Annotated in this window: 60 protein-coding genes (1 of these 60 only partly in view); 32 read left to right on the forward strand and 28 right to left on the reverse strand. The window is 68.9% G+C overall.

The window, feature by feature from the left end; translation table 11 throughout:
• Positions 1-201: 201 nt before the first annotated feature.
• Positions 202-774 (reverse strand): dihydrofolate reductase family protein, encoded by a 573-nt coding sequence (locus RN51_RS02270; RefSeq protein WP_045262428.1) that lies wholly within the window; start codon positions 772-774, stop codon positions 202-204.
• Between the two features lie 70 nt (positions 775-844).
• Between RN51_RS02270 and RN51_RS02275 the strand changes: the two genes are divergently transcribed.
• The 4 genes from RN51_RS02275 to RN51_RS02290 all read left to right on the forward strand — a co-directional run bounded on the left by RN51_RS02275 (position 845) and on the right by RN51_RS02290 (position 4,953).
• Positions 845-1,411, forward strand: coding sequence for a TetR/AcrR family transcriptional regulator (locus RN51_RS02275; RefSeq protein ID WP_045262429.1), 567 nt, complete (start codon positions 845-847; stop codon positions 1,409-1,411).
• A gap of 76 nt (positions 1,412-1,487) precedes the next feature.
• Positions 1,488-2,816, forward strand: a complete 1,329-nt coding sequence (locus RN51_RS02280) for a transcriptional regulator (RefSeq protein ID WP_045262430.1) — start codon at positions 1,488-1,490, stop codon at positions 2,814-2,816.
• A gap of 110 nt (positions 2,817-2,926) precedes the next feature.
• Positions 2,927-4,492, forward strand: a complete 1,566-nt coding sequence (locus RN51_RS02285; RefSeq protein ID WP_045262431.1) for an aldehyde dehydrogenase family protein — start codon at positions 2,927-2,929, stop codon at positions 4,490-4,492.
• An 80-nt stretch (positions 4,493-4,572) separates the two neighbouring features.
• Complete coding sequence (locus RN51_RS02290; protein ID WP_045262432.1) at positions 4,573-4,953, forward strand: DUF779 domain-containing protein; 381 nt, start codon at positions 4,573-4,575, stop codon at positions 4,951-4,953.
• 11 nt (positions 4,954-4,964) lie between these two features.
• Here RN51_RS02290 and RN51_RS02295 read toward each other — a convergent pair whose 3' ends face one another.
• Genes RN51_RS02295 through RN51_RS02320 form a run of 6 tightly spaced genes read right to left on the reverse strand, consistent with a single transcriptional unit; the run spans position 4,965 to position 10,603 of the window.
• Positions 4,965-5,720 (reverse strand): ABC transporter ATP-binding protein, encoded by a 756-nt coding sequence (locus RN51_RS02295; RefSeq protein WP_045262433.1) that lies wholly within the window; start codon positions 5,718-5,720, stop codon positions 4,965-4,967.
• Positions 5,717-6,514 (reverse strand): ATP-binding cassette domain-containing protein, encoded by a 798-nt coding sequence (locus RN51_RS02300; RefSeq protein WP_045262434.1) that lies wholly within the window; start codon positions 6,512-6,514, stop codon positions 5,717-5,719. Before RN51_RS02300 ends, RN51_RS02295 begins: the two co-directional genes overlap by 4 nt.
• Positions 6,511-7,371: an ABC transporter permease gene (locus tag RN51_RS02305; protein ID WP_045262435.1), complete on the reverse strand. Its 861-nt coding sequence runs from the start codon at positions 7,369-7,371 to the stop codon at positions 6,511-6,513. Before RN51_RS02305 ends, RN51_RS02300 begins: the two co-directional genes overlap by 4 nt.
• A complete protein-coding gene (locus RN51_RS02310) occupies positions 7,368-8,330 on the reverse strand; it encodes an ABC transporter permease (RefSeq protein WP_045262436.1) in 963 nt (320 codons plus the stop codon). The genes RN51_RS02305 and RN51_RS02310 overlap by 4 nt, the downstream gene beginning before the upstream one ends.
• A gap of 52 nt (positions 8,331-8,382) precedes the next feature.
• Positions 8,383-9,879, reverse strand: a complete 1,497-nt coding sequence (locus RN51_RS02315) for an ABC transporter substrate-binding protein (protein WP_045262437.1) — start codon at positions 9,877-9,879, stop codon at positions 8,383-8,385.
• A 28-nt stretch (positions 9,880-9,907) separates the two neighbouring features.
• Positions 9,908-10,603 carry a DUF1684 domain-containing protein gene (locus RN51_RS02320; RefSeq protein WP_045262438.1) on the reverse strand — a complete coding sequence of 232 codons (696 nt, stop codon included), beginning with the start codon at positions 10,601-10,603 and terminating at the stop codon, positions 9,908-9,910.
• A gap of 119 nt (positions 10,604-10,722) precedes the next feature.
• On the opposite strand from RN51_RS02320, the gene RN51_RS02325 reads away from it, so the two are divergent.
• Together RN51_RS02325 and RN51_RS02330 are read left to right on the forward strand one after the other, a co-directional pair.
• Positions 10,723-11,007, forward strand: coding sequence for a DUF1778 domain-containing protein (locus RN51_RS02325; RefSeq protein WP_045262439.1), 285 nt, complete (start codon positions 10,723-10,725; stop codon positions 11,005-11,007).
• On the forward strand, positions 11,000-11,503 hold the full coding sequence (locus RN51_RS02330; protein WP_052674544.1) for a GNAT family N-acetyltransferase: 504 nt from the start codon (positions 11,000-11,002) through the stop codon (positions 11,501-11,503). Before RN51_RS02325 ends, RN51_RS02330 begins: the two co-directional genes overlap by 8 nt.
• A 317-nt stretch (positions 11,504-11,820) precedes the next feature.
• Here RN51_RS02330 and RN51_RS02335 read toward each other — a convergent pair whose 3' ends face one another.
• Positions 11,821-12,906, reverse strand: a complete 1,086-nt coding sequence (locus RN51_RS02335; protein ID WP_045262440.1) for a hypothetical protein — start codon at positions 12,904-12,906, stop codon at positions 11,821-11,823.
• A 10-nt stretch (positions 12,907-12,916) separates the two neighbouring features.
• The gene (locus RN51_RS02340; RefSeq protein ID WP_045262441.1) at positions 12,917-13,885 is read right to left on the reverse strand and encodes a hypothetical protein; all 969 of its coding nucleotides are present in this window, start codon (positions 13,883-13,885) and stop codon (positions 12,917-12,919) included.
• A 34-nt stretch (positions 13,886-13,919) separates the two neighbouring features.
• Here RN51_RS02340 and RN51_RS02345 point away from each other — a divergent pair, with 34 nt between their 5' ends.
• From RN51_RS02345 to RN51_RS02360, 4 genes are all read left to right on the forward strand, one after another.
• A complete protein-coding gene (locus RN51_RS02345; protein WP_045262442.1) occupies positions 13,920-14,573 on the forward strand; it encodes a Pr6Pr family membrane protein in 654 nt (217 codons plus the stop codon).
• Between the two features lie 86 nt (positions 14,574-14,659).
• Entirely contained in the window at positions 14,660-15,673 is a 1,014-nt protein-coding gene (locus RN51_RS02350; RefSeq protein WP_045262443.1) for a hypothetical protein, read from the forward strand.
• A complete protein-coding gene (locus RN51_RS02355; protein WP_045262444.1) occupies positions 15,670-16,275 on the forward strand; it encodes a GNAT family N-acetyltransferase in 606 nt (201 codons plus the stop codon). The genes RN51_RS02350 and RN51_RS02355 overlap by 4 nt, the downstream gene beginning before the upstream one ends.
• A gap of 23 nt (positions 16,276-16,298) precedes the next feature.
• Entirely contained in the window at positions 16,299-16,655 is a 357-nt protein-coding gene (locus RN51_RS02360; protein ID WP_231579191.1) for a hypothetical protein, read from the forward strand.
• A 6-nt stretch (positions 16,656-16,661) separates the two neighbouring features.
• Here the strand turns inward: RN51_RS02360 and RN51_RS02365 are convergent, their stop codons facing one another.
• Positions 16,662-17,252 (reverse strand): Lrp/AsnC family transcriptional regulator, encoded by a 591-nt coding sequence (locus RN51_RS02365; RefSeq protein ID WP_045262446.1) that lies wholly within the window; start codon positions 17,250-17,252, stop codon positions 16,662-16,664.
• Between the two features lie 150 nt (positions 17,253-17,402).
• Here RN51_RS02365 and RN51_RS02370 point away from each other — a divergent pair, with 150 nt between their 5' ends.
• From RN51_RS02370 to RN51_RS02390, 5 genes are read left to right on the forward strand one after another with little or no spacing between them, the layout of a single operon-like run.
• Entirely contained in the window at positions 17,403-18,983 is a 1,581-nt protein-coding gene (locus RN51_RS02370) for an ABC transporter substrate-binding protein (protein WP_045262447.1), read from the forward strand.
• A gap of 11 nt (positions 18,984-18,994) precedes the next feature.
• Positions 18,995-20,056: an ABC transporter permease gene (locus RN51_RS02375; protein ID WP_045262448.1), complete on the forward strand. Its 1,062-nt coding sequence runs from the start codon at positions 18,995-18,997 to the stop codon at positions 20,054-20,056.
• Positions 20,053-20,964 carry an ABC transporter permease gene (locus RN51_RS02380; protein ID WP_045262449.1) on the forward strand — a complete coding sequence of 304 codons (912 nt, stop codon included), beginning with the start codon at positions 20,053-20,055 and terminating at the stop codon, positions 20,962-20,964. Before RN51_RS02375 ends, RN51_RS02380 begins: the two co-directional genes overlap by 4 nt.
• Positions 20,961-21,770: an ABC transporter ATP-binding protein gene (locus RN51_RS02385; protein WP_045262450.1), complete on the forward strand. Its 810-nt coding sequence runs from the start codon at positions 20,961-20,963 to the stop codon at positions 21,768-21,770. Before RN51_RS02380 ends, RN51_RS02385 begins: the two co-directional genes overlap by 4 nt.
• The gene (locus RN51_RS02390; protein ID WP_045262451.1) at positions 21,763-22,602 is read left to right on the forward strand and encodes an ABC transporter ATP-binding protein; all 840 of its coding nucleotides are present in this window, start codon (positions 21,763-21,765) and stop codon (positions 22,600-22,602) included. The genes RN51_RS02385 and RN51_RS02390 overlap by 8 nt, the downstream gene beginning before the upstream one ends.
• 182 nt (positions 22,603-22,784) lie before the next feature.
• On the opposite strand, the gene RN51_RS02395 is transcribed toward RN51_RS02390, so the two are convergent.
• Positions 22,785-23,387, reverse strand: a complete 603-nt coding sequence (locus RN51_RS02395) for a hypothetical protein (RefSeq protein ID WP_045262452.1) — start codon at positions 23,385-23,387, stop codon at positions 22,785-22,787.
• A 358-nt stretch (positions 23,388-23,745) separates the two neighbouring features.
• Here RN51_RS02395 and rpsF point away from each other — a divergent pair, with 358 nt between their 5' ends.
• From rpsF to rplI, 4 genes are read left to right on the forward strand one after another with little or no spacing between them, the layout of a single operon-like run.
• Positions 23,746-24,114, forward strand: a complete 369-nt coding sequence (gene rpsF, locus RN51_RS02400) for a 30S ribosomal protein S6 (RefSeq protein ID WP_021201450.1) — start codon at positions 23,746-23,748, stop codon at positions 24,112-24,114.
• A 5-nt stretch (positions 24,115-24,119) separates the two neighbouring features.
• The gene (locus RN51_RS02405; RefSeq protein WP_045262453.1) at positions 24,120-24,632 is read left to right on the forward strand and encodes a single-stranded DNA-binding protein; all 513 of its coding nucleotides are present in this window, start codon (positions 24,120-24,122) and stop codon (positions 24,630-24,632) included.
• A gap of 56 nt (positions 24,633-24,688) precedes the next feature.
• Complete coding sequence (gene rpsR / locus RN51_RS02410) at positions 24,689-24,943, forward strand: 30S ribosomal protein S18 (protein ID WP_017829850.1); 255 nt, start codon at positions 24,689-24,691, stop codon at positions 24,941-24,943.
• Between the two features lie 11 nt (positions 24,944-24,954).
• Positions 24,955-25,407, forward strand: a complete 453-nt coding sequence (gene rplI / locus RN51_RS02415; RefSeq protein ID WP_045262454.1) for a 50S ribosomal protein L9 — start codon at positions 24,955-24,957, stop codon at positions 25,405-25,407.
• 71 nt (positions 25,408-25,478) lie between these two features.
• Here the strand turns inward: rplI and RN51_RS02420 are convergent, their stop codons facing one another.
• Positions 25,479-26,177: a helix-turn-helix transcriptional regulator gene (locus RN51_RS02420; protein WP_045262455.1), complete on the reverse strand. Its 699-nt coding sequence runs from the start codon at positions 26,175-26,177 to the stop codon at positions 25,479-25,481.
• Between the two features lie 73 nt (positions 26,178-26,250).
• On the opposite strand from RN51_RS02420, the gene RN51_RS02425 reads away from it, so the two are divergent.
• A complete protein-coding gene (locus tag RN51_RS02425; RefSeq protein ID WP_045262456.1) occupies positions 26,251-26,991 on the forward strand; it encodes an alpha/beta fold hydrolase in 741 nt (246 codons plus the stop codon).
• 13 nt (positions 26,992-27,004) lie between these two features.
• Here RN51_RS02425 and RN51_RS02430 read toward each other — a convergent pair whose 3' ends face one another.
• Positions 27,005-30,601: an efflux RND transporter permease subunit gene (locus tag RN51_RS02430; RefSeq protein ID WP_045262457.1), complete on the reverse strand. Its 3,597-nt coding sequence runs from the start codon at positions 30,599-30,601 to the stop codon at positions 27,005-27,007.
• Positions 30,602-30,987: 386 nt separating this feature from the next.
• Between RN51_RS02430 and RN51_RS17905 the strand changes: the two genes are divergently transcribed.
• Together RN51_RS17905 and RN51_RS02445 are read left to right on the forward strand one after the other, a co-directional pair.
• A complete protein-coding gene (locus tag RN51_RS17905) occupies positions 30,988-33,123 on the forward strand; it encodes a CapA family protein (protein ID WP_197073165.1) in 2,136 nt (711 codons plus the stop codon).
• Between the two features lie 195 nt (positions 33,124-33,318).
• The gene (locus RN51_RS02445; protein WP_045262458.1) at positions 33,319-33,726 is read left to right on the forward strand and encodes a hypothetical protein; all 408 of its coding nucleotides are present in this window, start codon (positions 33,319-33,321) and stop codon (positions 33,724-33,726) included.
• A gap of 225 nt (positions 33,727-33,951) precedes the next feature.
• On the opposite strand, the gene RN51_RS02450 is transcribed toward RN51_RS02445, so the two are convergent.
• Together RN51_RS02450 and RN51_RS02455 are read right to left on the reverse strand one after the other, a co-directional pair.
• Positions 33,952-35,328 (reverse strand): hypothetical protein, encoded by a 1,377-nt coding sequence (locus RN51_RS02450; protein ID WP_045262459.1) that lies wholly within the window; start codon positions 35,326-35,328, stop codon positions 33,952-33,954.
• A 104-nt stretch (positions 35,329-35,432) separates the two neighbouring features.
• Entirely contained in the window at positions 35,433-36,320 is an 888-nt protein-coding gene (locus tag RN51_RS02455) for a hypothetical protein (RefSeq protein ID WP_231579192.1), read from the reverse strand.
• Positions 36,321-36,992: 672 nt separating this feature from the next.
• On the opposite strand from RN51_RS02455, the gene dnaB reads away from it, so the two are divergent.
• On the forward strand, positions 36,993-38,366 hold the full coding sequence (gene dnaB / locus RN51_RS02460; RefSeq protein WP_082066285.1) for a replicative DNA helicase: 1,374 nt from the start codon (positions 36,993-36,995) through the stop codon (positions 38,364-38,366).
• Between the two features lie 56 nt (positions 38,367-38,422).
• Here dnaB and RN51_RS02465 read toward each other — a convergent pair whose 3' ends face one another.
• The gene (locus RN51_RS02465) at positions 38,423-39,259 is read right to left on the reverse strand and encodes a hypothetical protein (protein WP_045262460.1); all 837 of its coding nucleotides are present in this window, start codon (positions 39,257-39,259) and stop codon (positions 38,423-38,425) included.
• Between the two features lie 187 nt (positions 39,260-39,446).
• Here RN51_RS02465 and RN51_RS02470 point away from each other — a divergent pair, with 187 nt between their 5' ends.
• Positions 39,447-39,890, forward strand: a complete 444-nt coding sequence (locus RN51_RS02470) for a VanZ family protein (RefSeq protein WP_045262503.1) — start codon at positions 39,447-39,449, stop codon at positions 39,888-39,890.
• Between the two features lie 35 nt (positions 39,891-39,925).
• On the opposite strand, the gene RN51_RS02475 is transcribed toward RN51_RS02470, so the two are convergent.
• Positions 39,926-41,104, reverse strand: coding sequence for an MFS transporter (locus tag RN51_RS02475; RefSeq protein WP_045262461.1), 1,179 nt, complete (start codon positions 41,102-41,104; stop codon positions 39,926-39,928).
• A complete protein-coding gene (locus RN51_RS02480) occupies positions 41,101-41,637 on the reverse strand; it encodes a Chromate resistance protein ChrB (protein WP_045262462.1) in 537 nt (178 codons plus the stop codon). Before RN51_RS02480 ends, RN51_RS02475 begins: the two co-directional genes overlap by 4 nt.
• An 84-nt stretch (positions 41,638-41,721) precedes the next feature.
• Here RN51_RS02480 and RN51_RS02485 point away from each other — a divergent pair, with 84 nt between their 5' ends.
• Positions 41,722-42,336, forward strand: a complete 615-nt coding sequence (locus RN51_RS02485) for a class I SAM-dependent methyltransferase (protein ID WP_045262463.1) — start codon at positions 41,722-41,724, stop codon at positions 42,334-42,336.
• A gap of 25 nt (positions 42,337-42,361) precedes the next feature.
• Here the strand turns inward: RN51_RS02485 and RN51_RS02490 are convergent, their stop codons facing one another.
• Positions 42,362-43,498: an epoxide hydrolase family protein gene (locus tag RN51_RS02490; protein WP_045262504.1), complete on the reverse strand. Its 1,137-nt coding sequence runs from the start codon at positions 43,496-43,498 to the stop codon at positions 42,362-42,364.
• Positions 43,499-43,559: 61 nt separating this feature from the next.
• Here RN51_RS02490 and RN51_RS02495 point away from each other — a divergent pair, with 61 nt between their 5' ends.
• On the forward strand, positions 43,560-44,270 hold the full coding sequence (locus RN51_RS02495; RefSeq protein WP_197073166.1) for a helix-turn-helix transcriptional regulator: 711 nt from the start codon (positions 43,560-43,562) through the stop codon (positions 44,268-44,270).
• Between the two features lie 25 nt (positions 44,271-44,295).
• On the opposite strand, the gene RN51_RS02500 is transcribed toward RN51_RS02495, so the two are convergent.
• Positions 44,296-44,751, reverse strand: coding sequence for an Lrp/AsnC family transcriptional regulator (locus RN51_RS02500; protein ID WP_045262464.1), 456 nt, complete (start codon positions 44,749-44,751; stop codon positions 44,296-44,298).
• A gap of 98 nt (positions 44,752-44,849) precedes the next feature.
• On the opposite strand from RN51_RS02500, the gene RN51_RS02505 reads away from it, so the two are divergent.
• Together RN51_RS02505 and RN51_RS02510 are read left to right on the forward strand one after the other, a co-directional pair.
• Positions 44,850-45,473 carry a LysE family translocator gene (locus RN51_RS02505; protein WP_045262465.1) on the forward strand — a complete coding sequence of 208 codons (624 nt, stop codon included), beginning with the start codon at positions 44,850-44,852 and terminating at the stop codon, positions 45,471-45,473.
• A gap of 109 nt (positions 45,474-45,582) precedes the next feature.
• Positions 45,583-46,074, forward strand: coding sequence for a hypothetical protein (locus RN51_RS02510; protein ID WP_045262466.1), 492 nt, complete (start codon positions 45,583-45,585; stop codon positions 46,072-46,074).
• 320 nt (positions 46,075-46,394) lie between these two features.
• On the opposite strand, the gene RN51_RS02515 is transcribed toward RN51_RS02510, so the two are convergent.
• From RN51_RS02515 to RN51_RS02545, 6 genes are all read right to left on the reverse strand, one after another.
• Positions 46,395-46,622, reverse strand: coding sequence for an RNA-binding S4 domain-containing protein (locus RN51_RS02515; RefSeq protein WP_017829834.1), 228 nt, complete (start codon positions 46,620-46,622; stop codon positions 46,395-46,397).
• Between the two features lie 135 nt (positions 46,623-46,757).
• Positions 46,758-47,615 (reverse strand): hypothetical protein, encoded by an 858-nt coding sequence (locus RN51_RS02520; protein WP_231579193.1) that lies wholly within the window; start codon positions 47,613-47,615, stop codon positions 46,758-46,760.
• A gap of 106 nt (positions 47,616-47,721) precedes the next feature.
• Entirely contained in the window at positions 47,722-49,038 is a 1,317-nt protein-coding gene (locus tag RN51_RS02530; protein ID WP_045262467.1) for a sensor histidine kinase, read from the reverse strand.
• Positions 49,031-49,708 carry a response regulator transcription factor gene (locus tag RN51_RS02535; RefSeq protein WP_045262468.1) on the reverse strand — a complete coding sequence of 226 codons (678 nt, stop codon included), beginning with the start codon at positions 49,706-49,708 and terminating at the stop codon, positions 49,031-49,033. The genes RN51_RS02530 and RN51_RS02535 overlap by 8 nt, the downstream gene beginning before the upstream one ends.
• A 108-nt stretch (positions 49,709-49,816) precedes the next feature.
• Positions 49,817-50,395, reverse strand: coding sequence for a putative immunity protein (locus RN51_RS02540; RefSeq protein WP_045262508.1), 579 nt, complete (start codon positions 50,393-50,395; stop codon positions 49,817-49,819).
• A 5-nt stretch (positions 50,396-50,400) separates the two neighbouring features.
• Complete coding sequence (locus RN51_RS02545) at positions 50,401-50,859, reverse strand: DUF6194 family protein (RefSeq protein ID WP_045262469.1); 459 nt, start codon at positions 50,857-50,859, stop codon at positions 50,401-50,403.
• Between the two features lie 85 nt (positions 50,860-50,944).
• On the opposite strand from RN51_RS02545, the gene RN51_RS02550 reads away from it, so the two are divergent.
• Positions 50,945-51,721, forward strand: a complete 777-nt coding sequence (locus tag RN51_RS02550; protein WP_045262470.1) for a MerR family transcriptional regulator — start codon at positions 50,945-50,947, stop codon at positions 51,719-51,721.
• Here the strand turns inward: RN51_RS02550 and RN51_RS02555 are convergent.
• Entirely contained in the window at positions 51,654-52,403 is a 750-nt protein-coding gene (locus tag RN51_RS02555; RefSeq protein ID WP_045262471.1) for a DeoR/GlpR family DNA-binding transcription regulator, read from the reverse strand. The two genes, RN51_RS02550 and RN51_RS02555, sit on opposite strands and share 68 nt — an antisense overlap.
• A gap of 55 nt (positions 52,404-52,458) precedes the next feature.
• Here RN51_RS02555 and RN51_RS02560 point away from each other — a divergent pair, with 55 nt between their 5' ends.
• Together RN51_RS02560 and RN51_RS18495 are read left to right on the forward strand one after the other, a co-directional pair.
• The gene (locus RN51_RS02560) at positions 52,459-52,824 is read left to right on the forward strand and encodes an NUDIX hydrolase (RefSeq protein ID WP_045262472.1); all 366 of its coding nucleotides are present in this window, start codon (positions 52,459-52,461) and stop codon (positions 52,822-52,824) included.
• Between the two features lie 9 nt (positions 52,825-52,833).
• Positions 52,834-53,010: a hypothetical protein gene (locus RN51_RS18495; protein ID WP_045262473.1), complete on the forward strand. Its 177-nt coding sequence runs from the start codon at positions 52,834-52,836 to the stop codon at positions 53,008-53,010.
• A gap of 103 nt (positions 53,011-53,113) precedes the next feature.
• On the opposite strand, the gene RN51_RS02570 is transcribed toward RN51_RS18495, so the two are convergent.
• Positions 53,114-54,481: an LLM class flavin-dependent oxidoreductase gene (locus RN51_RS02570; protein WP_045262474.1), complete on the reverse strand. Its 1,368-nt coding sequence runs from the start codon at positions 54,479-54,481 to the stop codon at positions 53,114-53,116.
• A 122-nt stretch (positions 54,482-54,603) separates the two neighbouring features.
• Here RN51_RS02570 and RN51_RS02575 point away from each other — a divergent pair, with 122 nt between their 5' ends.
• Positions 54,604-54,834, forward strand: the 5' portion of a protein-coding gene (locus RN51_RS02575) for an adenosylhomocysteinase (protein ID WP_045262475.1). It continues 1,227 nt past the right edge of the window; the window shows 231 of its 1,458 coding nt (coding positions 1-231); its start codon is at positions 54,604-54,606; its stop codon lies off the right edge, out of view.

The raw sequence follows: 54,834 nt of genomic DNA on the forward strand, positions 1-54,834 counted from the left end.
GAGACAGGGACAGAACCGGTGGGGGTGGGGGTTCGGACGTTCATGGCGCCTCCTGTGCTCGTGGGGTGCCCCCACGCTAGGAACCCGATGCCCGTTCGGGAACACCGTTGCCAGAGCGGCGAGGAGGAGCTATGGGGCGTCGTCGTGCTCGCCGGCCCGACGTCAGATCTCGCGAGGATCTCAGGTCTCGCCGGCCCGACGTCAGCTCTCGTGGGGGCGGCGTTGCAGTTCCGTGACGACGACGCCCGACTCGTAGGCGACGGTCCGCACCGCATCGAACCGCTCGGGACGATACGAGCGCTCGTGGAAGAGCGGGATGCCCGCCCCGAAGAGCAGCGGCTGCCGCTTCAGCACGAGTCGATCGATCTCGTCGGCGAGGGTCGCCGCGAGTGCGCCGCCGCCGCACAGCCAGATCGCTGCTCCCTCCTCCTGCTTCAGGCGTCGCACGACCGAGACGGGGTCCTCCGCTGTCACCTCGAGGTTCTCGCCGTCCGCTGTCCTCGTCCTGCTGAACACGATCTGACGGAGGTGTCGGTAGGGACTCGACAGCCCGCCCACGGCGTAGGTGTTCCAGCCCATGAGGACGGTGTCGAACATCTCGCGCCGTTGCGGAACCCCGAGGGCTTCGGCGGCGACGGTCGGCAGCGTGTCGGCGAAGCGGGCATTGATGCCGTCCATGTGGTCGCCCTCGATGAGGAACGCGTCGAATTCACCGCTGGGACCGGCGATGTACCCGTCGAGGCTGACGGCGGCGTAGTACACGAGCTCTCGCATGCTTATCCAATCACTACATTTGTAGCGGTTACAGTACAACAGGCGTAGTGATTGCGCTAGGGTTCCTTCCATGGTGAAGAACGATTCGCGACGACGGACCATCGCGGATGCGGGACTCGCGGTGCTCGCACGCGAGGGGTCACGAGGGCTCACGCACCGAGCCGTCGACGTCGCCGCTCAGGTCCCGATCGGCACGACGTCGAACTACTTCCGCAGCAGAGACGCTCTGATCGAAGGACTGGTCGAGCGGATCGGGGAGCGGCTCGCACCGAGCGCCGCTGATCTCGCGCGCCGGGCGAAGGCTGAGCCGGGACCGGCGCTCTTCGCCGACTACCTCCGCGACATCGTGCGGCGCCTGACCGACGATCGGGACGTGACGCTCGCGCTGTTCGAGCTGCGGCTCGAGGGCGGTCGGCGGCCCGAGGTCGCCGCCGTCCTCGGTGCGTGGCAGCGCGCCGGCTTCGACGCCGACGTGGCTTTCAACACCGCGGCGGGACTCCCGGGAGGACGCCGTGAGATCGCCCTGTTCCACTACGCGATCGACGGACTCCTGCTCGACCGGCTCACGACGCCCATCGATCAGGAAACCTCCACCGACGACGTCATCGACGACCTGGTCGCGGGGCTCATCCGCTGACGCGGCGGGGTGTTCCCTCGGGAGCGCGCTGCTCGTACACTGAGGCAACGCACGCTCTCGACGATCGGAGACCGCTGTGTCTGCGCCGTGGCAGGTATCCCGCGAGTCGCTCCCCCCGACATCGCGACTTCTCATCGAGCGTGCGCACGAGGAGCTGCTCGCCGGCAACCTCGAGGACCGGCGTCTGCAGCAGGTGCGACCGCTGGTGCGGGAGTCGTGGGAACGGGCATGGCGCGGGCGCGTCGGCCCCGAGGGCGCTCCTCCGCTCGACCTCGTGAGCGAGGAACTCGAGGCGTATCGGCTCGCTCATCCGCTCGCCTCGGTCATGGACATGATCCGTGCGCTGCTGCTGCCGGGTGAGGCGCAGGATGCCGGAGTCGTCATCGCGGTCGGCGACCAGGCCGGCCGACTGCTGTGGATCGAGGGTGACGCGCAGCTGCGGTCGCTCACCGACGACATGGGTTTCGTCGCGGGAGCGAACTGGTCGGAGGACGCCGTGGGCACGAGCGCGCCCGGGACCGCTCTGGTGCTCGGCCAGTCGGTGCAGATCCGCGGCGCGGAGCACTACAACCGCCTCGTGCATCCCTGGTCGTGCACCGCGGCTCCCGTCCGCGACCCGGAGACGCAGCGCGTGCTCGGGGTCATCGACATCACGGGAGGAGCAGAGGTCGTGTCTCTGCAGGCACGGCTGCTCGTGGATGCGACGGCGCGGGCCGTGGAGTCGGAGCTGATGGTGGCGCGTCTGCGGGCGCGCAGTGAGACGCCCCGACCTCGTGCAGCGGCTGCGAAGTCCCGCGTGCCGGCCACGGCGCGGGCGACACTCCACGTGCTCGGACGCGATCGGGCACGACTGGAGACGGAGTCGGATCACGACGAGTCCGTGATCGAGCTCAGCGCCCGGCATGCGGCGATCCTGCTGATGCTCGGCGTGCACCGACAGGGGCTCTCGGCCGAGCGCCTGTGCGAGCTCGTGTACGGACCCGGCGTCTCGCCCGACACGCTCCGGCCCGAGATGGTGCGCCTGCGGAAGGTGCTCGAGCGCACGGCTCCCGATCTCGTGCCCGAGTCGCGGCCGTACCGGCTGCCCGTCACGCTCGACACGGATGCGCACGACGTCCTGTCGCTGCTGGACCGGGGTGCGCACAGGGTGGCGCTCACCGCCTATCGAGGACCGGTGCTGCCGGAGTCGACGTCTCCGGGCGTCGAGGAGTTCCGCGAATCGGTGCGCGCGGCGCTGCGTGAGGCGATGCTGTCGGAGGCGAGTCTCGATGTGCTGCTGTCCTATGCGGAGATCCCCGAGGGACAGGGCGATGCGGAAGCCCTCCGCCTCGCGCTGGAGATGCTGCCAGCCCGGTCGCCGAAGCGCGCGGGACTGGTCGCACGGATCGAGCGTCTCGAAGCCTGAGCTGCTGCAACCGCTCGCAACGTTGCGCATCGAGTCGCAACGTCGGTCGACCTAGCTTCGGGGAAGAGCCGCAGCACCGAAGCGCGGCGCACCCGTCGAAGGAGACCCCCATGACCATCGTCGAAGAAGACGTGTCCGTCGCCCCATCCTCCACCGCGTACGCCGCGCCCGGGCAGCCCGGAGCCGTCGCGAACTATCGACCCCGCTACGGCCACTACATCGGTGGCGAGTTCGTGGAACCCGTCAAGGGCCAGTACTTCGAGAACGTCAGCCCCGTCAACGGCAAGCCATTCACCGAGGTCGGCCGCGGCACCGGCGAAGACATCGACCGGGCGGTCGACGTCGCCTGGAAGGCGTTCGCGAGCTGGGGCAAGACCAGTCCCGCCGAGCGCTCCGTCATCCTCAACCGCATCGCCGACCGCATCGAGCAGCACCTCGAGGAGATCGCAGTCGCCGAGACGTGGGAGAACGGCAAGCCCGTGCGGGAGACGCTCGCGGCCGACATCCCGCTCGCCGTCGATCACTTCCGGTACTTCGCCGGGGTGCTGCGGGCGCAGGAGGGCGGCATCAGCCAGCTCGACGAGAACACGGTGGCCTACCACTTCCACGAGCCGCTCGGAGTGGTCGGGCAGATCATCCCGTGGAACTTCCCGATCCTGATGGCGGTGTGGAAGCTGGCGCCCGCGCTCGCCGCAGGCAACTGCGTGGTGATCAAGCCCGCCGAGCAGACCCCGGCCTCGCTGCTGTTCCTGTTCGACATCATCGGCGACCTTCTGCCCGCCGGCGTCGTCAACATCGTCAACGGGTTCGGCATCGAGGCGGGTGCTCCGCTCGCGCAGCACAAGCGCATCCGCAAGGTCGCCTTCACCGGGGAGACCACGACCGGGCGACTCATCATGCAGTACGCCTCGCAGAACCTCATCCCGGTCACGCTCGAGCTCGGAGGCAAGAGCCCGAACGTGTTCTTCGAAGACGTCGCCGGGTCCACGAACGACCCCTTCTACGACAAGGCGCTCGAGGGGTTCACGATGTTCGCGCTCAACCAGGGCGAGGTCTGCACCTGCCCTTCTCGCGCACTCATCCAGCGCTCGATCTACGACGGTTTCCTCGCCGACGGCCTGGAGCGGGTGGGCAAGGTCGTGCAGGGCAACCCGCTCGACCCCGCCACCATGATCGGCGCACAGGCGTCGAACGACCAGCTGGAGAAGATCCTCAGCTACATCGACATCGGAAAGCAGGGCGGTGCCCGGCTGCTGACCGGTGGGGAGCGCGTCGACCTCGGCGGCGATCTGAGCGAGGGGTTCTACGTGGCACCGACCGTGTTCGAGGGCACGAACGACATGCGCATCTTCCAGGAGGAGATCTTCGGGCCCGTGCTGTCGGTCACCTCGTTCGACGGCTTCGACGACGCGATCTCGATCGCGAACGACACGCTGTACGGACTGGGCGCCGGTGTGTGGAGCCGCAGCGGCGACACGGCCTACCGCGCGGGACGAGCGATTGAGGCCGGGCGGGTCTGGACCAACACGTATCACCAGTACCCCGCGCACGCGGCGTTCGGCGGATACAAGCAGTCCGGTGTCGGACGGGAGAACCACAAGATGATGCTCGACCACTACCAGCAGACCAAGAACCTCCTCGTCTCGTACGCAGAGGGTCCGATGGGCTTCTTCTGAGTCACCTCTCCGGGCGGACGCACGAGCGTCCGCCCGGACACATTCCCGGAAAGGCATGAACCGTGGGCGGAGAAGAGACTATGGACCGCGTGGCCGTGACGGAGGCGGCGGCATCGCTCGTGCGCGACCTCACCGCGCAGCACGGGCCCCTCATGTTCCACCAGTCCGGCGGCTGCTGCGACGGCTCATCACCCATGTGCTACCCGATCGGAATGTTCATCACCGGACCGGGCGACGTGCTGCTCGGTGAGCTCGATGTGGGCCTGGAACGGGCCGTCGAGGTGTACATGTCGGGGTCGCAGTTCGAGTACTGGAAGTACACGCACCTCACCATCGATGTCGTGCCCGGCCGCGGAGCGGGGTTCAGTGTCGAGGGTCCGACCGGCATGCGGTTCCTGATCCGCTCCCGGATGCTGGACGACGCGGAGCTGGAGCACTTCGGCCTCACGCCGACGGCGTGAACCGAATCACCTCAGCGCGGCAGCCGAGGAACAGCGTCGACGAGCGCCCGCGTGTAGGGGTCCTGCGGAGCGTGCAGCACGTCGGACGTGGCGCCCTGCTCCACCACACGGCCGTCCTTCAGCACCACGGTCCGGTCGCAGGCCGAGGCGATCGCGGTGAGGTCGTGCGACACCATCACGAGCGAGAGGCCGTTCTCGCGGCGCAGGCGGTCGAGCAGCTCGAGCACCTGCACGCGAGTGGTCACATCGAGCGCGCTGACGGGCTCGTCGGCGAGCAGCACGCGCGGGCGGGAGACCACGGCGCGCGCGATGGCGATGCGCTGACGCTGTCCACCCGAGAACTCGTGCGGGTATCGGCGTGCGGTGTCGGCGGGAAGCCCGACTGCGTCGAGGGCCTCGGCGATGCGTCGCTGAGCGTCGGCGCCGGACGCAAGCCCCAGCGACCGCAGCGGTTCGCCGATGATCCGGTCGATGCGCTGTCGGGGGTCGAGCGAGGAGTACGGGTCCTGGAACACCGGCTGCACACTCGCGCGGAAGCGACGCATCTGGGCGCGGTCGCGCAGGTTCAGGACGGCGCCTTCGAACAGCACCTGGCCTTCGCGTGGGGCGGCGAGTCCGAGCAGCAGGCGCAGGATCGTGGACTTGCCCGCGCCGGACTCACCGACCAGGCCGAGCGAGTCGCCCTCGTCGAGCTGCAGTGAGACGTCGTCGAGCACACGACGGGATCCGTAGGCGAAGCCGGCGCCGTGCAGTTCGAGCAGCGTCATCGTGCACTCTCCCCGGCGTCGAGGAATGCGTCCAGCGCACGAGCGCTGTCGACCAGCATCCGTGTGTACGGTTCGGTCGGCTCGTGCAGCACCTGCGAGACCGAGCCTGCCTCGACCACGAGCCCGTCGCGCAGCACGACGATGCGATCCACCATGCGTGACACCACGGCCAGGTCATGGCTGATGAACAGCAGCGACATGCCGCGCTCGTCGACCAGGCGTTCGAGCAGCGCCAGCACGCCGTCCTGCACGGTCACATCCAGCGCGGTGGTCGGCTCGTCCGCGATGAGCAGCTGTGGGCGGGCTGCCAGGGCGATGGCGATCGCCACGCGCTGCCGCTGTCCACCCGAGAGCTCGTGCGGGTAGGCGCGGGCGATTCGGGCGTCGGAGAGCGCGACCTCGTCGAGCGCGGCGGCGACGGCCTCCGCCAGTGCGGAGCCGCGCAACCCGAGATGGCGTCGCAGCGGCTCGGCGATCTGACGTCCCACCCGCATCAGGGGATCGAGCGCGGTGAGCGGTTCTTGGAACACGATCTGCGCGACGGGACCGCGCAGCGGACGCAGTTCCGCGTCCCGGGCGCCGACGACCTGGTGCCCGTCGAGCAGCACCGAGCCCGACGCGCTCAGAGCGTCAGGGAGCAGGCCGGTCACCGCGAGCGAGGTCAGCGACTTGCCCGATCCAGACTCGCCGATCAGGCCCAGGCGCTCACCCGGTGCAAGGGAGAACGAGACATCGCGCACGAGAGTGCCGGCACCCGAGCGGATGGTGAGTCCCGAGACGTCCAGAATGCTCATCGGCTCCTCCGGCGGGTCGGGTCGGCCAGGTCGCGCAGGCCGTCGGCGAGGAAGTTCACACCGAGCACGAGCGCGATGATCGCGATGCCGGGAGCGATGGCGCCCACGGGGGCGACGAGCACGGTGCCCTGCGCTTCCTGCAGCATCCGTCCCCATGAGGCGTTGGGCGGCGGGGCACCGAGGCCCAGGTACGACAGGCTCGCCTCGGCGAGCACCGCCGCGCCGAACTGCAGCGCCAGACTCACGGCGAGGGTGGGTGCGATGTTCGGCAGCACGTGCTGGAACACGATCCCGAGCACTCCGGTACCGCTCGTGCGCGCGGCGGTGATGTACTGCTCCTGCAGCACGCGGCGCGCCAGGATGCGCGTCAGGCGGGCGACGACCGCCGACATCGCGAGGCCGATCGCGAGCACCGCCGACCACAGCGACGCGCCCTGGACGGCGACGACCAGCATCGCGAGCAGCAGCACGGGGAAGGCGATCACGACGTCGAGTCCGGCCGAGAGCGTGTCGTCGACCCAGGGGCGGGCGAAGGCGGCGATGAGTCCGATGATCGTGCCGAGGACCGCGGCGATCGCGACGGCGCAGGTGCCGACGATGAGCGCGATGCGTGCGCCCCACATCAGTTGCGAGAACAGGTCGCGTCCGAGTCGATCGGTGCCGAGAAGATGCAGGGTGCTAGGCCCTTCGAGGCGACCGCCGCTGGTGTCGGCGAGCGGATAGGGCAGCCAGAACAGCGACACCAGAGCGATCAACACGATGAGACCCGTCAGCACGATCCCGATCAGCAGGGTCGTCTTCGGACGCCGCCGCACGGGCATGGATGCGGTGACCAGCTGTTCGGCGACGCGGCTCATCGGTTCCCCGAGACGCTCGTACGCAGGCGCGGATCGATCAGGCGCTGCAGGATGTCGGCGGCGAACCCGACCAGCAGCACGAAGAGGGTGCTGACCACGAGCACGCCCTGGATCACCTGGAAGTCGTGCTGTTCGATGGCCGACAGCAGCAGGCTGCCGAGGCCGGGCAGGGTGAAGACGCTCTCGACGACGACCGCACCGAGGAGGGTGGTCGACAGTTCGATGCCGAGCACCGCGACGACCGGAACCGCGCCGTTGCGCACACCGTGACGCAGGAGCGCCTCTCCCATGCCGGAACCTCCGGCGCGGGCGGTGCGGAGGTAGTCGCTGCCGAGCACATCGAGCGTCGCCGAGCGGACGTAACGGCTGAGGGAGGCGCTCATGACGATCACGATCGTGATCACGGGCAGCGCGAGCGAGCGCAGCGCGTCGGCCGGATCCTCCCAGTCCTTGCGGGGGAAGCCGCCGGACGGCAGCACACCGAGGCCGAGCGCGAACACCCAGACCAGCACCACTCCGACCCAGAACACGGGAACCGCGACGCCGAGCTGCGCGAACCCCGAGAGCACGATGCCGTACCAGCGGTCGGACTTCACGGCGGCGGTGATGCCGATCGCGAGGGAGACGAGCAGTGCGATCGCGAAGGCGATGAGCGTGAGCGGAAGGGTCACGGCAAGGCGGTCCGCGATGTCGGGGCCGACCGGGCGTGAGCTGAGGAACGACTCACCCAGGTCGAAGCGCAGCAGTTGACCCGCCCACGTCGTGAACTGCTGCAGCAGCGGCTGGTCGGAACCGACTTGGGCTCGGGCGGCCGCGATCTGCTCCGGGGTGGCATTGACCGAGAGCAGCGCGTTCGCGGGGTCACCGGGGAGCAGGCGCAGCAGCACGAAGATCGCGATCATCGCGACGACGAGCGAGATCGCGAGGAACGCGAGGCGGCGCAGCAGATAGGCGAGCATGGCTTCTCAGGATGAGGTGGGGGATGCCGACGCCCGGCATCCCCCACGCACGTCAGGACTTGACGATGTCGTACGCGAAGAACTGCGAGTTCAGGCCGTTGATCGGGTATCCGCTGAGGTCGCTGGAGGCGACCACGATCTGCGGGTACAGGTACAACCATACGCTCGCGGCATCCGCGGCGATCTTCTCGTTGACCTGCTTCAGAAGGGCGGTCTGCTCGTCGGTCGTCGCCGCCTGCTCGGCCTCGGCGACCCACTTCTGGACATCGGCGTCGTTGTAGCCCCAGTAGAAGTCGGGGTTGCCGTACCAGACCACGTCACGGTCGTTCACGTGCTCCTGCAGCGTCGCCTGGAAGTCCTGCTCCTTGAAGACCTTCGTGTACCACTCGTCGGCGCTGATCGTGTTGATCTCGACCGTGATGCCGACCTCGGCGAGCTGCGACTGCAGGAACTCCGCGACGGCGGGGTGCGGGTCGTAGCTCGGGGTGTCGAGCGTGAAGGTGAAGCCGTCGGCGTAGCCCGCCTCGGCGAGGAGCTTCTTCGAGAGGTCGACGTCGTACGGGTTGACCTGCGTGAGGTCCTCGTACCAGGGGTCGGTGGGCGGCACCATCGAGCCGATCAGCGTGCCGTAGTCGCCCCAGATCGACTCGAGGAGCTTCTTCGTGTCGATCGCGGAGTAGATGGCCTTGCGCACGAGCGTGTTGTCGAACGGGGCGACCCTGTCGTTGAAGGCGAGCAGCTCCTTCGTGGTCGAGGTGCCCTCGCTCACGACGTAGTCGTCGGAGTCGAACTGCGTGAGCGAGTCGGGGTTCTGCACGCTCGTGATGACGTCGATCTCCCCGGTGAGGAGCGCGTTGTTCTCCGCAGTCGCGTCGGTGAAGTACGTGTAGACGACCTCGGCGTTCTTCGCGGGCTCTCCCCAGTAGTCGTCCCAGCGCTCGAGGGTCAGGGTCGAGCCCTTCTTCCACTGGTCGAGCGTGTAGGGGCCGGTTCCGTCTTCGGTGCTGGTGATGTCTCCGGCCTCGTCGTTCACGATCCAGACGTAGCTGAGGTTGTAGAGGAACGAGATCGAGCGCTGCGAGAGCGTGAACACGACGGTCTTGTCGTCGGGGGTGGCGATGTCGGCGATCGTCTTGAAGCTCGACTTGCGGGCGGAGACCGAGTCTTCGGCGGTGACGGCTTCGATGCTCGACTTCACGTCGGCGGAGGTGAGCGGGTCGCCCGAGTGGAACGTCACGTCGTCGCGCAGGGTGATCGTGTACGTGAGGCCGTCGTCGGACACCTGGGCGTCCTCGGCGAGGAGCGGCTCGACCTCGCCGTCGTCGGTCAGCCGGTACAGACCCTCGTAGACGTTGCCGGTGAGGGCTTCCGTCACTCCCTGGCCGCCACCCTGCGTGTTGCTCAGGTTGGTGGGCTCGTACAGCGATCCGATGAAGATCGTGGCGTCTTCGCTCGCGGTGGCGTCGTCGTTCGCGCCGGACGCGCAGCCGGCCACGAGGGCGATCGTGGCGGCAGCGCCGAGCGCGCTGAGGAAGCGGGTTCTTCTCATGAGTACTCCAGGGTGAGCGGGTGCGGCGTCACGCCGCGTAGATGTCGAAGCCGTCGCGGAACACGACGTTCTTCTCGCCTGCTCGGATAGGCAGGGGGAAGCGGTTGGATGCCGGCGGGAGGGGGCAGTTGTACTGGGCGCTGAAGCCGCAGGGGGGCACGAACGCGCGGTTGAAGTCGAGCACGACGGAGCCCTCGTCGTCGCGCAGCTCGACGAACAGGAAGCGGCCGGATCCGTAGGTCTCCGATCCGTTCGTCTGGTCGCCGAACACCAGCAGCAGCGTTCCGCCGTCGTCGAACGCGGCGAGAGTGTACTCGTGGCCGTCGAGCTCGAGGCGGATGTCGCCGGGGACGACCAGGTCGCGCGTGCCGCCGTTGTCGCGGATGTGCTCGAACGACACCCGGCGGTCGCCGGAGACCGGGGTGAAGTGTCCTTCGAGGACCCATGCGGGGTCGTAGTCGTAGGTGTCGATGCGGTCGAAGGCGCGGATCGCGGGGGAGTCGGCGTCCCAGACACGCAGTCCGTGCTCGGCTTCACCCGTCTCGATGTTCGTGCGCTCGATCGGGGTCACGGTCACCGTGTCGGCCGCGGCGTGCTGTTCGGCCTCCACGTCGGGGCGCTCGCCGGTCCAGCGGGTCTCCGTCAGAGCGAGGTTGCCGGTTGCGGAAGTGACGGCGGCGCGGCGCTCGGCCTGCCAGTGGGTGTGATCTTCGCGTTCAGACATCACTTTCAATTCTCTTGCATGCAGAACGCGGTGGCGTCGGGCTCGTCACTCGGGGTAACGCGCGTGCGGACAGGAGGATTCCCCTCCTGTGTACGGAGATCTGCCGTACACTGGTTTTCATGACTGCTTCTGCATCTCCGCTCAAGAGCGCCCGACTGGAATTCCGCGTCACGGCGGATCAGAAAGCGGCGATCGAAGAAGCGGCCGCGATCGAGGGACGCACGGTGACGGACTTCTCCGCGTCGGCGCTCGTGGAGCGCGCGCAGGAGGTCATCGAGCGCGAACGCCGATTGCAGGTCGACGCCGTGCGGTTCGGTGCTTTCATCGAGGTCATGGAGCGTCCTGCGCGTTCCATCGATGGTCTGCGCGAACTGCTGCGACGCGAGTCCGTGTTCGTTGACTGACTTCCTGACTCCGCGGCCGCTCGCTGCCGGCGACCGGTTGTCGGAATTCCATTGCGGCGAGGAGAGCCTCGATATCTGGCTGCGGGGCCGGGCGCGCTCGAATGAGAAGCGCGGGGCGTCGCGCACGATGGTCTCCGTCACGAGGGACGGGAGAGTGGCCGGGTACTACTGCCTGTCTTCCAGTGCCATCGACCGCGCAGATGGACCGCCGCCACTCGCCGCCGGTATGCCCTCGTCGATCCCCATCGTGCTGTTGGGGCGTCTGGCCGTAGACCGCGAGTATGCGGGGAGAGGACTCGGGTCCTCGCTTCTCCAGCACGCGACCATCCGGGCGATCGAGGCTGCGGAGGCCATCGGCGTCCGGGCGATCCTCGTGCACGCGATCAACGACGAGATCGTGCCGTTCTACGAACGTTTCGGCTTCACGGCGTTCCCGGACGCGCGGCGTACGCTCTACCTCCGCGTCAAGGACGCTCGCGCCACCCTCGCCGTCTGAGGCGAGTGGAGAGACCTCACCCGTTGAGACGCTCGGTGAGATGCACCGTCACCTCGTCTCCGTCGCTCTTGCCTATGCGCTTGCCTGGAGCCTGAGGATGCAACCTGCTGCAACCTCTGCCGGTATACCATTTGGGCATACGCCCAGCAGCGTCAGTCCCCAGCTGACCGTGGGCGGGGCGGCTCAGCCGTCATGCGGAGGGAGAGTGGATCTCTTTTCGATCCCGAGGGGGGATGGGGTGGGAGCTCGGTCCCCAGCCGGCGCCCACCCCCACACTCGGGCCCTCCGCCACTCCGCTTCGATTCAGTTCATCCGGCTCAGTTCATCCGACTCAGGATCCAGAACATCAGGAACCCGAACACCACGATGAGCGGTATCCACGTCCCTCCCCGCTTGAGGCGACGACCTTGCGGTGCGACCCCCGGTGGCGGGGTGAGCATGCCGGCGGGTGGCGCGAACGGAAGTGCGGGCGTCGACATCGACGGCGGTGCCGTGGTCGCTGCCTCGGCGATGAGACGTTCGTCGCGCCATCGCGCCCACTGATCGAACTTCGTCAGCAGTGCTCCGACGGTGCCGAACAACCACGCCCAGGTGGCGGGGTCGAGGGTGGAGACCTTGCGCTGTGTGTACAGGAACAACCAGTCGTCGACGATCTCCACGTCGAGCTCTGCGGCGTTGTCGATGAACCGCGCCATGATGTCGGGCGTGAACAGGTACAGCGCATCGCGTTCGTAGCCGCGGGGGCAGTAGAGCGTGAAGTGCTGGTCGAAGTCGCCTTCGAGCGACAGCCGTTGGCTCTTCTGGAAGGACGCCGGCAGATTCGATCCGAATCCGTTGTTGCCCTTGGCGTCGAGCACGATGTTCGGGAGCGGCACATCGAGCTTCACGGCCACGTAGCCCCAGCGATAGGTCGTGGAGTTCTTTCCCGACTGCACCGTGTACTGGTAGTTGCCGAACTCGACGAAGCGCGGCCGGGTGCCTCGGATCAGATCGGTCGCCTGGCGTGCACGCCCCAGCTGGAAGATCATGCCGGGCAAGGGCGGGTCGGAGATCTTCGGCTCGTAGGTCATGCCGTTCGCCCGGGCGAAACCGTGCAGTCGATACCGCCGCACCTGCGCGTTGCGCACGCTCATCCAGATCATCACGCCGACCGCGGTCAGGAGCAGGACGATCAGCACGAGCGGGATCGCCGCTGCTCCCGGAGACGCGCCGAACGACGCCAGGCTCAGCACCACGCCGACGAGGGTCGGGATCAGGACCACCGCGGCGATCGCGACGGCGACGATCCCGATGATCGTGGACGCAGAAGGGCCCCCGGTCGGCCGCGAACGGAGCTCGGCCGCGAAGGCACGCACTTTCGCGGGATCGACGGGGTCGGTGAGAGGGCGGGCATCGAAGCTCATCGGCGGGCGCTCAGCTGTTCACCGTGTCGGCACCCCAGGTGAGGTCGGCGTCTTCCGGGATCGGGAGCGCCTCCAACTGCTCGTCGGCGCAGAGCGCCTCGATCAGCGCGGGGGAGCCCGCCACGATCGTGGAGTCGAAATCGACCTCGCTGACCATCACCCAGGAGCGGTCTTCGGGCCAGAGCAGGCTCGGGCTCTGTGCCGAGGGTGGGAACCCGTGCTCCTCGGCGGGGCGATCGCGCCAGGGCACGTGCAGCACCCACTCCGGATCGGCGAAAGCGCGCGGGGGTGCGGAGAACAGCACGTGGTCGCGGCCCGGCAGTGCGAACCGCGGGCCTTCGGAGATCTCCCGCGACAGGATGCCCTCCTGCCAGGTGGGTCTGCGGAAGACGTTGTTGAACGGGTCGTGCGCGCTGCGATCGAGCATCGCCTGGTGGTTCGGGTCGTCCGAGAAGGTCAGGAACGACCGCGAGGGGGCGATGCCGAAGAAGCCCAGCAGTCCTCCACGTCCTTCCCACAGCGCCGCGAAGCCCGAGTCGGGCGTCTGGGTGTGGTCGACGAGGTGGGCGGCGATGGCTGCCAGGTGCGCGGGTTCCAGCTCGCCCTCCATCGGGGCGGTGAACTCGCGACCGTCGGGGGCCGTCCTCGTGCGCCAGTCGCTCTCGGGCGGGGTGCGCACCAGTCGTCGCCATTGCGCGAGCGGATGCAGCACCGTCCCGAACGCCGCTGCCGTCTCCGCCCACGAGACCCGCTCATCGACGAACCCGGCCATGAGCGCGTTCTGCTCCGACTCGGGCATGCGCACCAGCTGTTCAGCCGTCGGAACCGCTCGTCCGGGCAGCGATCTGACGATGGCGGGATGGAAGATGCGCGCGTACGCCGGATACCCCCGGGGAACCACTCCGTGCATGGTCTCGTAGCCGGCGTCGAGCCGCTCGCGCAGCCATGTCCCCGCCGAGGGATCGGACATCCACTCCATGCCACCACGCTACCGGCCCCCATAGTCTTGAGCGGTGGAGAACGAGACCGTCGGCCCGGCGATCACCCGCGTGCGAGCGATCGTCCGCATCGTGACGGGAGCCGCAGTCGTCGCTGTCCTCCTGTACGCATATGCCCTGCGCATCGCCGTCGCCGACGGGAACCCGTTCGACTACTTCGGCTACTTCACGAATCAGACCAGCATGATCGCGGCACTCGTGCTGATCGGTGCCGGAGTGCTCGGGGCGAGAGGCCGACCGGTTCCGTCGTGGGTCGTGCTGCTGCGCGGCATCACGACCACCTACCTGATCGTCGTCGCCGTGATCTACAACGTGCTCGTCCCCGGCACGGGCTCGGCGCCGCCGTGGGTGAGTGTGCTGCTGCACGTCGTCTTCCCCCTCCTCGTCGCGCTCGACTGGCTGCTCGTCGGCGACCGCCACCCGCTGCCCTGGCGACTCCTCTGGACGCTCCTGCCGTATCCGCTGATCTGGCTGGTCGTGGTCCTGATGCGCGGAGCCACGGATGGCTGGGTGCCCTACGGCTTCCTGCTCCCCGAGCGGGGCCCGGTGTCGCTGATCCTCCACATCCTCGGCCTGCTTGTCGTCATCGTGCTCGCGGGCGTCGCGGTGTGGTCGGCGAGTCGATTCCGCGGCGTGTGGATGAGGGAGAGCGCGTCCTCGCCCCACTGAGCCGCATGCCCGTGTGGCTCTTCCCGAACTGCCCACTACGGTAGGAGTCGCGTCACGCGGGGTGACCGTCATGGGGAGAGGTCGAAATGCTGAATCAGGCGGAAGCGGTCTCTGGTGAACGGGTGTTCCGCAGGAACCCGCTGCGCTCAGTCGTCGGAGCGATCCTGCTCTCCGCGGCACTGTCCGCGGCGACGCTCTTCGTGCTGCCGAAGTTCCTGCCGGGCACAATGAACATCTCCACCCGTGGCGTGGTGGTGCTCGTGGTGGTGATCGCCCTGACGGTCGCGGTGTTCGCCGGGTTCTTCTGGTTCCGCAACATCCGGATCGTCGTGCGCCCCGATGCGGTCGAGATCGGCAAGGCGGGCAGCCGCGAGACGTTCGCGCGTGCGTCGACGCAGTTCCGTTCCAAGATCACCGAGCATCGGACCAACGGACTCCCGAGCGGCACGACGCGCGCCCTGATCGTGCAGACGGGCGGCCGTGAGATCACGATCGAGCTGCCGGGGTACTCGCGGACGATGTTCAATGAGCTCATGGCGACCCTGAACCCGATCGCGCTGCCCGTCTTCGAGGATCCGGTCGCTGCGGCGCGCGCGGTGTCGCAGCTGCCGACGCAGTTCACCGTCGACGGCACCGGCGAGCGGCGCCTCGCCGCCCGGGTCACGATCGCCGCGGTCGTCTTCCTCGTGATCGCGGTCGGTGTGGGCCTGCTCGCCGCGGTTCCCGGATTCCTCGACGGCGAGCTCTCCGCCCTCATCCTGCTCGCGCCGTTCGCCGCGCTCGCCGCCGTCGGTTTCGGGATCGGAGCGCTGCAGCGCCGACGCGTGGTGCGGTCGATCCCTACGCAGGTCTCCGTCGGTGTCCAGGGCATCCGGATCGACGACGTCGACACCCCGTACGCGCACCTCGATCGCATCTGGCTCACTCCGCCCGCCTACCCGGTCAGAAGGCTTCGGCTGCAGCGCACCGGTGGCCGGACCACCACCCACCTGTTGGCGTCCTCCCGCGTGGAGATCGAGCCGGAGTACAACGACCTGCTGTTCGTGGTGCGTGCCAGGACCGCCCAGCTGCCCGGTCTGCTCTCCTTGGACCTCGAGTGACGACCGGGCCCGCGGTACCGTCGGTCGGGCATGACCCCGAGTACCCGATCGTCACGGAGCGCCTGTTCCTCCGCCCGATCGAACCCTCCGACGCCGTCGCGATGCACGCGTACAAGTCGAACCCGGAAGTCGTGCGCTACGTGCCGTACGCGCCACTGGAGCTCGCCGACGTCGAGGGGCGCATCGGCACGACCTGGTCGAACACGCGACTCGCTGCCGAGGGCGATGCCGTGTGTCTTGCGGTCGAGGAGCGCCGGACGGGATCGCTCATCGGAGACGTGGTGCTGTTCTGGCGCAGCGAGACCGACCGATCCGGCGAGGTCGGATACATCTTCGACCCGCGGGCCGCGGGGCGAGGCTACGCGACCGAGGCGGTCCGCGCCCTGCTCGCCCTCGGCTTCGACGGCCTCGGCCTGCACCGCATCGTCGCGCGGATCGACGAGCGCAACACGTCGTCCGCTCGAGTGGCCGAGAGGCTCGGATTCCGCCGCGAGGCACGGCTGGTGGAGAGCGAGTGGTTCAAGGGCGAATGGGCGACGCTGCTCGTCTACGCCCTGCTCGAGCACGAGTGGCGCGAGCACTCCGCGGCGACCGACGCCTGACGGCATCCTCCATAATCGAGGATGTGACTGCGACTGCAACCCTTCCCTCCCTCGACGGCCGCCGATTCCGGATGGTGTCCTCCACGACCTCGGCGGTCGACCCGAAATCCCCGAGCATCTTCGAGTACTTCGAGCGCGACGGCGCGATCTGGGGCGGGTACGAGGGCGACACGGTCACCTTCGGCAAGTTCGTCGGCACCCGCACGGGCGACACGATCTGGGTGTCGTTCGTCCATGTGCTCAAGAGTGACGGCACGGTCGTGACGGGCGACGGAGAGAGCGAGCTGGAGCTGACCGACGACGGCGGCATCCGTCTCGTGGAGCACTACGAGATGCACGGTCTGCCGCAGCTGAGCGTGTGCGAGGAGATCTCGGCCTGACGCGGGTCAGCGCGGCGGGAGCGTGTCACGCCCCGGGGAGGCCGGCGTCCATCGCGTCATGCCGAGGGGTGCGGTGACACTGCTGCGCTCCGGCAGGTCGCCCGGCAGCAGGTAGGGGCGGCGGATGACCTCGTCGAGCACGACCACGCTGACCACCGTGCGCACCTCGGGCAGCTGGGCGATCACCCCGGTGGAGAACTCGTGCACGCCGCTGACGTCGACGGCGCGGATGAGCAGCATCGCATCGTGCTCGCCCGTCGTGATGGCGCACCACTCGACATCCGGCATCTCGGTCACGCGCTCGCGGAACGAGGCCCATGCCTGTGGCATCACCGTGACGAACACGAGCGCCCCGATCGAGAGGCCGGCCTTCGCCTGATCCACGCGGGCACTGAAGCCGGTGATCACCCCGTCGTGCACGAGCGATTCGACGCGCGTGTAGGCGTTCGCGCGCGAGATGCCGACCTTGTCGGCGAGGGCGGCGATCGAGACACGACCGTTATCACGGAGTACTTCGAGGATTCTGTACGCCGTCTCGTCCAAGGGTGCGGCACTTCGTCCAGAATGCTTCGACTCTTCCGCATTCTTGCTGGACATATTGTTACCCACAATCGAGGTTCTGGACAGAGCGTGCCGAGGTGACCCGCTCTTGCTGGACACATCGTCGCATATGATGCGAATCTGATCCACGGTCGTCCACATCGGTGGCGGCTCACCCGAATGTACTCCTCGCCCTTGGAGGCCCTCATGTCGTCACGCCGTATCACGCCGGTCATCGCGCTCGGAGCCGTCGCGCTCCTCGCGCTCGCAGGTTGCTCGGGAGGGAACTCGGCGAACAACGGCGACTCCTCGCAGGGCTCCGACTCGCTCGTCATCGACACCGCATTCTCGATCGAGACGGCCGACCCGGGTCACACCTACGACCCGACCGGCAACATGATCGCCAAGGCGCTCTACGAGACCCTCGTCGACTTCAAGGGCTCCGACGTCTCCACCCCGATCCCGGGCCTCGCGTCGTGGGAGCAGAACGACGAGGCGACCGAGTTCACCTTCACCCTCGAAGGCGACCGCGTCTTCTCCGACGGCTCGCCCATCGAGGCGAAGGACGTCGTGTTCTCGCTGCAGCGCATCCAGGGCATGGAAGACGCCAAGCCCAACTTCCTCCTCGGCGGCCTCACCATCACCGAGGTCGACGACAAGACGATCCAGTTCACGTCCGAGACCCCGCTGCTGCAGCTTCCCGCGATCCTCGCGAACCCGGCGCTCGGCATCGTCAACTCCGACGTCGTGATCGAGAACGGCGGCGCGATCGACGGCACCGACTCGGCCCAGAAGTTCCTCGACGGCGAGTCTGCAGGTTCCGGCCCGTTCGTGCTCGACACGCTCGACCTCAGCTCGCAGGTCGTGCTCAAGAGCAACGCCGAGTACAACGGTGACGAGCAGTCGGCGTACTCCCGCGTCGTCGTGCGCAACGTCTCCGAGAGCGCGACGCAGCTCGCCAACCTCAAGGGCGGCGACTCGATGGTCGCGATGGACCTGAACGGCGACCAGGTCGCGGGTCTCGGCGACGACATCACCGTCGACTCGGTTCCTTCCGGTCAGACCATCTTCCTGCTGCTGAACCAGGGCACGGCGGGCGGCGACCTGGCGAACGTCAAGATCGCCGAGGCCATCCGCTACGCGCTCGACTACGACTCGCTGCTGGAGCTGGCCGGTGCCGGCTCCGTCCAGGCGACCGGCGTCATCCCTCCCGGCTTCGAGGGTGCACTCGACAGCGGCGTGAAGCAGGACCTCACCAAGGCCAAGGCGGCACTCGCCGAGGCCGGATACACGGGCCAGACGCTCAAGCTGCAGTTCCCGAACGACTACCCGGTCGGCGGCGTGGAGTTCACCCCGCTCGCCGAGCGTGTGCAGGCGCAGCTCGAAGACGCCGGCATCACGGTCGACCTCGCTCCCGCGCCGTTCGCGACCGAACTCGACGCCTACGTCAACGGAACCGAGGGCTTCGGCCTGTGGTTCTGGGGTCCGGACTACGCCGACTCCGCGAACTTCCTGCCGTTTGCGCCCGGTCTGAAGGTCGGCCTCCGTGCCGGCTGGGCCGCTGACGCCAACCCGGAGATCGCGGGCATCGCCGCTGGTGCCGCCGCCGCGACCGATCCCGAGCAGCGCACGTCCGCGTTCACCGCGTTCGCCGAGGCGATGCAGGCCGAGGGTCCCTTCGTCCCGCTCATCGTCCCCGGCCGCAACATCTCCGCCGACAGCGTGAAGGGCGCCGTGTACAACTCCGTGTGGGAGATGGACATCGCCGAGATCACGCCCGCCGGCTGATCGGACGACTCATGACGACAGTGGCCGTGCAGAGGCAGGCGCAGCGGCGCCGCTCGCCTCTCGTCGGATACCTGCTGCGGCGGGCCGGCACCTCCCTGCTCCTGTTGGTGGGCGTGACGATCGTCACGTTCGCGCTCACCAACCTGGTGCCGGGAGACCCGGTCTCGGCCGCGCTCGGTGAGGGCGCGTCGCAGAACCCCGCGACGCGGGACGCGTTCATCAAGGAGCACGGTCTCGACCAGCCACTGTTCGTGCAGTACTTCATCTATATGGGGAACCTGCTCCGCGGGGACCTCGGCACGTCGCTGGTGACCGGACGCCCGGTCACCAGCGACCTCGCCACCGCCGTTCCCGCGACGATCGAGATCGCGATCGGCGCGATCATCGTCAGTCTCGCGGTCAGCATCGTGCTCGGCACCCTGGCTGCCTACCGCCGCGGCCTCGTCACCGACCAGGTCATCCGCGTCGTCACGCTCGTCGGGCTCAGCGTCCCGACCTTCTGGCTCGCGCTGGTCAGCTTCTACGTGTTCTTCCTGGAGCTGCGCATCGCCCCGGGCTCCGGACGCATCTCGCCGTCGATCACCCCGCCGCCGCGCGTGACCGGGCTGTACACGGTCGACTACCTCCTCAACGGAGACGCGGTCGGCTTCTTCGACGCCCTCGCGCACCTCGCTCTTCCGGTCATGGTGCTCTCGCTCGTGACCATCGGGCTGCTGACCCGCTTCATCCGCACCTCGGTGCTCGAGGTCCTCGGCAGCGACTACGTGCGCGCGGCCCGGGCCAAGGGACTCCCCGCTATGCGCGTCATCCTCGACTACGTGCTGCGCGGAGCATCGCTCCCGATCCTCACGGTTGTCGGCGTCGCGTTCGGTGCCCTGCTCTCCGGAACCGTGCTCGTCGAGTCGGTGTTCGCCTGGCCGGGGCTGGGCACGTACGCCTACAACTCCGCCGCGAACCTCGACCTGCCCGGCATCATGGGCGTCGGTCTCGTGGTCGGCGTCATCTACCTCCTCATCAACTTCATCGTCGATCTGCTCTACGGCGTGCTCGACCCGAGAGTGAGGATCGCATGAGCCGCATCGCCGCAGCGACCCCTGCCGGACGCTTCCGTTTCCGCTGGCCGCGTGCCTGGCGCACCCCGCTCGGCATCATCGGCACCGCCATCGCCGGGGCCTGGATCATCGTCGCCTTCACCGCGCAGTGGTGGGTGCCGTATCCGCCGAACGCGCAGGTGCTCCCTCGCCTGCAGGCGCCGGGCATCGACACGCTCCTCGGCACCGACGGCAACGGCCGCGACATCTTCTCGCGACTCATGACCGGGGCCACCGTGAGCCTGCCGCTCGCGCTCATGCTCGTGATCGCCGCCATGATCATCGGCACGCTCATCGGCGCGCTCGCCGGATACTTCGGCGGCTGGGTCGACGAGACCCTCATGCGCATCACCGATCTGTTCATGGCGTTCCCGACCGTGATCCTCGCCATGGTGGTCGCCGCCTCGCTCGGGCCGTCGCTGTTCAACGCGGTGATCGCGGCGATCGTGGTCTCGTGGCCGCAGTACGCTCGCGTCACGCGCAGCATCGTCCTGGGCCTGCGCGGCCAGAACTATGTGATCGCCGGTCGCCTGCTCGGTCACTCGCCGGCGCGCACGCTGTTCGTCGACATCCTCCCGAACATCGCCGGCCCGGTTCTGGTGCTCGCGACGCTCGACATCGGTGCGGCGATCCTGCTCCTCTCCGGACTCTCCTTCCTCGGACTGGGCGCCCAGCCGCCGACCGCCGAGTGGGGGTCGATGATCTCCGGCGCGATGCAGAACTTCGACGCCTGGTGGCTCGGAGTCTTCCCCGGCCTCGCGATCCTCACGGTGGTGCTGGCGTTCAACTTCCTCGGAGACGCGATGCGCGACGTGCTCGACCCCACCGCCGAGATCACGCACGAGAAGGCTGCGGATCACAAGGCATCGGCGACGGGAGTGGCCGCATGAGCGCCTCGTCCCTCCGCATCCGCGACCTGACGATCGACATCGGACGACCGCTCGTGAAGGGCGTCTCGCTCGAGCTCGAGGCCGGCCGCATCCACGGCCTCGCCGGGGAGTCCGGCTCGGGAAAGACTCTCACCTCGCTCGCCGTGCTCGGGCTGCTGCCGCGTCAGGCACGCGTCGGTGGATCGATCCTGCTCGCGGGCGAAGAGCTGGTCGGCCGGAAGCGCCGCTCCCTCAACACGGTGCGCGGCAAGCGGATCGCCATGGTGTTCCAGGATCCGTCGGCGTCGCTGCACCCGCAGCTGCCCGTCGGTCGTCAACTCACCGACCACATGCGCGTGCATCTCGGACTCAAGGGTGCGGCGGCACGGGCACGCGCCGTCGAACTGCTCGAGACCGTGCAGGTGCCCAATCCGACGGAGGCGCTGAAGCGCTACCCGCACCAGTTCTCCGGCGGACAGCGGCAGCGCATCGCGATCGCCTGCGCCCTGGCCTGCGATCCGGAGGTGCTGCTGGCGGACGAGCCCACCACGGCGCTGGACGTGACCGTGCAGGCGGGGATCCTCCAGCTGCTCCGCGACCTGGCGACGGAGCGCGATCTCGCCGTGCTGCTCGTGACCCACGACCTGGGCGTGATGAGCGCGATCGCCGATCGGGTGGCCGTCATGAAGGACGGCCGGATCGTGGAGCTCGCCGATCGCGAGGCGCTGTTCCGCGACCCGCAGCACGAGTACACCCGCATGCTGCTCGCGGCCCTCCCGGGGTCGCGCATCGACGAGGCACCGGAAGGGCAGGCCGCAGATGAGTGAGGTCGCAGTCCTCGACGCGCAGGACGTCGTCGTTCGGTACCCGGGCAACCCGCCGGTGATCGCCGTGAACGGTGTGTCGATCCGTGTGGCTGCGGGCGAGACCGTCGCCCTCGTCGGCGAGTCGGGCAGCGGCAAGTCCAGCCTCGCCCGTGCCGTGGTCGGCATCGAGAAGACCGCCGCGGGGACCGTGCGGTTCCGTGATGCCCCGGTATCGCCGCTCGGCATCCGCCGTCGCTCGATCGCGCTGACCGGCATCCAGATGGTGTTCCAGGACCCGGCGACCTCGCTGAATCCGCGGCGCCGGGTCGGCGACCAGATCGCCGACGGCATCGCCACCGCCAAGGCGCGGGGTGCCGAGGGTTCGACCGTCGAGGAATGGCTCGAGCGCGTCGGGCTGCCGACGAACGTGAGCACGCGCTTCCCGCACCAGTTCTCCGGCGGGCAGAAGCAGCGCATCGCGATCGCCAGGGCCCTGGCCGCGCGGCCTTCGCTGCTCGTGGCCGATGAGCCGATCTCGGCGCTCGACGCCTCCACCCAGACGAGCGTCGCGGGCCTGATGCGCGATCTGGTGGCCGAGTCGGGCGCGGGCATGCTGTTCATCTCGCACGACCTGGCAGTGGTACGCCGCATCGCCGACCGCACGTTCGTGATGTTCGGTGGCCGCGTGCTGGAGTCGGGTCCGACGGATCAGCTCTGGGCCGCGCCGAGGCATCCCTATACACAGGCGCTCCTCGCGGCGATCCCCGAGCCAGACGGAGCCGGACGCATCCCCGCCGCCCCCACGGTCGACGACCGCACCGTGTGGGCGGAGATCCCCCCGGTCAGCTACTGACCCGCGTCCTCCTGCCCTGTCCTGCCCTGTCCTGCCCTGCCCTGCCCTGCCCTGCCGAAACGGAGACGACCCCTCCCGCCAGCGGAGTGTCGAGGTGCGACACTCCGCGCTGAGAAGGGATCGTCTCCGTTTTCGCCGGCGGCCCTGCGGATGCGGCCCTGCGGATGCAGAGAGCGCGGATGTCAGAGTGGTGCGACGATGTCCTGCTTCACGTCCCACTCGGTGACTTCCTGGATGCTCTCGATCTTCTGGCCCTCGACCTCGGTGGAGGCGTTGGCGGCGAGCACCGCGTAATCGCTCGTGACCTCGAAGACCATCGCGACGCTGGTGCCCTGCCCCTCCGAGGTGCCGGTGAGAAGGAACACGTCCTGGCCCAGACGCGTGCCCTTGCCGGTGACGGTGTACTCGCCGGACAGCGTGTCGGCCACGCCCATCGGGTCGGACGCGTCGACGGCCTTCGCGGCCGTGCTGAGCGTGCTGATCTCCTGGTCGGTCGAGTTCTCGTCGGCGACCTGCCACTCGCCCGTCGCGGACTTGACCCACGCGTCATCGCCGATCACGATGACCGACCCGAACGTGGTGGTGGTCTCGACCGCGTCGTCGGCCGGGTTGTATCGCGTGGTCGATTCCATGCCCAGGGTCGTCATCTTCGCGGAGAAGCCGGCGGTGTCGGCCATCGCGGCCGTGACGCACTCCGCGAGGGTGGCGCCGTCGATCGTCGTGCCCTCCTTCAACTCGGGGCAGTCCGTCTGCGGTGCTTCCGCCTCCTGCGAGGCTCCCGGCACTGGGCTTCTTCTCGGCGGTCGAGTCCGATCCGCTTCCGGTGCATCCGGTGAGCAGCACGGCGGCGGCGAGCACGACGCCGACCCCCCATTTGTTGACGCGCATCGCGTCCCCCCTCTGGTCGAACGCCCGATGACCGTCATCGGGCACTCTTTCCAGCATGTCAAACACCCCAGACGTTCCCGTCACCACCGACCGCTGTGTCGGGGTCTTGTTCGCGGCCGCAGCGCTCTTCCGCTAGACTGTCGAGGTTGTCTGCCTTGCGGCGTCCATTCGGGATTCCACGGGCGGGCACGTGCACACACCCTCCTGCTCCCGGGAAATTCCCGAGAGCCGTTCTAGTCCGAAGGAGGTGGGTAAGTGACGCACCAGTACGAACTCATGGTCATTCTGACCCCCGAGATCGACGAGCGCCAGGTCGCACCTACGCTCGACAAGTTCCTGAAGGTCATCACCAACGATGGTGGCTCTATCGAGAACGTCGACATCTGGGGCAAGCGCCGTCTCGCCTACGAGATCCAGAAGAAGACCGAGGGCATCTACGCCGTCGTCAACTTCACCGCGACCAGCGCCGCCACGCAGGAGCTCGACCGTCAGCTGAAGCTGAACGAGCAGATCATGCGCACCAAGGTGCTCCGCGCTGAAGAGGCTCAGGCGATGATCGCTTCCGAAGCCAAGCGCTCCGAAGAGAAGGCTGCCCGCAAGGCCGCCAAGGCTGCGAAGGCCTAAGTCTCATGGCCGGCGAAACCGTCATCACCGTGGTGGGAAACCTCACGGCCGACCCCGAGCTGCGCTACACGCAGAACGGGCTGCCGGTGGCGAACTTCACCATCGCATCGACGCCTCGGAACTTCGACCGTGCCGCGAATGAGTGGAAGGACGGCGACGCGCTGTTCCTCCGTGCATCCGTCTGGCGCGAGTTCGCCGAGCACGTGGCGGGTTCGCTGACGAAGGGCATGCGCGTCATCGCGCAGGGCCGTCTGCGTCAGCGCTCCTACCAGGACCGCGAGGGCAACCAGCGCACCGCGATCGAGCTGGAGGTCGACGAGATCGGCCCCTCGCTCCGGTACGCGACCGCGCAGGTCACCCGTGCGGCCTCGACCGGCGGTGCCGGCGGCGGTGGCGGTGGACAGTCGCGCCCCGCGCAGCAGCAGGTGTCGGAGGAGCCGTGGTCCACGCCCGGTTCGTCGACCAGCGCGGATGCCTGGAGCACTCCGGGCAGCTTCGGCGACGACACCCCGTTCTGAACAACTTCTGGATCCGGCCCGCACGGCCGGCATCCGCTCATCACTAAGGAAAAACTATGGCTGGAAAGTCGAGCGGCGACCGCCGCAAGCCGCGGAAGGGTGGCAAGCCCACCGCTCCCGCGAAGTCCATCCGGGTCGGTGTCATCGATTACAAGGATGTCGCCACCCTCCGCAAGTTCGTCTCGGAGCGCGGCAAGATCCGCGCCCGTCGTATCACCGGTGTCTCGGTGCAGGAGCAGCGTCTGATCGCCACGGCGATCAAGAACGCGCGCGAAATGGCGCTCCTGCCCTACGCTGGCGCCGGCCGGTAAGGGGTATCGAGATGGCAAAGCTGATTCTCACGAACGAGGTCGCCGGGCTCGGTAGCGCCGGTGACGTGGTCGAGGTCAAGAACGGGTACGCCCGCAACTTCCTCATCCCGCAGGGCTTCGCTACGGCGTGGACCCGCGGTGGCGAAAAGCAGGTCGCATCGATCCAGGCCGCGCGTCAGGCACGCGCGATCCACGATCGTGACGACGCTGTCGCGCTGAAGAACGCTCTCGAGGGCACCAAGGTGCGCCTCACGGTCAAGGCCGGCAAGGAGGGTCGTCTCTTCGGCTCCGTCAAGACCGACCACGTCGCGGATGCAGTCGCAGCCGCCGGCCTGGGTTCGATCGACAAGCGCAAGGTGCACATCCCGTCGCCCATCAAGGTGACCGGTGAGCACGAGGCGACCGTGCGTCTGCACGACGATGTCACCGCAGTCATCACGCTGCAGGTCATCGCCGCCAAGTAAGGCACGTCGAGAAAGCCCCCTGTCCTTCGGGACAGGGGGCTTTCTGCATGTTCGGCGGTGAGGTACGCCTCTCAGAGATCGCGGCCGTGGACGGGCCTGGCGTTCGCCGGGGGAGCTCCGACCTCGTCGACGGTGTGGCCGGTGCAGGCCGCTGCCGTCACGCTGGCCCGCTCGACGCGCGAGACGGTGAACCACCGCATGGCATCGCGCAGCCGACACCAGCCGACCAGGTACCACCGCCCGCCTGTGGAGGCGAACAGCACGGGTTCGACGTCTCGGGTGGTCGTGAGGCCGTCTCCAGAGGTGTAGCGGATACGCACCACGCGCTGCTCGGACATCGCCTCCTCCAGCGCTGACCGGACCGCGCGCGACGGGGAGGGGGATGCGTCGACCCAGACGCGGTCGGCGAGGGCCTCGGCTGCGGCACGGGTGCGAGGGTCGAGGACGTCGATGATCTTGCTCACGCCTGCTGTGGCCAGATCGCCATACGGTGCATCCGGGCTCGCTGCCACGGCTGCCATCAGCGCCACTGCCTGCGCAGGGGACAAGCTGACGGGAGGCAGGGATGCGCCGGCCGCCAGTCCGTATCCCCCGCCAGGGCCGGGCCGTGACCACAGAGGCGCACCGCTGCGGCCGAGGGCTGCCAGGTCGCGTTTGACCGTGCGCACGGAGACCTCGAACTCCCGCGCCAGACGCTCTGCCGATACGCCCCGTGATCCGCTGCGACGCAGCATCTCGGAGAGGGCGTGAAGTCGCTCCATGCGCTTCATCGGGCAGCCGCGATCGAATTCATGACATAGATAGTGACACACACCTGCCAGCCGCGCGGACCAGGCTGGTCTCATGACACACACGACGAGCACCCCGACCATCCTCTTCATCGCCGGACACTGGCTGGGGGCGTGGGCCTGGGATGAGGTCCTCCGGCAGCTGAACGGTGATGGCCCTCGCGCGGTCGCGATGACGCTGCCCGGACTCGATGCGGACGACCCCGACCGTGCGTCGAGGACCCTCGATGACCAGGCCGACGCGATCCGCGCACAGTTCGAGCGCCTCGGTGTCTCGGAGGACGAGCGCGCGATCATCGTCGCGCACAGCGGCGCGAACGCTCCGGTGAGCCTGGTCCTCGATCGGCATCCTGAGCTGGTCGCACGCGTCGTCTGGGTCGACTCGGGACCGGTCGCGTCCGAAACCGTCTTCGCTCCCGACCTGCCGGAGGATGTGCAGGATCTTCCGCTGCCGCCATTCGACGTGCTGAGGCAGCAGGCGAGCCTGGAAGGCCTGAGCCCGCAGATGCTCGATCGCTTCCGAGAACGGGCCGTCCCCGAGCCCGGGCCGGTGCTGCGTCAGCCCGTCGAGCTCGTGGACGAGTCCCGCCTCTCGGTTCCGACCACACTCGTGTGCTGCTCGATCCCGAGTGAACAGCTGCGGGAACTGGCCGGAGCAGGACACCCGATGTTCGCCGAGGTCGCCCGCCTGACGGATGTCGAGATGGTCGACCTCCCGACCGGCCACTGGCCCATGTGGAGTCGGCCGGGCGACATCGCAGAGCTGGTCCGGGCGGCGGCTGCCCGGACCAGCTGATCGAGTCGGAGCGCTACTCGCGCTCGGCTGCGACCTCGAAGATGTCGGTCGGCGTCTCGGCTGCCGCGGCACGTCGCTCCTCGCGCCGGGCCCGTCGCTCCGCGCGCTTCGCGATCCGGCGGTCCCGGCGGCGCTCCACCAGCGTGTAGAGGATGGGTACCAGCACGAGGGTGAGCAGGGTCGAGGACACGAGCCCGCCGATCACGACGATCGCCAGAGGCTTCGAGATGAACACCCCGCCACCCGTCAACCCGAGCGACATCGGGATCAGGGCGAACACCGTGGCTGCCGCCGTCATCAGGATCGGACGAAGTCGCAGACGTGTGCCGTGCTCCACGGCGTCGTCGAGGCTCGCGCCCGCACCCCGAAGCCGGTTCACCAGGTCCATGAGCACGATCGCGTTCGTCACGACGATTCCGATGAGCATCAGCAGACCGATCAGAGCGGGCAGGCCCATCGGCGTGCCGGTGAGGAGCAGTCCGAGGATCGCACCGGTCGCCGCGAACGGGATCGAGATGAGCAGCACGAGAGGGCCGCGGAAGTTGCGGAACGTCGCCACCATCACCAGCAGCACGAGCACGATCGCGCCGAGCATCGCCAGACCGAGCTGGCCGAACGCCTCGTCCTGCTGCGCGGAGGCACCGCCCTGCTGGAAGGTGACTCCCGCCGGGAGGTCGGTCTCGGCGATGGCCTTGTCGATGGCCCGTCCGGCGGCGGAGAGGCCGCCCTTCTCCGGCGTCACCGTGAGGATGACCTGGCGCTCGCCGTCGGCACGGGTGATGGTCGGAGCCGTGAGCTCTTCCTCGACCGTGGCGATCGCGGCGAGCGGGATCGCGGTGCCGGTGACCTCGCTGGCTGCCTTCTGTTCGGCCTCGGCGGCCTCGGCTTCTGCCTGCTGAGTCGCGGCGTCGGTGCGGCTCTGACGCAGGGCCTTGATCTGCTCGTCGGCCGCCTTGATCCCGGACTGTGCGCCCTCGATCGCACCCTGGAGCGCCGCGAGCTGTTCTGCGCGCTCGGTCTGCGCCTTGAGCATTGCCTCATCATCGGGACTCAGCGGATCCGCCGGCACGATGGGTGCTGCCGACAGCTCGGCCAATTGCCGGTTCAAGGCACCGATCTGGCTCGCCATCTCGGCACGCTGCTTCGTGGCCGTGTTGATCTGCGAGTTGAGCTCGTTCTCGGCCTTGACCTTGGCCTCGTTCGCCTTGGCGTCAGCCTTGGCCTGAAGGGCATCCGCTGCCGCCTTCTGCGCTTCGGCGGTCTGCTGAGGTGTGACCGGAAGCATGATCTCGCCGAGCTTGTCGGCCGTGCGTGCCGAACCTGGTGTGCGCACGACGATGTCCCGCTCCTGGCCCTCGTACATGAGGGTGCCGACCGTGGTTCCGGAGAGCGCCTCCTGGACGGCCTTGGCGATCATGGTGCGGTCGAATCCGAGGCGCGTGGCCAGCCGCTCGTCGACCTTCACGCGCAGCACCGGCTGTTCACCGGACAGCTCGCTCTTCACGGAGCGCACTCCGTCGGCGTCGGCCAGCTGCTTCTCGAGCAGGTCGCTCGCCGTCCGCAGCGCGGTGGGGTCGTTGCCCTGGATCTGGAGGGCGATGCCGTCACTCGCTCCCGCCAGGGAGGCATCCTGCGCGGCGAGCTCGATCTCTCCGCTGTCGGGCAGCCCGTCGAGGGCCTTCTGCACCTGTGCTTCGACATCCGCGACCTCGGCGCCGTCCTTCACGCGCAGGTCGTAGGTGATCGATGTCGGCGTGCCGGGGGTGGGCACCGGGATCGACGTGGTGATGTCGGCGATGCCCTCGATCTTCCCGAGCGTCTTCTCGACCGGCTCGGCGGCGGCGACCAGATCGGCCGTGGCCTCCTTCGGCGGCGTCTGCACGACCTGGAGGCTCGCCTGACCGGACGAACCCAGGAAGTCCGTCTGGATGAACGGGAGCATGCCCAGGGTCACGACGAGCAGCAGCGCGGAGGCGACGAGGGTGATCGCCGGGTGCCGACGTGTCGCGTTCAGGGCGGGCATGAAGGTGCGCTGCAGGCGGTCCGGAGCGGAGTGGATCTCGTCGAGCTCCGAGGGGATCTCACCCTCGACCGACTGCGCCACGGGGGGCTGCGCCTCCTCGGCGGGAGACGTCTTGTGCCGCGGTGCCTTGTTCAGGAACCAGGATGCGAGCACGGGCACGATGGTGAGCGACACCACGAGCGAGGCGAGCAGGGCGATCGAGACGGTCACCGCGAACGGGCGGAACAGCTGACCGGCGATGCCGGAGACGAACGCGATCGGAAGGAACACGGCGACGGTGGTGAGTGTCGATGCGGTGATGGCGCCGGCGACCTGTCGCACGGACGCGACGATGCCGTCGATCGTGAGCGGGCCGTCGCCGCGTCGTCGGGAGATGTTCTCGATCACGACGATGGAGTCGTCCACGACGCGTCCGATCGCGATCGTGAGCGCCCCGAGCGTCAGGATGTTGAGAGTGTTGCCGCTCCACCACAGACCCACCAGCGTGATCAGCAGCGACAGCGGGATCGACACGGCCGCGATGACCGTCGAGCGCCATGAGCGCAGGAACGCGAGGATCACGAGCACGGCGAAGAGGAGCCCGAGACCACCTTCCACCGAGAGGTCGTGGATCGACTGCTCGATGTAGGGCGCCTGGTCGAAGATGGTGACGAACTCGGCGTCGAGGATCGGAGCCAGTCGGTCGAGCTCGGCGTTCACACCGTGCGAGATGTCGACCACGTTGGCACCCTGTGACGGGATGACCTGGAGCGTGAGAGAGGGCTTGCCGTTGACGCGCGAGATGGTCTGCGCGGGCACGGTCTCGATCGAGACGTCGGCGAAGTCGGACACGGCGACCGCGCCGTCGGGGGTGGGGACGGAGAGGGTCTGGATGTCCTCCAGGGTCGCCAGCCGGGACCCGACGGTGATGGAGAGCGGGCCGTCGGCGGAATCCGCCTGACCGGCGGGGAGCGCGGCGCCGTGGGCCTCCAGGATCGGTCCCAGTGTGGAGGGCTCGACCTTGAGGCGCGTGACGTCTGCAGGTCGGAGGTCGATCGTGATGCGCTGCGTCTCCTGACCGGCGAGCGTGACGTCGCGCACCCCCGAGACGCTCTTCAGTGCGGGGACGACGGTCTGCTGCAGGGCGTCGCCGAACGCCTCCTGGTCACCGCCGCTTCCCGCGCTCAGCATCATCGCCGGCAGGTCGCCGGCACCCCCCGAGGCCACGTTGACCTCGGTGCCGGAGGGGAAACCGGGCTTCAGGGCTTCCGCCGCACTGCGGATGGTGCGCAGCGTCTCCTCATCGTCTTCGCCGAAGGTCCACTCGACGAGGACCTGCGCATCGCCGGTCGCCGTCGTCGAGGTGACGCTGGTGACACCGGGGACGGCGCGGACCGCCTGCTCCAGCGGCTCCGTGATGGTGCTCGCCATCTCTTCGGGGGCGAGGCCCTGCGACTGAGCCGAGATGAACGCCATGGGCGCCTGCAGCGACGGCATCAGCTCCTGCTTGAGCGAGTTCATCGATATCAACCCGAGGGCGACGATCGCGAGCGTCGTGAGGGCGAGGATGAGGCGGTTCTTGAGGCTGCTGCGGGTGAGGAACGACATGGCGCGATGGCGTGCTTTCGTGTGAGGCGCGACGGACGAGCAGACGGACGCGCGGCGGGTGCTGCCGGCGGGCAGCCGCCAGTCGTCGGGCCGTACCGGTTCCCGCCCGGTTCCCGCACAGATCGAAGAGAGGCGACTGCGCAGCGGCGACACGGTCGATGCTTCGAGCCTGCCGGGTCGGCGGCGCCGGGACATCCCCCCGAGGGTTGATAGCGGTCCTCCCGCGGGACGATGATCGGTCGGGAACAGCGCCCCGTCTGGGGAGCGCGGTTGCGGGAGCGTATGCGCTTCTGCATACGCTCCCGCAACATCGACTGCGCTTGGCTCGGATGCATGACTGCACTCCCGCTGAACTCTGGGTCTCGTCGGCGAACCGGCGCCCGCGCGTGACCGCGGTCTCGCCGCCACCGCGCGCCGCGTGGGGTGACGCCGCGAAAGGGCTGCTGATCGTCCTCGTGGTCTTCTGGCACGTCGTGCTGAAGACGTACCTGCAGATCGATTGGCGCATCGGCATCCCGATCCCCGGTGTCTGGGGCCTGGCCGGCGATGTCATCTGGCCGTTCCTGATGCCGCTGTTCCTGCTCGTGTCGGGCTACTTCGCCGCGGGTGCGCTCGCGCGGCCATGGGCTGCCGTGTGGCGACCTCGGGTCGTGCGCTTCCTCTACCTCTACCTGCTGTGGACGCTGATCCACATGGTCGCGATGTGGGCGTTCCCCGACTTCCCCACGTTCGTTCCCCGGAGCGTGTCCGAGTTCGTCGAGGGGGTGACGATCAGCCCGCCGAACACCTGGTATCTCTATGCGCTCGCGCTCTACTTCCTCGTGGCCACGGGGCTGCAGCGGGTTCCGCGCTGGGTGCTCCTGGTCGCCGCGTCGGCGCTGTCTGTCACGGTCGCCGCCGGCGTGGTCGACGTCGTGAGCAACCGAGGGTCGCTCCTCTACAACCTGCTGTTCTTCCTGATCGGGGCCTATCTCGCGCCGCAGATCGGTCGCTTCACGGCCCGGCCTCGGCGCCTTGTGGCGGGACTGCTCCTCCTCGCCTACCTCGTCGTCTACGCCGTGATGCGCGTGACGGGAACGGAGCAGGTCCCCGGGGTCTGGCCCGTCGTCTCGGTCGTCGGGGTGACGATGGGCCTCGCCGTCGCGACCCTCCTGCCCGGAATGCCGTTCCTGGGGAGAGGGCTGACGTGGCTGGGCGCTCGCACGCTGCCGGTCTATCTCCTGCACATGCCGCTCCTGGTGATCGCGGATGTCGCTCTGGTCGGCCCCCTGTCCGACGCGGGGAACGCCGTGCAACTCGTCGCTGCGCTCGTACTTCCTCCGCTGCTGACGGGCGCGCTCGTGGCGGCCTGCGTCTTCCTCGCACGGCTCACGGATCGGGATGGGCTGTCCTGGCTCTGGGATCTTCCCCGGCGGCGGGCAGGCCGCACGGGATCCGCCCGCTCCACACGCGTTCCCTGGCGCACGCCGGTGGCGGTGCTGGTGCTCGCCGCCATGGCCGTCGGGCTGAGCGCGGCCGCAGCATTTCCGGCACGGACGTCAGAGGTGCGCACCTCCTCGGCGGCACGTTCGGGAGAGGTGAGCATCGGGGCGGCGGGCGACATCCTGCTGTATGACATGCAGCATGCCGTGCCGGATGATCGTGGCCGGACGTACTTCGACGACGTGCGTCCGTGGTTCACGGAGGACATCGTCACGGGGAACCTCGAGCAGGCGATCAGTGCGGACACCGGGTACGACAAGTGCGGACGCACTGCGAGCTGCCTGGCGTTCCGGAGCGACCCCGATGCTGCCGCGTACCTGCAGGGGTTCGACTTCCTCAACCAGGCGAACAACCACAGCCACGATTACGGGCGGACGGGTTTCGACGAGACGAGGACGCTTTTGGGTGCGGTGGGGATCGACGCCGTGGGGGAGCGCGACGAGATCGTCGTCACCCACGTCGGGAGCACGTCGGTGGCGATGGTCGGATTCGCACCTTACAGCGGCTTCAACCGCATCACCGATCTGCGGCACGTGCGGCAGCTGGTGCGCGCTGCGGCGGCGCAGGCCGACATCGTGGTCGTGCATGCGCACATGGGGGCGGAGGGGCCAGGCGCCGACGCGGTGACCGCGGGCACGGAGTTCATGTACGGCGAGAACAGGGGCGACCCGATCGCGTTCGCGCATGCCGCTGTGGATGCAGGCGCCGACCTGGTGATCGGCCACGGCCCACATGTGCTCCGCGGGGCGGAGTTCTACCGCGGACGTCTGATCGCCTACAGCCTGGGCAACTTCGGGGGAGGGGGAGTGTTCGGCGCCGAGGAGGAGACGCGGTACGGGGCATACCTCTCCGTGCGGCTGCGAGCGGATGGCAGCATCGTGTCGGGGCGGGTGCGACCCGTGCGGTTCGAGTTCGACGGGGGCGCACCCCGCCCTGATTCGACCGGGCATGCGACCGAGCTGATGAACGAGCGGAGTCGGCGCGACTTCCCCGACACGGCGGCACTCGTGGATGGGGGCGGCGTGCTGCAAGGACCCTAGCGGGCGGGCCTGGCCGGGCTTGGCCGGGGCCTGGTCGAAGGTCGTCGAAGATTGGACGAAAGTCGCCCCGGTTCGGCGTAATGATCTGACCTCCCGTTCCATCTCTCAGGTGTGAGGGTTGCTCGGTCGAAAGGGGGCCGGGCTCTGCGAGGGGTGAGGGAAATCGTGAGTGGTCGAAGCCCGGTGGATCGGCTTATGGATGAGTTGGAGGTCGAGTGCGGGGCGAGCGTGCAGTGCGTCACGGATCGCGTCTCCGCCCTGATGGGCATCGATATCGAAGTGCAGGTTCTCGGGGAGGCGGAGTGGCAGAAGGTGCCGCGGCACGTGCTGGTGGAAGGTGATCGCGCCAGGATCCCCATCCGGGCCTCGGACCCGCGCTGGTATCGGTTGCATGTGGTGGTGCACGAGCTGGCGCATCTGCTGAGCGGAGACTGCCGCTGCGCAGCACTGCCCATGTCGTTCGAGCAGCTCCGCCGCCCCGCGCAGGCGCGAGTGCTCATGCATGCGGGTGCCAGTGGGTTCGAGCCGGAGGAGCCGGACGCCGACCAGGTCGCGGAGCAGCACGCCGATGCACTCGCCCGCCGGCTGGGCGCATTGCTGTGAAGTGACAGGCGCGAACGCCGCACGCTTGTCGGGAGGGTGAACGACTTCCGGGCGCGACGGATGCCCCGTGGTGGGGTTGCCACGGGGCATCCGCCCTTCTGCGCCGGCGTCGAACGACGGTGTGAGCTGGGGGCTACGACTCCGTCGACGTATGGGGTGGACGCATCGGCGCACCGGCGATGCGGGTCTCCTCCCCCGAGGACGAGCGCATCGCCGGCGTCATCGCTACGCCGTCAGCCGGCGACGTCGCAGCAGGCCCGCGCCTCCGAGGAGGAGCAGGAGTGCGGCGAGGGCGATCAGTCCTTCAGAGGGCGCTCCGCCCGTCATCGCGAGCCCGCTGGCCTGGCCGGTGGTCGCTGCGCCTGAGGCGAAAGCGGCTCCGGACGTGCCGGGGGTCGAGGTGCTGGGGTTCGTTCCCGGGTTGGTCCCGGGGTTCGTTCCCGGGTTCGTCCCCGGGTCGGTGCCGGGGTCGGTGCCAGGGTTCGTTCCCGTGCCGGGGTCGGTCACCGTCGCCTCCCCGATCACGGAGATGGCGTTTCCGCCGAGCGTGATCGGAAGGCTGATGGGCAGCGCCACCTGGGTGCCGCCGAGGATGCCGTCGGTTCCGGTGGTGGTGTTGCCGCCGGTGGGCGGGGCGGGGGTGGTGGTCCCGCCGGTGCCGGTGCCGGTGCCGGTGCCGGTGCCGGTGCGGGTGACGGTGGCGTCGTCGAGGACGGAGATCGCGTTGCCGGTCACGCCGATGGGGGCGGTGACGGGTGCGGTGATCTGGGTGCCGCCGAGGATGCCGTCGGTTCCGGTGGTGGTGTTGCCGCCGGTGGACGGGGCGGGAGGTGCGGGTGAAGCCGCTCCGCTGCCCGTGGCCGAGGTGTCGCCCAGCAGGGAGATCGCGTTGCCCGACACCGTGACCGGTGCCGTGACGGGCGCAATGACCTGCGTGCCGCTGCCGACGCCGTCCTCTCCGGACGTCGTCGATGCGGCCGGGGTGGAGGGTGCCGGTGCTGCGGCTCCCTGCCCGGCCGGAGCGGTGCTCTCGGTGTCGCCGAGCACCGACACGGCGTTGCCCGTCACGGTGATCGGTGCGTTGACCGCGAGCAGGGACTGCGTGCCCGAGAGCACGCCGTCCAGGCCGTTCGTGGTCACGAGAGGCGCCCCGGCCGATGTGCCGGCCTGGGGAGCCGGGCTCTGGGGAGATCCGGCCGGGGCGCTGGTCGTTGCGGTGTCGACCACGCTCACGGCGTTGTTCGACACGGTCACGGGGAGGTTGACGGTGACGGCTGCCTGAGTGCCGGATGCCGTCCCCGACGCGCCGCTCGTCTGAGCCGGTGCCGGTGCCGGTGCCGGGGCTGGGGCTGGCGCGGGTGCGGGTGCGGGTGCGGGTGCCGGTGCGGGTGCTGGCGGGGCTGCCACCGCGGCGTCGCTCAACACCGAGATCGCATTGTTCACGACGGAGATCGGGGCGGTGATCGCCGTCTCCGCCTGGGTGCCGGAGAGCAGTCCGTCGTCTCCGGTCGTCTCGGCCGCGTTCGCGACCGTCGCGCCGAAGAGCGTGATGCCCCCGGCGATGAGCGTGCCCCAGAGGGCCCGCTTCAAGGAAGTACGCATGATGGTTCTCCTGACTGGGTTTGATCGTCTGATGGGTGCACGCGATCAGAGTGCGCGTGCAGCACGGCATCTGTCGTTCCTCGGGGGAACGACGTGACGGTCCGTCAGTCAGGAGAGACGTCGGTGTCGGCGACGGGCGACGAGGGAAGCTCGTCGTCGGATGCGCCGGAGGTCCGCTCGCCAGCACGGAGCGGAGAAGTGTTCGCGTCGCTGAGACGCGCGTGAGATGTGCTGCCTCCGCCACCGGAACCGGCGGAGGAGGACGCGGGAACGACGGCCCCGGGTGGGCTCCCGGCCGGAACGCCGCTGGGCGCATGGGTGCCATCGTCGGCGGCTGCCGAACCGCTCGAGGATGTCGAGGACGGAGCTCTTCCCTGCGACGCAGACGTCGGAGACGGAGACGGAGGCGTCGCCGCAGGCTGCGCGCTCACGTCGAGGCCGTCGGTCGCAGTCGCGGCGACAGGCTCTGCGACGTTCTCGGCACCTTCAGCCGGTTCGCCCGGCGTCGTGGGTGCTGTCGGGTCGAGGGCTCCCAGGACGGGAGGGACGGTCTCATTCGTCACGTTCCCGAGCAGCGCGGTGGTGTCGTCGACGACGCCGACCACGTCTCCGACCGCCGAGATCAGGCCGAGGTCGGAGACGAGCCCGCCGACGACGGGGAGATCGGATACGGCTTCGAGCACCGGGTCGGTGATCTGCGAGACGGGTGCTCCGGTCAGGGTGTCGGTGACGGGCGTGACGACGGCGGTCGCCGTCTCGGTCACGGCATTCACGACGGGTGCGACGACCGGCCCGACGACCGGCGCAGTGGTCACCGGCTGCGTCACGGCGGCGACCACGGCGGGGGCGGCCTGCTGCACAGGAGCGACCACCTGCGTGACCACGGGGGCGACGACCTGGGTGACGATCGGTGTCACAGGGGCCGTGACGGTCGACACCGTCTCGCTGACCAACGAGGTGAGTCCATCGAGGGGGGCCGTCGTGCTGCTCATCGGCATGCGCGGACCCGCCCGCGAAGAGCACCGCGAGCGTGGTCAAGGCGAGCACGCCGATGCCACCCCAGAAGACGCCGGCAGGTACGCCGCGTCGGGTGGCTCGAGCGTCCACGTCAACCTCCCCCTCAGAAGGCGATGCGCATTCGCCTTCCCCTCAGAAGGCGACACATCTCGGCGCACATGCGTCGATTGCGGGCGACGATACTCGCGCTCGGGCGTTCTGTCTAGGGGTTATCCGCGGGTTTCCGCGGATGTCAGCGCATGACGCGCCCGAGGAAATCTCGGCTTGACTTTCCCCAAGTTCTACACATCTCATACACGCGGTGGGCAACCTTCAACGCCCGATTTAAACTGATTTCCATCCACAGGCTGGGGAATCGACAAAGTCCAGCTCAGGACGAATAAAAAAGTTTCGGTCCTCGCTCCTCCACGGGGTTATCCACACCCGTTGTGCACAGACACTCCAGGTTTGTTCGCACGCTCTCCACAAGGTTATCCACAGGCCGTCTTGCATGGGGAAACCGTCGCTCGTAGCGTGGGCGAGCGACCGAATGTCGGACGCACCTGTTTTGCTGTTCAGGACGGTGTGAGGGTCGAGTGCCGCGGGGGTCAACCCTCGAGGCGTCCCCCACGACATCGCATCGAAAACGTCGCATCGAAGGGAAGACTGTGTCGATCGCCGACATCTCCGAGGAGCGCATGGGCGCGAAGCGCGCTCCAGAGCGCACGCCTCCCCACGATCTCCTCGCCGAGCAGAGCGCCCTGGGCGGCATGCTCCTGTCGAAGGATGCGGTCGCCGATGTCATCGAGACGCTCAAGGGCGCAGACTTCTACATCCCGAAGCACGAGCTGATCTTCGAAGCGATCCTCTCGCTGTATTCGCACGGTGAGCCCACCGACGTCGTGGCCGTTACCGACGAGCTCATCAAGACCGGTGAGCTCGGCCGCGCCGGCGGTGCCGACTACCTGCACACGCTGACGTCGATCGTCCCCACGGCCGCGAACGCCGGATACTACGCCGGCATCGTCTCGGAGCGCGCGATCCTGCGCCGCCTCGTCGACGCCGGCACCCGCATCGTGCAGCTCGGCTATGCCGGCGAAGGCGACGCGACCGACATCGTCAACAACGCGCAGGCCGAGATCTACTCGATCACCGGATCCGAGACGGCCGAAGACTACGTGCCCCTGCAGATCGCCGTCGACGCCGCGCTCGAGGAGATCGAGGCGGCGAGCGGCCGCGACGGGTCCATGACCGGCGTGCCGACCGGCTTCAAGGAGCTCGATGAGCTCACCAACGGCCTGCACGGCGGTCAGATGATCGTCGTCGCCGCCCGACCCGCCATGGGTAAGTCCACGCTCGCGCTCGACTTCGCGCGCGCGGCATCCATCGGCCACAACCTCCCCTCCGTCTTCTTCTCGCTCGAGATGGGCAAGAGCGAGATCGCCATGCGTCTGCTCAGCGCCGAAGGTGCCATCCCCTTGCAGAACATGCGAAAGGGAAACCTCGACCCGCGCGACTGGACCACCGTCGCCGCGACGCGAGGACGCATCAACGACGCCCCGCTCTACATCGACGACAGCCCCAACATGACTCTCGTCGAGATCCGAGCGAAGTGCCGTCGCCTCAAGCAGCGTGAGGGCCTGCGCATGGTCATCATCGACTATCTGCAGCTCATGACATCGGGCAAGCGCGTCGAGTCGCGTCAGCAGGAGGTCTCGGAGTTCTCTCGAAGCCTCAAGCTCATCGCCAAGGAGCTGCAGGTTCCGGTCATCGCCCTGTCGCAACTGAACCGTGGTCCGGAGCAGCGCACCGACAAGAAGCCCGCCATCAGCGACCTGCGAGAGTCCGGCTCGATCGAGCAGGACGCCGACATGGTCATCCTGCTGCATCGCGACTCCGTCTACGACAAGGACGTGCGTCCGGGTGAGGCCGACCTGATCGTCGCCAAGCACCGTAACGGTCCCACCGCGACGATCACGGTCGCCTTCCAGGGGCACTACTCGCGCTTCGCCGACATGGCACCCGGCGGCGACTTCAACTGATCACGGGGCTTCCCTGACGCGGCGTCGGCGCGAGAGGGACGGCGACGCCGCTGCGGTCAGAGCGTCAGCAGTCGATCCGCCCGCACCCTGTCGATGCCCCCGCGCCATCCGGAGAGCGGCGGGGTGATGTCCGACCGCGGCCCGCCCGCCCAGGCGTCCGCGACCTCCCTGCGCGAGACGAAGCGGTCCCAACTCGGGGACAGCGTGCTCGGCAGCAGACCGTACTCGGCGAGTGCGATGAGGATGCCGTACCGCTGGTACTTGTCCGTCCCGGGGATGATCTTGGCACGGGCCACGGCTTTCTCGAGCCCGCCCGCCGTCGTGCCGGCCGGCTGCGAGTCGATCAGGTCGATGAGGGTGCGCAGCCGTTCGCGGTCTTCATCCGTCGGAGCGGGGAGCCCCGTCGCTGCAGCGGTCTCGAGGTCGGGGAGGTAACGAGCGGGCTGCTCGTTCCAGGCCCAGCCGAGCGCGATGCGCAGCAACACCTCGGTGGCGTCGAACTCATGGGCGTCGCCCTGTCCGAGCGCCAACCCGCAGTCCGGGAGCCCCTCGACGCCGACGGGAGCGGTCGCGAGGTGACGTGCCCAGGCGAAGGAGATGACGATCTGGCGTCCGTGCGCTGCGCTGCCCAGGCCCGCCACGAAGGCAGCGAGCACCGCATCCTCATCCAGTGCCGAGGCGGCGGAGATCGATCGTTCGAAGACCTCGACGGGAGCGAGGCGCTCTTCCGCCCGAATCGGCCAACCGGACGATTCGGCCGCGGCCACATCGCCGGGGTCATCCGACCGCTCGGCTCCCGCGACGCCGCCCGTCCGTGTGAAGCGGTATCCGTACAGCCGCATGAGGATGTCGAGTTCGGCTCCGGCGGGAAAGCGGCGTGGTGCGGTGATCACCTCGCCAGGCTAGAGCACGCGTGGTTGAGGAGGGCCTCAGGGCCGGGCCGGATCGCCCCGGCCCCCCGCAGCCATTCGGAACCCGCGCGGAGTTCAACCAGAGCCCGAACACACGGCCCCGGCCGAACTCACGCTACAGACCGAAACGCATACGCTCACGCAACATCCGATGCGGTGGGGTGGACTCATGACCCCCTCAGCTCACTCACGCGCATCGTCCGGTCCGCGGCTGCTCGTCGCGGGGCTCGCGGCGCTGGCGGTCGTCGTCGTCACGCTGACACCGCGTCGATTCGCCGGCCCCGCTCGTGCGCTCTTCATGGACTTCGCCCATGTGTTCGCCGGGCCGCTGGTCGAGCCGATGAGCTATCTCCAGTTGGAGAGCACGCTGAACGCTCTGCTCTTCGTGCCGCTCGGAGCAGCGGTGGCGCTCGCGCTCAGCAGACATCTCTGGATACTCGCCCCCGTGCTGGTGTTCGGCGCGTCGTTCGCGATCGAACACGTGCAGGCCTCGATCCCCGGGCGAGTTCCCGACGTGCAGGACATCATCTGGAACACAGTGGGTGGAGTCGTGGGGGCAGCGGTGGTGGGGGTCGTCCGTGCGATCGGGGGAGCACTGCGGCACGGTCGATGACGACGGGGTCGATGACGACAGGGCCCGCCGTGCCGTCAGGGGCTGGTTGCGGTGTGCGGCAGGGCGCGGGTGGTCGCTCCGGACGCGGCGACGACGAGCGCGAGTGCCGCGAGACCCCAGGGCAGCGTCGCGGCCACGGCGACGGCTCCGACCAACAGCGGCCCTCCGGCGTCGCCGAGTTCCCGACCGAGCTCGGCTGTTCCCATCGTGCGTCCCATCCGCTCGGGCGGTGTCGTGTCGGCCAGGTGGGCGAAGGCGAAAGGCGTCGAGATACCGATTCCGACGCCGAGCAATGCGGCGGCGACGTACAGGCACGGAATCGCGGGGACGATCGCGGCGAGGAGAATGCCGGCCGTGATGATCCCGAGACCGAGCGCCATCGCGGCACGATCGCTCAGGCGCCCCTTGTCGCGGAGCCGCCCCGCCCAGGGCTGGGTGAGCGCCGAGCTGAGTGCCAGGACCGAGGCGATCGCGATGCTCGCGAAGAGCGGTGCGCCTTCACTGCTGGCCAGCGCGGGGAGGAAGCCGATCGATGCGCCGAGCGCCCCGGTGGACGCGGCGAGCACGAGCGTGGGGATGAGGAAGCCCCGCTCGGTCGTCTGGCGCACCAGATCGGCGATCGTGTACCGGGGTCGAGGAAGCGGCTCGAGGCGGGGCAGAGAGATCGCCACCCAGATCGCGGTGACGACAGCGAGCGCGCTCAGGGAGGCGAAGAGCAGGGTGAAGCCGCCCAGGAAGATCAGTGCGGCGCCGAGGAGAGGACCCAGGGTGTAGCCGAGTCCCTTCCAGGAGCCGTATCGGCCGAAGTATCTGCCCTTCGCGCCGGGTGAGGCCAGACGCGCGACTGTCGCGGACGACGCGGGTGAGAACGCCGAAGCAGCCGCGCCCTGTCCGAGTCGCGCGATCGCGAGGGCTGCCGTGCTCGACGACCACACCCCGATGAGCGAGGCGACAGCGAAGGCCACAAGCCCGAACACGATCACCGGCTTCGCGCCGATCCGGTCGGACAGCGAGCCGAAGACGGGTTTGAGGAACACCTCGGCGAGGTCGTAGATCGCCAGAAGTGCCCCCAGCCGCAGGAGGTCGAGCCCGATGTCCTCGCCGGTCGCGTCGATGCCCGCGGCGATGCTGTGGGCGCCGAACGCGGTGACGAAGCCGGCCGCATACAGCGGTGCCACCTGGCGGGTCGCCGGTGCGGCGGTCGGCGCGCTCACGCGTGGACGGCCTGGTAGACGAGGTCGGCGAAGCGGGCGAGGTCTTTCACGCACGCGGCCAGCTCGCGGTCCGCGCCCTTGGACGAGGCGGAGTCGAACACGTCGCGGGCGCGGATCGTGCGGTGCCAGCGCTGCAGTCGGTCGAGGCTCTGCTCCTCCTCCTCGAGCTCAGCCAGCGTGAACTTCTTCTTCTCGATCTCACGCGCGATCTCGGCGCGGTACTTCGCGCAGTCGGCGACGAACTCCGCCCAGTCGTCTGCTCTCGCCGCGTCGAACAGTGCCCGGAGCGCAGCGGTGTCACCGCCATCGGCCTGGGTGCGGAGCACGAGGATGTCGCCCTCGCCGCGCTGCGCGAGCGCCCGCGCCCGTTCGACCCCTTCGACGCACGCCGGTACATCCGGCGTGACCCAGGTGCCCTGCCCCGCGGGTACCGCGCCGAACTGACGCAGCTCGCGCCAGACGGCAACGCGATGCCGCGACGGTGAGGCGGGTACCTGCACCAGGAGCACGAGCCAGTTGTCCGATTTCGTCACACCCAGAACTGTAACAGCTGTTACATCGATCCGCGCGTGCGACCCCGATAGCGTGGAGTCCGATCATCGCGAGAGCGGGGAGACATGGCTCAGCAGGAGACAGGCGATGTGCGTGTGCGCGAGGGGTACGCCGCGCGAGCCGCCGAGTACACGGAGCTGTTCGGCGACATCACGCAGATGGACGACGACGACCGGGAACGCATCGGCCGTTGGGCGGACGGCATCGACGGACGCATCCTCGACGCGGGGTGCGGTCCGGGGCACTGGACGGCGTTCCTCGTCGAGCGTGGTGCCGACGCCGAGGGCATCGACCTCGTGCCGGCCTTCATCGCCGGCGCCACGACCAGGTTCCCCCGTGTCTCGTATCGGACGGCGTCTCTGGCCGAGGCCGACATCCCGCCCGGTTCCTTGGGTGGCGTGCTCGCCTGGTATTCGCTGATCCACGCGACCCCGGATGAGCTTCCACATCTGCTCCAAGCCGCTCGCCGCGGGCTTCATGAGGGTGGACAGCTGCTGGTCGGCTTCTTCGACGGGGCGGACGGGCGGCCTTTCCCGCACGCCGTCACGACGGCGCACTACTGGTCGGTGCCGGGCATGTCGACTCAGCTCGAACGCGCCGGCTTCTCGGTGCTCGACAGCGAGACCCGGGAACAGGAGGGCAGGCGTCCGCACGCATCGATCACCGCTGTCGCGATCTGAGCGATGCGTGCGTGCCCTGCGCAGATCAGGCGAGACCACGGAAGAACCTGCGGATGTCGTCCGCCAGCAGCTCCGGCTCCTCCATCGCCGGGAAGTGCCCACCCGCGGCGAACTCGCTCCAGTGGTCGATCGCCTTGGCAGGGTCCATCGTCCGCCGGATCAGGGGATGCGCGTCGAAGACGGCCCAGCCCGCCGGCACTCCCGAAGGCAGGACGAACTCGAGATCGGAGTGCTCCGACTCGTAGAAGAACGGAGCGACCGACGCCCCGCTGCGGGTGAACCAGTAGAGGCTCACGTTCGTCAGGAGCTGGTCACGGTCGACGTCCGGCGCCCGGTATCCGCCATCGATCCTGCGCTTGAACTTCTCCACGATCCACGCGAGCTGTCCGACGGGTGAATCCGTGAGAGCTGGTCCGATCGTGTCTGGTCGATGGTTGTGCATGCCGATGTACCCGCGCTCCGCAGCGCTCGCGGCTCGTGCGGAGTCGAGCTCGGCACGCTCTTCCGCAGACAGGTCGTCGGGTGCGGGGACCATGTCGCCCACCAGCCCGAGCCACACACGATCGCTGGCGAAGTGCGTGCCGATGACGTGCTCCGGGTGGATCGCGGCCAGTCTTCCGACGATGCCGGTGCCGACGTCCGTGCCATGCGCTGCGAACCGGTCATAGCCGAAGCGCGCCATGATCTCGACGTAGGCGTCGGCCGTTCGGGCCAGATCCCAGCCGGTGCCGGACAGGGGGTTCGAGAAGCCCAGTCCGGGCAGGGACGGGATGACCACGTGGAACTCGTCCGTCAACAGCGGGATCAGCCGCTGGTACTCGACGAATGACGCCGGCCAACTGTCGCTGAGGAGCAGTGGAGTGGCATCCGGGTTCGTCGACCGCACGTGGAGGACATGAAACGTCTGCCCGTCGACGATCGTCGTGTACTGCTCGTATCCGTTGAGGGCCTTCTCCTGCGCCCGCCAGTCGAATCCATCGCGCCAGTGCTCCGCGAGATCCTGCAGGTAGGCGAGGGGGGTTCCACGGGTGAAGTCGGTGCGGTCCTCCCGTCCGGGAACGGGGCGTGGCCACCGCGTACGGGTCAGGCGATCGCGAAGGTCGTCGACGGCGTCCTGCGGGATGTCGATGCGGAATGGGCTGAGGGTGGTGTTCTGGGTCATGTCGTCCACGCTCTCAGCCAATGCGGAAGATGAGTTTCCGCATTTGCTGAGATGATCAGACATGCTCGAGACCTCGGCCCGCCTGCTCGAACTGCTGTCGCTGCTCCAGCTTCCGCGCGACTGGACCAGTTCCGCGCTATCCGAGCGGCTGGGCGTGAGCACGCGGACTGTACGTGCCGACATCGGCAAGCTGCGTTCGCTCGGCTATCCGGTGGATGCCCGACCCGGAGTCGCGGGTGGATATCGTCTGGTCGCCGGAACCGCGATGCCGCCGCTGCTGCTGGACGATGACGAGGCCGTCGCGGTCGCCGTCGGACTGGGCGTGGCGGCGACATGGCGGCTCGGTGTCGAAGAGACGTCGCTCACCGCCCTCGCGAAGCTCGAGCAGGTCATGCCCTCGCGACTGCGCCGCCGCGTGGACGCGATCCGTGAGGCCACGAGTGTGGTTCCTGGGGCCGAGCCTCCGCTCGACCTCGCGGCGCTCAGCGCCGTCGCCGCGGCCATCCGCGCCCATGAACGGCTTCGCTTCGGCTACACGAAACCCGGCGGGAACGAAGAGCAGAGGCACACCGAACCGCAGCGCCTGGTGAGCTGGGGGTCGGTCTGGTACCTGCTCGCGTGGGACCTCGATCGGGAAGACTGGCGCATCTTCCGCGTCGACCGCATGGTTCCACGGGCGTCGACCGGGGTGCGCTTCCGACCGCGAGCCATACCGGAGGGCGACGTCGTCGAGTACGTCGTGCGCCGTGTCACGGAGGCGTCTGTCTCCTGACGTCGCGCTGCGGTCCATCCGCTCATCAGGGGATCGGCACCGCGCGGTCGGCGCCGAGTCGCTTCATCACCATCGTCGACGTCAGCCGCTGCACGCCCGGCAGGGCTCCGAGGGTGTTGTCGTAGAGCTCCTGGTAGGTGCCCATGTCGCGCGTGAGGATGCGCAGCATGTAGTCGGGGTCGCCGAACAGGCGCTGCGCCTCGACGACCGCCGGGATCGCCACCACGGCCTCTTCGAACGCGACGATGGTGTCTTTGTCGGTGCGCCCGATCGTGACGAAGACGATGGCTTCGAACGTCAGGCCGACGGCCGCCGGGGCTACCACCGCCCGGTACCGTTCGATGGCTCCAGACTGCTCCAGTTCCTTGAGTCGACGATGGCACGCGGACAGACTCAACCCCACCCGGGACGCGAGGTGCGTCGCGCTCATCCGGCCGTCGTCCTGCAGTAGAGAGAGAATCTCCCGGTCAAGTGCATCCATGGTGACAATTCTTGCAGGCGGACGGCGCGATGTGCCGAAGAATCGAAGCACCTTTCGCGTCATCCTTCGTAGTCTCTTCCTCGGATTGAGGAGGACCGATGGACATCGCTCTGGTCATGCAGTTCTGGCTGGTCGCCGTCATGCTCGCGTTGACCCCGGGCGCGGACTGGGCGTATGCCATCTCGGCCGGCCTCCGTGCCCGCTCGATCGCCCCGTCCATCCTCGGCATGATCGCCGGGTACACGGTCGTGATCGTCGCCGTCGCGCTGGGGCTCGGAGCCCTGGTCACCGCGTATCCCGTCACCCTGACGACCCTGACCGTGATCGGCGCGCTCTATCTGGTCTTCCTCGGAGCTACGACTCTCGCCAGCCGCCCTGCCCCGATCGCGGAGAGCGGCGAGCCGATCGCGACCGGAGGATGGGGGCAGTTCCTGCGCGGCTCCGGCGTGAGCGGCATCAACCCGAAGGGTCTGCTGCTCCTGCTCGCGCTGCTGCCCCAGTTCACGAGTCCGACCGGCTGGCCCTCGACCACGCAGATGCTCGCCCTCGGGGGACTGCACCTGCTCAACATCGCCGTCGTGTACACGACGGTCGGGCTGCTCGCCCGTCGACTGCTGCGCACCAGACCACGCGCGAGCTCGATCGTCACGCGGATCGCCGGCATCGCGATGACGGTCATCGGCGTCGGCATCCTGATCGAGCAGGTGCTCGAATGGCTGTGACGGCAGAGGCCCGTACCTGGGCGCATGCCGTTCCCGAGAGGGTCCAGGCCTTTTCCCCGGTGGATGCCGACCTCAGCCCGACGCTGCGGAGGTAGCGTCGAAGGGCGGGATGATCGGCGCGCAGGAGGACGATGTGATATCGGCGGGACGGACGACCACGGCCCTGCGGCTGCTGCTGCCGGCGTTCCTGCTCGGCGCGATCATCGCGATCTCGTTCCTCGAGGCACCGCTGAAGTTCCTCGCGCCCGGCGTCACGATCCCGATCGGTCTCGGCATCGGACGACTCGTCTTCACGGCGCTGAACGTGCTCGCGGGTGTCGTGCTCCTCGTGCTCACGTTCGTGAGCGTGCGAGCGAAGGCGGGACGCACGCCCCTCACGATCCTGGGCGCGATCTGGCTGATCTTCGTGGTCGAGGTCGCCGTCATCCGCCCCGTGCTGAACAGGCGCAGCGACCTCGTGATCGCGGGTTCGGAGGCGCCGGGCACCAACTGGGCGCACTATGCATACATCGCGGCCGACGTCGCGATCATCGGGCTCCTCGTGGCGCTGATCGTCGTCACGGCGCGCGCGGTGCTTCCTCCGCCGCACACCGTGTCCTGACCGGATGGTCGGTGCGCGCGTAATCGCGCGGTGCATCCGCCGTCTTCTCTGCGGAGGCAGCGCACCTCCACCGATCGTCTGATCGGACGCCGCGACGACGGGCCTCAGGCCTCGCCGATCGGCAGACGGCAGCGTGTTCGACCCGTGCCCTCCTCGGCGCGGAGGAACCGCCGGCCGGCGCACGAGGGCACGGCTGGGGAGTCGTGGCCCTCGGGGCGGGGTGTCCCGTTCGTTCCCTCGCGGACCGCACACCCCGCCCACTCGGCCTCCCGAGGGGAGTGGGCCTGCGGGAGGAACCGCTCGGCGATCAGGGCGCGATGTCAGGGACGGACGCGGACGGTGCGTCCCTCGAACGACACGAGGTCGCCGTCGCGCAGCTGTCGTCCGCGGCGTCGATCGATCTCGCCGTTCACCGTCACGTACCCGTCGATGATGACCTCTTTGGCGTCGCCGCCCGAGTCGAGCAGGCCGGCGAACTTGAGGAACTGTCCGAGGCGGATCACCTCACCGCCGATGGAGATGTCGTCGATCGGATCGGAGTTCGTCATCCTTGAATGCTAATCGGACTTACGTGCTGATCGGGGTCGCCACCGCAGGACGAGATGGTGCCGCCCGGTGGGGAGCGGCGGCACCATCATGCCGGGCGTCTCGGGTCCGTCCGACAGGACGCGGCCCGCACCGACTCAGTCGATGTCGGTGCCGACGACCGCGAAGTCGGCGTCGAACTCGATGTCGATCGAGCGGCTGTCCGCGGTGAGCACCGAGGCGTCGTAGGGGCTCACGTCGTCGCCGTCGACATCGAGGTCGGTGATCATGCCCTCGGCCTCGGCGAGTGCGGCGGCGACCAGTGCGCGGATCGTCTCGTCGTCGAGGGTCAGCGTCGGGCCGGTGTCGTCGCCGTCTGCCGCGTCGGTCGAGGCGACGCTCGTCGCGAGATCCTTGTCGACACGGACCTCGGTCTCATCTCCCGCCGCTGTGGTCAGCTGCACCTCCCAGGTCCCGTCGCGCTTCGCATCGATCGAGGTGACATCGCCGTCGGCGGCGCCGCGTGCAGCATCCGCGATCGCGATCAGCTCGTCGGCGGAGGCGGAACCGATGCCCGTCACCGGGCCGCGACCGTTCGAGGGGGCGTCACCGCGGTCTTCGCTCCGGGGGCCGTCACCGGGCCGGTCGTGATCCCCGTTGCCTTCGTGGCGCGGACCGTCGGACATCGGGGCACGGTCGTCATCGCCGAACTCGTCGCCGATCGCCGCGCCGATGGCGATGCCGCCGCCGGCGAGGACCACGGCCGCCGCGATGCCGCCGCCGATCAGGAGCGCGCGCTTGCGGCCGGGTTTCGCGGAGGCCGCCGGAGCGTCGGAGGTCGGCTCGGACGCCGGGAACGTCGGGTGCTGCCCGGCGCCGGGTGCGGGTGCCGACGCGGCCGGGGGAGCAGGGGCGGTCGGAGTCGTTGCGGCATCGGGGGTCGGGCTCACCGGTACGGTCGGCGCGTCCGGGGTGCTCTCGGGCGTCTGATCGGGAGAGGGTGTCTTGTCGTCCATGTCTCGATGCTCTCCCGCGAGCGCTGAAGCCTTCCTGAAGCGTCCTGAAGACCTCTTCAGGAACCGGTCCGCTCGAGCGCTTCCGTCGTTCAGTCGCTTCCGTCGTTCAGTCGCTGAGGGGGAGGGTGAGGACGAAGCGTGCGCCGCCCCACCGGGAGTCGTCCACTGTGAGGGACCCGCCGGAGGAGGTGGCGATGCCGCGCGCGATCGCGAGCCCGAGGCCGCTGCCACCCGCGTCGCGGCTGCGGGCCTCGTCGAGGCGCACGAACCGCTCGAAGATGCGCTCGCGCTCCTCGGCGGGAACTCCGGCGCCGTCGTCTTCGACCGTCACGAACACGCGTCCGTCCGAGGGGAGCACTCCGATGGCGACGCGTCCGCGGCTGTGCCGCACGGCGTTGTCGGCGAGGTTGCGCAGCAGCTGACCCAGAAGTCGCGGGTCGCCCTCTGCTCTGGCGGCGGTGATGCCCGCGCCGTCGACATCGATCCCGGCCGCGCGAAGCCGTCGAACCTCCCCGAGGGCGATGTCGTCGAGGTCGACCGCTTCATCGTGCGTGCTCGCACCCTCGTCCAGGCGGGCGAGCAGCAGCAGCGACTCCACGATGCCCTGCAGGCGGAGTCCTTCCTCGGACACGACCTCGGCGAGCTCCCCGATGCTCGTCACCTCGGGGTGGGCCTGGGCGAGCTCCGCATGCTGGCGGATGGTGGCGAGGGGAGACCGCAGTTCGTGCGAGGCGTCCGACACGAAGCGTCGCTGGGCCGTGGCCGCCGCGTCGAGGCGGTCGAGCATGCCGTTCATGGTGGTCGCGAGCGCGGCGACCTCATCCGCGGTCTGGGGCACGGGCACGCGCTGGTGCAGACGCTCGGCGGTGATGCCGTCGACCTCTTCACGGATGCGTTCCACCGGGCGCAGCGCGCGCCCCACGACCAGCCAGGTGGTCACCGCGACGAGAAGCAGCAGCAGGGGAACCGCGATCCCGAGCAGCGTCGCGACCGTCGCCAGGGTCTCGGCGTCATCGTCCATCGAGACAGCGAGCACCATCGTCTGCCCGCCATCGATGTCTTCCGAGACCACGAGGACCGTGTCGCCGTCGACGGTCGTCGTGCGCGGATCGTCGTCGGCGGGAAGCGGCGTCGAACCCAGTTTGTCCCGACCCTCCTCGCTCGCGGCGCGTACCGACCCATCCGGACCGAGGATCTGCAGGATCTCATCTTCGAGGACGTCGATCCCCTTGCCGCCCGGCCCACCTGCGCGTTCGGCGAGTTCGCTGAGCCGCTGTTCCGCCGCGCGCTCCGTGCTGTCGTGGATGCTCGCGCTGAGCACACCGTAGAACGAGAAGGCGCCGACCAGCAGCGCGACCGCGACGACAGCGGTGGCGCCGAGCGTGGTCCTGGCGCGCACCGAACGCCAACTGCGGCTAGCCACCGTCCGCCGCCAGACGATAGCCCGCCCCGCGGATGGTCTCGATGGCCTCACGGCCGAACGGCTTGTCGAGCTTGCGGCGCAGGTGCCCGACGTAGACCTCGACGATGTTGGGGTCGCCGTCGAAGTCGTCGTCCCAGACGCCCTCGATCAGCGCGCGCTTCGACAGCACCTGGCCGCGATGACGCATGAGGTATTCGAGCACCGAGAACTCTCGAGCAGTCAGGGCCACGGGCTTCTCCCCGCGCCACACGCGGTGCGCGGCCGGATCCAGCCGAAGATCGCCCGCCTCCAGGATCGCCGGACGCGCCACGGCCCCGCGGCGCACGAGAGCCCGCAGACGTGCCACGAGGATCGCGAAGGAGAACGGCTTCGTGACGTAGTCGTCGGCCCCGCTCTCGAGCGCCTCGACCTGATCCCACTCGCCGTCCTTCGCGGTGAGCATCAGCACGGGCGTCCAGTTCTCCTCGGCGCGCAGGGCTTCGCAGACCTTCCAGCCGCTCATGCCCGGCATCATCAGGTCGAGCACGATCGCGTCGTACGCCGTCTCGCGCGCCCGCCAGAGCCCGTCGACGCCGTTGTGTGCGACATCGACGGCGAAGCCCTCGGCCTCGAGCCCCCTGCGCACACCGTCGGCAAGGCGCACCTCGTCGTCCACCACCAGGATCCGCATGACTCCAGTGTGACCGCTCGACGCTGAATCGGGGCTGAAGCGGTCGGGCCGACTCATCGACCGCGCCTGGTCGGGCTTTCGAATCGCGCAACTGGTTCCATCTGCGGCTCAGATACAGCCAGTTGCGCGATTCGAAAGCGGGACCTCCTCGACGGCGGACGAGAGGTGCGCCTGGATCTCGCGGATCACCTCGCCGAGGGGGCCGGAGGAGAGGAGCCCGGGGCCGAGAGGGCCGGCGGGGTCGGTGCCCAGCGGTGGGAGGGTGCACAGGGCTGCAGCGGCTTCGGGGGAGAGGTGCGCGAGTTGCCAGCGCATCTCGGCGGCACGGGCGTCGGGAGCCTCCGGGTGTGCCAACTCGACGGCCCATGCGGCGTAGGCGGCGGCCCCCAGAGCATGCGCACCCATGTGCGCGACCCCTGCGGCCTGAGCTGCGGAGCGGGCGGCGGCTTTCCCGACAGGAGTCGCCGCGGCGTGAGCGGCCCTGCCAGCCAGGAAGCGACGACGGATCTCGCCCGCAGCCGTGAGCTCACCCCGCGCGAAGGCGCGCGTCCGGGCGATGGCATCACGCGCACGGTCGTCGTCCGGGGCCTCCCTCTCGAACAGCGGCAGGACGCGCTCGGCGCAGTCCGCCGCCCACACCGCGACGATCCGACGGTCGGTCTCGGTCATGCCCTGCGGAGTCGACACGGGACTCACCTCGCCCGTCGTCCGGTGCGAGAGCGTGCCGCCTCGTGCGCCTCGCGGAGGAGGGCGAGCACAGCGCCCTCCGTCGCCTCTGCGGGGTCGATCACGCACACCCAGCCGGCGGTGCCGTACAACGGGTGGGGCCGGAAGACGTCGACCGCCGTCGGATCGGTGTCGCCGCCCGTGAGAGACCCCGCCTCGATGATCGACTCCGCGCGCTCGCGTCCGACGTGGATGTTCACCCGGAAGCGCCCTGGAGTGTCCAGCGCCGAGGACGTGTCGTCGGGATAGTCCTTCGTGATGATCGTCCCGTACGGCTGCGTGCGCTCCGGCACCCGGCCGTCGGGCGCGTGGTAGAAGTACGCGTCACCCCATGACAGTTCGGGGAATTCGCTGCCTGCCTCCGGGGCGACGACGAGCACGCCGTCGAACGAGCGGACCTCTGCGATGATCTCCTGCATATCCATCCTTCAATGCTGAGGCTGATGTGCTTATGTGGACTCACGGACCGGAAAGACGAGGAATCACGTGCAGAACCCTCAAGAGCGGGGGATGACCACTGCGGCGCTCGGACGGCTGGTCGACTACTCGACGCAGCAGGTGCGCGACCTCGAGCGACTCGGTGTCCTCCCCACCGCAGAGCGCGGTGCGAACGGGTACCGGCGGTATCGGACGCCGCATGCCCTGGCGCTGCGTGCCTATCGCGCGTTGGCGACGGCGCTCGGTCCGGTGCCCGCGCGTCGACTGATGCCCGCTCTCATCGGCGGATCGGTCGAGCACGCGGCGGAGCGGATCGACGACCTGCACGCGGATCTGGCCCTCGAACGCTCACGGGTGCGCGCGGCCCTGCGCGGACTCGAGGACGCGGTGGCGGAGGCCGACGATCCGTTCGTCGAGGACGATGCGATGGCCATCGGCGAACTCGCCCAGGCGCTCGGCGTCCGTTCCTCCGCACTGCGGCACTGGGAGCGAGAAGGGCTCGTGCGCCCCCTTCGGCGTGCGGGATCGGTCCGCTCCTATGACTCCGCCGCGATCACCGAGGCGCGGATCGCCGCCGCCCTGCGCTCGGGTGGGTACGGCATCCCCGCCGTTTCGCGGATCATCGACGAGGTGCGCGCGCACGGTGACACCGAGCAGGTGCAGCGCATCCTCGCGGAGCGGCTGGCCGACCTCACGCGCCGCAGCGTCGCGCTCCTCGGGGCGGCAGGACATCTGCACGCCCTGCTGACGGAACGTCTCGCGGAGGAGGAGGGTTCGTCGCTCACGCCCGCGCCGGGAGCTGCGCCAGGACCTCAGGGATCAGCGGATTCTCGTCGAGCGGGTCGGTGATGACCGCGGCGACCGCCTCGAACGGCAGCACCGGGTAGCGCGAGGCGGCGCCGATCTTCTCGTCGCTCGCGAGCACGACGGTCTCGGCGCATCGGGAGGCGATCGCCCGCTTGGTGACGGCATCGTCGAGCTCGCCCGTCGTGAGACCGTGTCGCGGGTCGACGCCCGTGACGCCGACGAAGAACACATCGGCGGCGAGGTGCTGGACCGCCTCCATCGCGAGTCCTCCGCCGGCGACGAGGGAGTGCCGGGCGAGCTCGCCGCCGATCATGATCACGCGCGCGTCCGAGTGCTCGGCGACGGCGAGGGCGACGGCGGGACTCGGGGTGATGACGGTGACGTCGGTGCCGGAGGGCAGCAGCCGCGCCATCGCGAGCGTGGTGGTGCCGGCATCCAGCACGATCGTCGATCCGGGGCGGATGGTCGTGACCGCCTGGCGGGCGACCCGCTCCTTGCTCTCGGTCGCCAGGTCGTGGCGCTCACGCACCGGGCGATCGGCCGCGGCGATGGGCAGCGCGCCGCCGTATACGCGCTGGAGCCTGCCCTCCTCGGCGAGCTCGCGGAGGTCGCGGCGGATGGCGTCTTCCGATACTCCGAGTTCATCGGCCGCAGCCTTCGCCACGACCCGTCCCTCGCGGGCGAGCACGGCGAGCAGGTGGTCCTTGCGCTGAGCAGCGAGCATACGTTTCCTCACGAAGTTGCACGTTTATGCATGATTCAGACTACAGTCATCATCCATGATGAAGCCACTCCTGATCCTGATCGCCGGCCCCTACCGTTCCGGCACGAACGGCGACCCCGCCCTGATCGCTCGCAATCTCGCGCGCCTGGAGGAGGCGTCCGGTCCGATCTTCCGGCTCGGCCACGTGCCGATGATCGGGGAGTGGGTCACATTGCCGGTCCTGCGCACCCTCGAACCGGGCGACTCCGGCGAGGGCGACGTCATGTACGAGACCGCCCGCCGACTGCTCCTGCACTGCGACGCGGTGCTCCGGCTGCCGGGGGAGTCGTCCGGCGCCGACAAGGACGTCGAGATCGCCCACGAGCTCGGGCTGCCCGTGTTCCGGTCGCTGGAGGAGATCCCGGCTGCCGCGACTCCGTAGGCTGGAGGCATGACCAAGAACATCTGGACCGTCCTCGGCGTCATCCTCGCCGTCGTGATCGCGTGGTGGATCGTGAGCGCCCTGTTCTCGGTCCTCGCGTTCATCTTCAAGCTCGGGATCGTCGCGGTCGTGGCCGTGGTGGTGTTCCTCGTGCTGCGAGGGATCTTCAGCCGCAGCGACGACTGACGTCTACACCGCGGTTCCGGGGTCGTGTCGGCGGACTTTCGAATCGCGCAAATGGTGGTGAAACGGCGTTCGAAGCAACCAGTTGCGCGATTCGAAAGGGGAACTAGCCGACGCGGTACCGGGCGGCGCGGTGCGTGGGCTGGACCCGGTCGCCGCGGCCGTGCAGCTTGTGGCGGAGCGTGCCGGGCACGTACTCCTCGGGGTAGGCGCCCCGCTCCCGCAGCACCGGGATGACGTGCTCGATGACGTCCTGCCACGTGCCGGGGGTGACCGCGTAGGCGAGGTTGAAGCCGTCGATGTCGGTCTCGTCGACCCAGGACTGCAGCTCGTCGGCGATCTCGACCCCGGAGCCGACGATCGTCGGACCGAGGCCGCCGATCGCGTTGTGGCGGCCGAAGTCGCCCACCGTCCACTCGCGACCGAGATCGGCCTCCTCCTTGAGGTGCTGCAGCACGGACTGGATCGCGTTCGACTCGACGTTCCCGACCGGCTCGTCCTCGGCGTACTGCGACAGGTCGACGCCCATCCACCCCGACATGAAGGTGAGCGCCCCCTCCGGGCTCGCGTAGGAGAGGTACTCGGCGTGCTTCGCAGTGGCCTCCTCGCTCGTCGCCGCGGTGATCACCGTCAGCAGCGTGTAGATGCGGGCGTCGTAGCGATCGCGCCCCGCGGCCTCGAGAGCGTCCCTGATGCGCTTCACCGTCCCGGCGAGCACCTCTTTCGAGGGCGCTGCGACGAAGATGGCCTCGGCGTTCTCGGCCGCGAACCGCACCCCGCGCGGGCTCGCGCCGGCCTGGTAGATCACCGGGGTGCGCTGCGGCGACGGCTCCGAGATGTGGATGCCGGGTACGGAGAAGTGCTTCCCCTCGTGCCGGATCGGGTGCACCTTCGACGGGTCGGTGAAGATGCCGCGCTCGCGGTCCTCCACCACCGCGTCGTCCTCCCACGAGCCCTCCCAGAGCTTGTAGAGCACCTCGACGTACTCGTCCGCGTGGTCGTAGCGGTCGTCGTGGGCGAGCTGGTCCTCCTGACCCATGTTGCGGGCGGCGCTGGGCAGATACCCGGTCACGACGTTCCAGCCGACGCGGCCCTGCGTGAGATGGTCGAGCGTGCTGAGTCGTCGAGCGAACGGGTAGGGGTGCTCGAACGCGGTGCCGGCCGTGACGCCGAACCCCAGATGCTCGGTCACCGCGGCCATCGCGCTGACCAGGAGGATCGGGTCGTTCACCGGCACCTGGGCGCCGTTGCGGATGGCGGCCTCGTTCGTGCCGCCGTAGACGTCGTAGGTGCCCAGGACGTCGGCGATGAAGATGCCGTCGAAGGTCGCGCTCTCCAGCAGCCTGGCCAGGTCGGTCCAGTACGAGAGGGTGTTGTACTGCCGAGACCGGTCGTCGGGGTGGCGCCACAGGCCGGACGACTGGTGGGCGACGCAGTTCATGTCGAAGGCGTTGAAGCGGATCTGCCGGGTCATGGGCTCCATGAAAGGCGAACCGCGCGCACGAATCCAGGGTCGCCGACATGCGCAGTCACATTCGGGTGCGACGGCCTCCGCTCTGGCCGTCAGCGCACCGCCGCGGGCTCTACCCTTGACTGGTGACCGACGACACCCTGACCGCCCAGCGTCTGGTGCGCCGCTTCGCCCGCGAGACCAACCTGCTCGTGGCCGGCCGGGATTTCACGGTCGTCGGGACGGATGGCGTGGCCGACGAGCTGCGTCGACTCCTGCCCGCATTCGGCGCGCATCTCGGCGACGCCGGTACCGTCGGCAGCGGGGTGGTCTTCGCGCCGGGTTCGACGCCCGAGATCCTGCTCGACGGCAAGGCT

Source organism: Microbacterium oxydans (assembly GCF_000956405.1).
Lineage (GTDB): Bacteria > Actinomycetota > Actinomycetes > Actinomycetales > Microbacteriaceae > Microbacterium > Microbacterium oxydans_C.

Excerpts from the sequence above, each read along its gene's own strand:
- RN51_RS02270 (WP_045262428.1), bottom strand. The coding sequence starts at position 774 with ATGCGAGAGCTCGTGTACTACGCCGCCGTCAGCCTCGACGGGTACATC.
- RN51_RS02275 (WP_045262429.1), top strand. The coding sequence starts at position 845 with ATGGTGAAGAACGATTCGCGACGACGGACCATCGCGGATGCGGGACTC.
- RN51_RS02285 (WP_045262431.1), top strand. The coding sequence starts at position 2,927 with ATGACCATCGTCGAAGAAGACGTGTCCGTCGCCCCATCCTCCACCGCG.
- RN51_RS02290 (WP_045262432.1), top strand. The coding sequence starts at position 4,573 with ATGGACCGCGTGGCCGTGACGGAGGCGGCGGCATCGCTCGTGCGCGAC.
- RN51_RS02295 (WP_045262433.1), bottom strand. The coding sequence starts at position 5,720 with ATGACGCTGCTCGAACTGCACGGCGCCGGCTTCGCCTACGGATCCCGT.
- RN51_RS02300 (WP_045262434.1), bottom strand. The coding sequence starts at position 6,514 with ATGAGCATTCTGGACGTCTCGGGACTCACCATCCGCTCGGGTGCCGGC.
- RN51_RS02305 (WP_045262435.1), bottom strand. The coding sequence starts at position 7,371 with ATGAGCCGCGTCGCCGAACAGCTGGTCACCGCATCCATGCCCGTGCGG.
- RN51_RS02310 (WP_045262436.1), bottom strand. The coding sequence starts at position 8,330 with ATGCTCGCCTATCTGCTGCGCCGCCTCGCGTTCCTCGCGATCTCGCTC.
- RN51_RS02315 (WP_045262437.1), bottom strand. The coding sequence starts at position 9,879 with ATGAGAAGAACCCGCTTCCTCAGCGCGCTCGGCGCTGCCGCCACGATC.
- RN51_RS02320 (WP_045262438.1), bottom strand. The coding sequence starts at position 10,603 with ATGTCTGAACGCGAAGATCACACCCACTGGCAGGCCGAGCGCCGCGCC.
- RN51_RS02325 (WP_045262439.1), top strand. The coding sequence starts at position 10,723 with ATGACTGCTTCTGCATCTCCGCTCAAGAGCGCCCGACTGGAATTCCGC.
- RN51_RS02335 (WP_045262440.1), bottom strand. The coding sequence starts at position 12,906 with ATGAGCTTCGATGCCCGCCCTCTCACCGACCCCGTCGATCCCGCGAAA.
- RN51_RS02340 (WP_045262441.1), bottom strand. The coding sequence starts at position 13,885 with ATGGAGTGGATGTCCGATCCCTCGGCGGGGACATGGCTGCGCGAGCGG.
- RN51_RS02350 (WP_045262443.1), top strand. The coding sequence starts at position 14,660 with ATGCTGAATCAGGCGGAAGCGGTCTCTGGTGAACGGGTGTTCCGCAGG.
- RN51_RS02365 (WP_045262446.1), bottom strand. The coding sequence starts at position 17,252 with ATGTCCAGCAAGAATGCGGAAGAGTCGAAGCATTCTGGACGAAGTGCC.
- RN51_RS02370 (WP_045262447.1), top strand. The coding sequence starts at position 17,403 with ATGTCGTCACGCCGTATCACGCCGGTCATCGCGCTCGGAGCCGTCGCG.
- RN51_RS02375 (WP_045262448.1), top strand. The coding sequence starts at position 18,995 with ATGACGACAGTGGCCGTGCAGAGGCAGGCGCAGCGGCGCCGCTCGCCT.
- RN51_RS02380 (WP_045262449.1), top strand. The coding sequence starts at position 20,053 with ATGAGCCGCATCGCCGCAGCGACCCCTGCCGGACGCTTCCGTTTCCGC.
- RN51_RS02385 (WP_045262450.1), top strand. The coding sequence starts at position 20,961 with ATGAGCGCCTCGTCCCTCCGCATCCGCGACCTGACGATCGACATCGGA.
- RN51_RS02390 (WP_045262451.1), top strand. The coding sequence starts at position 21,763 with ATGAGTGAGGTCGCAGTCCTCGACGCGCAGGACGTCGTCGTTCGGTAC.
- RN51_RS02405 (WP_045262453.1), top strand. The coding sequence starts at position 24,120 with ATGGCCGGCGAAACCGTCATCACCGTGGTGGGAAACCTCACGGCCGAC.
- rpsR (WP_017829850.1), top strand. The coding sequence starts at position 24,689 with ATGGCTGGAAAGTCGAGCGGCGACCGCCGCAAGCCGCGGAAGGGTGGC.
- rplI (WP_045262454.1), top strand. The coding sequence starts at position 24,955 with ATGGCAAAGCTGATTCTCACGAACGAGGTCGCCGGGCTCGGTAGCGCC.
- RN51_RS02420 (WP_045262455.1), bottom strand. The coding sequence starts at position 26,177 with ATGAAGCGCATGGAGCGACTTCACGCCCTCTCCGAGATGCTGCGTCGC.
- RN51_RS02425 (WP_045262456.1), top strand. The coding sequence starts at position 26,251 with ATGACACACACGACGAGCACCCCGACCATCCTCTTCATCGCCGGACAC.
- RN51_RS02430 (WP_045262457.1), bottom strand. The coding sequence starts at position 30,601 with ATGTCGTTCCTCACCCGCAGCAGCCTCAAGAACCGCCTCATCCTCGCC.
- RN51_RS02445 (WP_045262458.1), top strand. The coding sequence starts at position 33,319 with ATGGATGAGTTGGAGGTCGAGTGCGGGGCGAGCGTGCAGTGCGTCACG.
- RN51_RS02450 (WP_045262459.1), bottom strand. The coding sequence starts at position 35,328 with ATGCGTACTTCCTTGAAGCGGGCCCTCTGGGGCACGCTCATCGCCGGG.
- RN51_RS02455 (WP_231579192.1), bottom strand. The coding sequence starts at position 36,320 with ATGAGCAGCACGACGGCCCCCCTCGATGGACTCACCTCGTTGGTCAGC.
- RN51_RS02470 (WP_045262503.1), top strand. The coding sequence starts at position 39,447 with ATGACCCCCTCAGCTCACTCACGCGCATCGTCCGGTCCGCGGCTGCTC.
- RN51_RS02485 (WP_045262463.1), top strand. The coding sequence starts at position 41,722 with ATGGCTCAGCAGGAGACAGGCGATGTGCGTGTGCGCGAGGGGTACGCC.
- RN51_RS02490 (WP_045262504.1), bottom strand. The coding sequence starts at position 43,498 with ATGACCCAGAACACCACCCTCAGCCCATTCCGCATCGACATCCCGCAG.
- RN51_RS02495 (WP_197073166.1), top strand. The coding sequence starts at position 43,560 with ATGCTCGAGACCTCGGCCCGCCTGCTCGAACTGCTGTCGCTGCTCCAG.
- RN51_RS02500 (WP_045262464.1), bottom strand. The coding sequence starts at position 44,751 with ATGGATGCACTTGACCGGGAGATTCTCTCTCTACTGCAGGACGACGGC.
- RN51_RS02505 (WP_045262465.1), top strand. The coding sequence starts at position 44,850 with ATGGACATCGCTCTGGTCATGCAGTTCTGGCTGGTCGCCGTCATGCTC.
- RN51_RS02510 (WP_045262466.1), top strand. The coding sequence starts at position 45,583 with ATGATCGGCGCGCAGGAGGACGATGTGATATCGGCGGGACGGACGACC.
- RN51_RS02515 (WP_017829834.1), bottom strand. The coding sequence starts at position 46,622 with ATGACGAACTCCGATCCGATCGACGACATCTCCATCGGCGGTGAGGTG.
- RN51_RS02520 (WP_231579193.1), bottom strand. The coding sequence starts at position 47,615 with ATGGACGACAAGACACCCTCTCCCGATCAGACGCCCGAGAGCACCCCG.
- RN51_RS02535 (WP_045262468.1), bottom strand. The coding sequence starts at position 49,708 with ATGCGGATCCTGGTGGTGGACGACGAGGTGCGCCTTGCCGACGGTGTG.
- RN51_RS02545 (WP_045262469.1), bottom strand. The coding sequence starts at position 50,859 with ATGGATATGCAGGAGATCATCGCAGAGGTCCGCTCGTTCGACGGCGTG.
- RN51_RS02550 (WP_045262470.1), top strand. The coding sequence starts at position 50,945 with ATGACCACTGCGGCGCTCGGACGGCTGGTCGACTACTCGACGCAGCAG.
- RN51_RS02555 (WP_045262471.1), bottom strand. The coding sequence starts at position 52,403 with ATGCTCGCTGCTCAGCGCAAGGACCACCTGCTCGCCGTGCTCGCCCGC.
- RN51_RS02560 (WP_045262472.1), top strand. The coding sequence starts at position 52,459 with ATGATGAAGCCACTCCTGATCCTGATCGCCGGCCCCTACCGTTCCGGC.
- RN51_RS18495 (WP_045262473.1), top strand. The coding sequence starts at position 52,834 with ATGACCAAGAACATCTGGACCGTCCTCGGCGTCATCCTCGCCGTCGTG.
- RN51_RS02570 (WP_045262474.1), bottom strand. The coding sequence starts at position 54,481 with ATGACCCGGCAGATCCGCTTCAACGCCTTCGACATGAACTGCGTCGCC.